Raw genomic sequence first — 57671 nt, forward strand, 5'->3', positions numbered from 1 at the left:
TCCCTAGAGTCGTTAAGAAAAAACCAAGCCGATACCCTAGAAAAAACAATGCCGCTCACCTTAAGTGAACGGCATTAGAGCAAATGCTCCTCTTTTTTGTGTCTGTCGTTTATACCGAGTAAGTAGGCGTTAATGGGCAACGTTAACTTGTGATTATTTATTAAGTTAGGCCAACTTAATGATGATTATGTTTATAACTCACTGTCGTTATTGAATTTTTTACGCTTTTTTTACGCGAACTCCGAATGGGCTTTTGCTAAAGTTTTCTACATCGAATTTTGGTTGATGTATTTTATGTTTGTTCAATGGCGAGATAACACCTTTCTCTTTTCTACTACCGTGATTGTTGGCGCGGTTGTCGTCTCATGGTTGTTAGACCAACTGTTTGGCTCTACGGCTGCCGTCCTGCTGATTTTACAGTTAGCAGTCGTGGTAGTGGCGTTTCAATGCAACTCGCGATTCGCTTATGCGGCGGCGGTGATCGAAGCGCTGAGCTTCAACTTCTTTTTTACGACACCTCGTTACTCTTTGCAGATGTTTCGTCCGGAAGACATTTTTAATTTAGTCGTGTTTATGGTGGTGGCATTTATCACCAGCACCTTTGCGGATCTTTATCGTCGCCAGCAGGGCGAGTTAAAACAAACCAAGCTGCAAAACAGCATCCTGCTATCGGTGTCCCATGACTTACGCACGCCGCTGGCAACCATTATTGGAACATTGACCACACTCAACGAGTACATGCCCAAGCTCAATGACTTAGAGCGTAAAGAATTGCTCGACAGTGCGACTTCAGAAAGCCATCGCTTGCATCAATATATCGAGAACCTCTTACAGGCGACTAAGCTCCAGCACGGCACATTAAAAATTACCAAAAAAGATGAGTTGATTGCAGATATTGTTCGGGATGCGGTTTCTCGTTTGCCAAATTACACCGAGAAAGTGTCCATGAATATGGATGATTCCGTTGATTATTTGTCAGTAAGTCGTTCGCTCATCGAGCAAGCGATTTTTAATGTGTTGGATAATGCCATGCGATTTTCACCAGAGAATGAATCTGTCGAGGTTTCACTTTCTAAGCAGGGTTCGTCGTGCGTGATTGATGTTCGGGACATGGGGATTGGCATCAAAGCTGAAGATGCGGAAAAAATATTCAGCCTTTTCTATTCCGACGCGAACAACAAATCGGCCGATTCAGGCACCGGAATGGGACTCGCGGTTGCCAAAGGCATCATCATCGCACACCAAGGAGAGATTCAATCTATGCCAGTATCAGAAGGGACGCTGATCCGCATTCGACTTCCACTCAATCCAGGAGCAGAGCAGGCGTGAGTTACAAAGTTTTAGTCGTGGACGATGAGCCTCGCATTCATACCTTTATTCGAATTTCGCTGTCTGCTGAAGGGTTTGATTACATTGGCGCGAGTACCATTGCAGAAGCCAAAGCGTGTTTCGAAGCGCATTCGCCGCACGTCATTCTGCTAGATTTAGGCTTGCCCGACGGCGATGGGAAGGAGTTTCTCACTACGCTTCGTCAGACGTATAAAACGCCAGTGCTAGTGCTGACGGCTCGCGATCAAGAAGAGGAAAAAATCCGCCTTTTAGAAGCGGGCGCGAATGATTACTTGAGCAAGCCTTTTGGCGTAAAAGAGCTCATCGCGCGCATCAAAGTGCTGGTTCGAGATTTGGTGGATGAGAAATCCATCGCTGATGAGCTGGTGGCTGGCCGAGTCAAAATCATCAAAAGCACCCACCAATTTTGGTTGGATCAGAGGGAAATTCCACTCACCAAGAAAGAATTTTCTTTCATTGAACAGTTGATTCTCAAGCCGGGAAAACTCATTGAGCAAACTCATTTGCTAGCGGTGATTTGGGGAAAAAGTCATGTCGAAGATACTCACTACTTACGCGTGTTAGTGAGTCAACTACGCAAAAAACTGAACGATAGTGCTGACGAACAGCGACTTTTAAAAACCGAGCCGGGGCTGGGTTATCGTTTAGTGCTAGAGGCGTCCAAGCACCACTAAATTCCAAATTTAATCAACGTTAATGCCAAGGTTTAGTGCTGGTTATCGGCACTCGAACAGGATTCGTGTTGCCTATTTTCCGTGACGGAAAATCAGTCTAGCCCTTAACGCATTAGCATTTTCTATACATAAAACACAGTTAGGTATTGATATGGCTCACTTTACAGTAATTGGTCTAGGGCGATTTGGCGTTGCCGCCAGCTTAGAACTTATTCATCTTGGACACACCGTAACGGGGGTGGATAGCGCCCCGAAAATCGTCGAAAAATACGTCGAGGAGTTAACGCAAGCGGTCATATGTGACGCAACAGACGAAGGTGCACTCAGAGAGTTAGCGTTAGCAAACAGTGATGTGGTGTTGGTGGCGATTGGCGAAGACATGCAAGCCAGTTTGTTGTGTACTCTGGCGCTGAAAAATCTGGGTGTGAAATCCATTTGGGTCAAAGCGAGCACCAAAGCACACCACACCATCGTGTCTAAGCTTGGTGTACAACGCATTATTCATCCGGAAGAGGAGATGGGCGTAAGAGTCGCACAGGCACTCAACTATCCGATGGTGAACAACTATTTGGAAATGGGGCATGGCTTGTATGTGGTGGAAATCCACGTTAAATCCAATCTGCACGATACGCCGCTTTCTAAGTTGATCAGCCGAGGCAGTTACAACATTCAGCCGATCTTGGTGAAGCGCGAAGAAGCCATCTACACCAATATCAATGATGAGTTTGTGCTTAATGAGTTCGACACGCTGTTGCTTTGTGGTAGTCGCGCTGAGCTGAAATACGTCGCTCCAAGGTTGGTGTAACATGGTTTTGTGGCATCCCTCTATTATCCCAATCGAGCGAAAACCCAAAGCGGGCAAAAAATTGTTGGGCGCACCGCCATTAATACTTAGCCTCAGCTTTGCGTGCTTGATCATGCTCGGCACGGTCTTACTCAAACTGCCGATTGCCACCACAGAGCCCATCACTTGGATTCAAAGCCTGTTTACTGCGACATCGGCCATTACGGTGACGGGATTAGTTGTGGTAGACACGGGCACGGCGTTTACGCCTTTTGGGCAAGTGGTTATTGCTTTCCTGATTCAATGTGGTGGCCTAGGTTTAATGACGTTTGCCATCGTGACCTTGCTGGCTCTGGGCGGAAAAATTGGCTTTTTGGAGCGAGCAGTCGCGAGAGAGGCGTTCAACCAGACTGATTCATCGACACTCATTGCCACTGCTAAATCTGTATTGATGTTCGCTCTGCTCGTTGAACTTATTGGTTTCACTATTTTGAGCGTTTATTGGAGTGAAGAGCTGGGCTGGGAAACCAGTTTGTTCCATGGTTTCTTCTACACCATCAGTGCGTTTAACAATGCAGGTTTTGCGTTGAGTGCCGATAGCTTAATGCCTTACGTGGACGACCCGGTCGTTAACTTCACCATTACCAGTTTGTTCATTATTGGTGGTTTAGGCTTCTCGGTTTGGATTGACTTAAAACGCAATCGCCGTTGGCATCGACTCACCGTTTACAGTCGAATGATGATCTTAGGCACGATGATCATTAACGTGGTGGCACTTATCGCGATTTATCTGATTGAATATGACAACCCCAACACGCTTGCCCCGTTGAGCGAAGCAGGGAAATGGTGGGCATCGTGGTTTCAAGCGGTGACGCCAAGAACGGCAGGGTTCAACACTTTAGCTATCGATCAGTTGGAAGATGCCACAACGGCGATCATTCTGGTGTTGATGTTTATCGGCGGTGGATCATTGAGTACGGCAAGTGGCATTAAAGTTGTGACATTTATAGTGTTAGTCTTGGCGACTTACAGCTATTTGCGTCGCGATGAAGCAACCTATGCCTTTCAACGCGAGATTCCCAAAGAGACCATCAGCAAGGCATTGGCGCTGACTCTGATCTCGGTGGGGGTGACTTGGTTTGCCATATTCACGCTGTTACTGACAGAGAAAGCGTCTATGTTAGACATTATGTTCGAAGCGGTCTCGGCACTGGGTACGGTTGGGTTATCGCGAGGCTTAACGGGCAGTTTGTCCGAACCGGGTGAGTTAGTGATCATCTTCATGATGTTTATGGGACGATTAGGGCCTCTTACATTAGCGTACTTCTTAGCCAGTCCAAGAAAGAAAAAAGCGCGTTACGCGAGTACTAAACTGGCAATAGGGTAAATGGGCTAACTCGTACAAAGTGAGCAAAAGGCTAGACAAAAGAGGAGTAACTGCTCCTCTTTTTGTGCTCGTTGTAGCCACGAAACTGTATACGGCAGTCTCTCTCACAACAATTTATGATTCATCTCTATTTTTTATCATTTATAAATTGTCGTTTTTGAGGTGTTGTCCAGAATGGCATTATCCACGTGCAACATAAGATTGCCGGGAATAAAAATAATTACAATACTGCCTTACTGGAAGATACATGAAAATCAAACCCCTCCCACCTTTAAATAGCCTCGTTGCGTTTGAAGCGTCGGCGCGGCACTTGAGTTTTACATTAGCCGCTGACGAGCTAAACGTGACCCAAGGTGCTATCAGTCGCCAAATTAGACAATTAGAAGAATACTTAGGCAAGGCTATGTTCACGCGAGCCAATCGAAGCATTAATTTAACGCCTACAGGTCTTCAATATTATCAAGCTGTCAGCCAATCTTTGCTCGATATTGCTCAAATCACGGGTGAAGTGAAGAAGTGGCAGGGCGAACAAAAGATCACGGTTGCGACGACAAATGCAATGGCAGCCTTGTGGTTGTTGCCTAAGGTTGCTCAATTTCAAAATGAACATGATGACATCGATATAAGGATATTGGCCTCAGATAATGTGTTGGACTTACGCCGATTAGATTGCGATATCGCCTTGTTTTATTGTCGCACTCCACCTGCGGAAATGGACGTGACAACGCTATTTTCAGAAGAAGTATTCCCTGTGTGTAGCCCGCTTTATCTAGAGAAAATCGGCCAGCCTAGTAAGCCAGAAGAAATCTTCAATAAAACGTTACTCTATCTGGAAGAGTCTCAAAGAGATTGGGTGAATTGGGAGCAGTGGTTTGCGAGTGTAGGATTGCCAAATATTTCGCCTCGTAATCGCATGAACATCAATAACTATCCAATGCTGTTACAAGCGGCAATTAATGGTCAGGGAATCGCGTTAGCCTGGGGGTCATTAGTGGACGACTATTTACAAAGCGGTGCTTTAGTTAGGCCAGTCGAACACGTGCTTTCAACACCTTCCAATTTCTCTATGCTTGAACCTAAAAATAGAGGTTTAATCCCAGCAAGCGTCAAGCGTTTTAGAGAGTGGCTTTTGCAACAGTTGCCAGATGAGGTGGGTGATCGAGGTTTAGCCTAAATCAATAAGCAGAGAAAATAACAGAGTTTGGTCATGTTAAAAAAGCGGGAGTACCAGTTCCCGCTTTGTTTTAATTGATTGATGAAACGACTCACTAACTTAGTACTGGTCCCTGATTGAGTGTGGAATCATCTTTTAGTGAGGATGTTGAAGCAATAGGCTCGGAAACCACTGTTTTGCTTTCAACAAGCGGTTCAACAGGACCATCAAGTTTCTCTTGCTCTGGGTGAACATGCTCTGGAAGCATTGCCCATGGCTTAGGTTCGCGTCGAATACTATGAAACAGCGTTAAGCTCATCACCGCGATAAAAATGGCGATAGGGAAACCGGCAATAATGGAGGCCGTTTGCATTGCTTTTAACCCTCCTGCGTATAGAAGTACTCCCGCAATGGCTGCGATCATGATCCCCCACAATACGCGTATAGAGGTGGGAGGCTCACTGTGCCCAGCGGCATCGAGGGTACATAGAACCAAGGTACCCGAGTCTGCGGAGGTAATGAAATAAGTACCGAGTAATAGACACGCAAGCACGCTAAGTAGTTTACCAAACATACCTGTATCTAGATTGTCGAATAGCGTAAACAAAGCGCGTGTCGTATCGGCTTTAGTCGCTTCAAGAATCGGGCCGCCAGAAAAATCCGCAGGTGGTGTTTGTTTGGCTTCTTGTGCCGCAGTGACTTGCTCTTGATGAGCAACACGAGCGTCTTGCTCTACCTTCAACGCTGCACCACCAAATACTGAAATCCATAAAAACGTGATCAGCGTGGGTACGATTAGAGCACCGCCGATAAGTTCACGTATTGTGCGTCCTTTAGAGATACGAGCCACAAACATGCCAACGAAAGGTGCCCAAGTCATCCACCAAGGCCAGTAATAAGCCGTCCACCAGTTTTGCCAGCCAGAGTCATTCTGTGCATCGCTCCATAAGCTCATACCGACAATGTTTTGTGCATAAAGCCCTGTGCTTTCAAGTAGCGTATTTAAGATATAGCGAGTTGGACCAATGTAAAGTACGACTAGCACGAGTGCGAGTGAAAGCAGCATGTTCCATTCTGATAAACGGCGAATACCTTTTCCTACACCAGATAGCACCGACGCAACCGCACAAGTACAAAGGGAAACGATAATAAAGAGTTGAATCCCCAAACTAATTTCTAGACCAAAGGCTTGATTCAAACCAGAGTTTATTTGGATAACTCCCATCCCCAAGGTTTGAGAGATACCGAAAGCAGTCACCGCGACTGTTAGGATATCAACCGTGTGCCCGATAGGCCCATAAATACGATCACCAATCAAAGGGTACAAGATAGAGCGTAGGGTAAAAGGCAGATCTTTACGGTAGGAAAAGTAAGCTAATGCGAGTGCAACAATGATAAAGACAGACCAAGGATGTAGACCCCAGTGAAAGAATGTCAGTTTCATTGATGTTGTTGCGGCTTCATTGGTCAGGCCTTGAGTAAATGGGTTGTCAGCGTAATGCCACATCGGTTCGGCGACCGACCAGAAAATCAAGCCTATCCCCATGCCTCCGGAAAAAAGCATGGATACCCAAGACAAATAACTAAACTCTGGTTTTTCGTCATCTTTACTCAAACGAATATGCCCATATCGACTAACCATAAGGTAAAGAAGAAAACCGACAACGAGTGAAACAAGTCCGATGTAAAACCACTTCATATTCTGTAGCAAAATGCCGGAAATCGTTTCGAAGTATTGGCCCGCTTGATTGGCGAGAATGGCGCAGAAAAGTACAAAACCGATAACGACGATCTTTGATGCGATTGTCACAGTCGGATTGAGTCCTTTCAATATCCCAGATGTTGCTCTCATAGGCATCCCTCACAGTGCGTTTGTTTTAACGTTATTGTTTGTTGCGTTATTGTTAATTTTTGAAAGAGAGTAGAGAGAGGGCTTTTGTGTTTCAACTGATTAATACTCATCGGTTAATGAGTATTAATCATGACAAGAAGATCATTGTTAATTAAAAGGTTATTTTTTTGTTCGAGATCAATGCATGAATGACAAAAACTCATCCAAGCCCGGCGAAAAAGTCGTTTGTTTGTTGCCGGGTTGTTAATCAAAATTATCTCCACTAACACAACACGATGTTGTACGCACTGGATGCAACTCGACTCTCGGAGATAAGAATATGAGCAATGTCAACCAAACCATTATTCCTGTTGAACTTGTTGATAATGTACTGAACCCAATCAGTGAAGCAACAGGAATGCCGAATCAGGCCTACACCAGCGAAGAGTATTTTACTTTTGAGCGTGATCAGGTGTTTGGTAACACTTGGGTATGTATTGGTTTTGCATCAGACCTGCTTAGAAATGGTTATGTAATGCCACTTGATTTCATGAATCTTCCACTACTCATGATGAGAAATCGTCAAGGTGAAGTCCAAGTCTTCCACAACGTGTGTAGCCACCGAGGTATGAAGCTGGTTCATGAGGCAGGCGAAGTTCAAGGCATGATTCGCTGTCCTTACCATTCATGGACGTACGATCTTGACGGCAATCTAAAAGGCACACCACACATCGGTGGTATCGCAAAACACAAAGATGACCGATTTAAGTGTGAAAAGCACGGCCTTAAGCCACTTCGTTCAGCCGTTTGGATGGACATGGTATTCGTCAACTTATCGGGCAATGCAGAAAGCTTTGAAGAGCATATCGCGCCGCTAGAGCAACGTTGGCAGCAATTCTTAGGTGAAGAAGGATTAGGGCTTCTTCGCCGCGTGAACATGGGTGGCAACTTAGAGATAGAAGTGAAAAGTAACTGGAAGCTTGCCGTAGAAAACTACTGTGAAGCTTACCACTTACCTTGGGTGCATCCGAGTTTGAACAGTTATTCTCGCCTAGAGGATCACTACAACATCATGTTTGCAGAGCGTTTTGCTGGCCAAGGTAGTCTCGCATACAACCTCTCTGATACTGCAGGAACACACTTACCTAAATTTCCAAGCTGGCCAGAAGATAAACTGCGTCATGCAGAATATGTTGCACTCTTTCCAAACGTGTTGCTTGGTATTCAAGCCGATCATGCCTTTGCAATGATGATTGAACCAATCACTGCGAATAAAAGTGTTGAGCACCTACGTGTTTTCTATGTGGGTGATGAAGCAACGAAAGATGAGTTCGCTGCGTGCCGTACTGCTACCGTTGAGTCATGGCGAGTCGTATTCGGCGAAGATATTGGAGCGGTCGAGGGCATGCAGGAAGGTCGTTACTCACCTGGCTTTGGTGGTGGTGTGTTCTCACCAGAAATGGATGTTCCGACGCATTTCTTTCAAACCTGGTTGGCAAAGCAAGTGAAAGCGGCACTGGAGCAGTAATATGATGCATTACCTTAATTATATTGATGGTGAGTGGTGCGATTCAGAGCAAGCGCTGACCGTCATTAACCCTGGCACAGCCGAAGCGTATGCGACGATTGCAGAAGCCACTATCACCGATGCCGACCGCGCAATGGCAGCGGCACGTCGAGTGGTCAAGCAAGGTCTTCTTTCGGACGTTCGTCCAGCCGTCAGAACCGAGTGGATGTTAAAAGCCTCCGCGGCTATTCGTGAAATGGTTGATGAAGGTGGGTTAGTTGCCTGCCGTGAAAATGGGAAATCTTTGCAAGATGCCAAAGATGAGTTTTTAGAATCGGCACGTTACTTCGAATACTACGCTGGCATGGCCGACAAGCTGGAAGGCACGTCAATTCCATTGGGTAAAGATTATGTCGATTTCACCCAATATGTGCCGTTTGGTGTGTCAGTGCAGATTGTGCCGTGGAATTTCCCAGTTTCTATTTGTGCACGCTCATTAGCACCTGCATTAGCTGCTGGTAACGCAGTGGTGATCAAATCGCCAGAGATTTCCCCACTCGCTATGACGTTGTTGATTAAAGCGATTGAAAAAGCGGGCTTCCCAAAAGGCACGATTAACTTGCTATGTGGCAAAGGCTCAGTCGTTGGCAGCCACTTGGTGCAGCATCAAGACGTTGATCAAATTGTCTTTACAGGTTCTGTGCCGACCGGCCAACGCATACTGAAAGATTCAGCGCAACGCGCCACACCATCTGTGATGGAGCTGGGTGGTAAATCGGCCGCTATCGCACTGAAAGATGTGAGTCTCGAAACGCTTTTACAAAGCGTTCAAGTCGGCATTTTCTTTAACGCTGGTCAAGTTTGTTCGGCAATGTCTCGTTTGCTAATTCAAAAAGAGCGTTATGAAGAAGTAAAAGCGGCGGTAGTGGAAATGGCAAAAAGCCTAACTATTGGTCAAGGCGAAAGCCAGCCGGACATCACACCGTTGGTATCGGCTGATCAACAAGCACGCGTGCTTGAAATGATAGAACAAGCAAAAGCCGACGGCGCGAACATCCTAACGGGTGGGTACGCCCCTGATTTGTCAGGTTACTTTGTGGCACCGACGGTGATTGAAGCCTCACCAGATATGCGTATTGCTCAAGAAGAAGTGTTTGGCCCTGTACTGGTAATTACACCGTTTGAAACCGAGCAAGAGGCCGTTGAAATCGCGAATGGCACCGATTTTGGCCTGGTCGCTGGTGTCTTTGGTGAAAGCCTAAACCAAACATTGCGTGTGGCACAGCAACTGCGTGGTGGACAAGTGTTCATCAATGAATGGTTTGCTGGTGGCATCGAAACACCATTTGGTGGCGTGGGCTTGTCCGGGTTTGGGCGAGAAAAAGGACAAGAAGCGATTTATAGCTACGTCCAGACACGCAATATTGCCATTCGTTTGCAGTAAGACAGCAACGTATAGCTACCGTGTAACTGTATTTTCATCACCTCGTACCGGCTTGGATTTCAGACCACAAGCTAGGGCGAGGTTGATGGAATCACAACAAATCTGACAGCGGTTTGTAAACACGGAAATTCTGAACAAGGTAGTTGGAGTATAAGTGATGAGAAAGTGGCTCTGTATTATTTGCGGCTTAATCTATGATGAAGCACAAGGTTGGCCATCCGATGGCATTGCACCAGGAACAGCATGGGAAGATGTACCGGATGACTGGTTATGTCCTGACTGTTTAGTGGGTAAGGCCGATTTTGAAATGATCGAAATCACCGACGATGCGCCACTAGAAGAGGTTGCAGCTGTGTCTTCGGTGTCGGTAGAAGCGTCTGTTCAGCGAAATACGGCTCAGCCTCTTCCATCTGAAGTTACTCAACCTGTATTCTCAAATGACCCTATCGTTATCATAGGTAGTGGCCACAGTGGTTACCAGTTGGCGGCGGCACTTAGAGCACAATCCGAGACGGTTGCTATCACCGTCTTTACCGCTGATGATGGCGCTTTGTACAGCAAACCAGCTTTGTCTAATGCGTTGGTCATGAACAAAGACGGCGACGCGCTGCAAAGTGAAAGCGCGTTGAAGTGGGAAAGCCGTCTCAATATCCGCGTTTACCCGCATACGCGTGTTGAACAGATCGATCGTGCCAATTCAACGCTACATACCTCCATCGGTAAATACGCCTACAGCCGCTTGGTACTGGCAACAGGTGCATCACCGATTGAAATCCCAATTGAGGGCGATCGCTCTTGGGTTATGAGTGTGAACGACTTAGTTGACTACCGCCGTTTCAGATCGGAGCTGCAAGACAAAAAGCGCATCGCGATCCTAGGTGATGGCTTAATTGGCTGTGAGTTCGCGAATGACCTGATCGAAAGCGGTTATGAAGTGACAGTTATCGGGTTGGGTCAATGGCCAATGGAGCGTTTGATCCCGCAACAGTTGGGTGAATCATTACAAAGTGCACTCGCCGAACGAGGCGTGCAATGGGCTCTACAAGACAGTATCGCCAGAATCGAGCCAAGGTCCGAATCCAGTGCGGTTTTACATCTGAACAGTGGCAAGCAGATTGAAGCAGACCTAGTGCTAAGCGCGGTTGGACTCAAACCAAATGTTTCTCTGGCTGAGCGCGCGGGGCTCGAAGTGGGCCGCGGCATTAAAGTGAATCAATTCGGCCAGACGAGTGATGAGAGTATTTACTCGCTAGGCGACTGTGTTGAAACGGAGCAAGGTTGGCAGCCGTATATTGCGCCGATTAATCAAATGATTCCTTCCGTAGCGAAAAGCTTGCTAGGTGATATTACGCCTACCTCTTTAACACCAACTCCAGTGATTGTAAAAACGCCGATTCTTCCACTCACGATTTTCCCGGTAGCCGCTGAAGAACAGGGACAATGGTACATTGAGAACCAAGCAGATGAATTGACCGCTGCGTTTTATTCACCAGAAGGAGCAATGCTCGGTTTTGCGTTGCTAGGAAGAAAAGTACAGTCATTACGCGGCCCTTGGCTAGATCAATTGTCATTGAAACTGTCAGCAGCGTAGCGGAGAAAAAAGATGATTCATTTACCCAATGATGACGTGACGTGTGGTTGGTACCATGCGTTGCCAAGTATTCCAGAAAAATCGGCGTTAAAAGGTAAACAAAGTGCTGACTATGCCGTGTTAGGTGCCGGTTTCGCAGGCCTAGCTATGGCAAGACGTTTAGCTGAACTTATGCCTAATGCACGAATTATACTGATTGATGCGCAACGTATCGGCCAAGGGGCTTCAGGAAGAAATTCGGGCTTTGTTATCGATTTGCCTCATAAGTTTTCACTTGAGCATCCCGACTCTGAGCACAAACAAAAGTTATTGTCGCTCAACCGTTCTGCGATTGCTCAGCTAAACACTTTAGTGTCGAAGCACAGTATTTCTTGTCAGTGGTCAGCAAAGGGCAAATATCAAGGAGCCGTAGGGGCGCGCGGTGAAGCGTATCTCGATCACTTTGAGCACCTAATGAAAGACCTTGGCGAACCATACTTCCATGTTAATGGCAGTGAGCTGGCGAAAGTCTTGGGAACCAACTACTACAGCCGCGCAATTTACACGCCAGGTGGTTATTTAATGCAACCTGCTGCTTTGGTGCGTGGGCTAGGGGAAAGCCTTCCAGAGAACGTCGAGGTGTTAGAGAACTCGCCAATCCGCAAGCTCAGTAAAGAAAACGGTTGCTGGGTATTACATGGAGATAGTGGCTCTGTTGAAACCCCTGAACTGCTGCTTGGGACCAGCATTTTTACTCGGGAGTTTGGTTATCTTAAAAACAGACTACTTCCAGTGATGACGTTTGCAAGCTGGACGCGTCCATTAACCGACGCAGAAATGCAACGATACGGAGGTGAGCTGAATTGGGGGTTAACTCCAGCTGATCATGCGGGAACGACGTTACGTATGACCGCCGATCGACGTATTTTGATCCGCAATACTTACAAACACGTGCCGAAATATGGCTCAAGCATGAACGATAAAGTCAGAGAGCAAATCCGAGACGATCATCGTCAAGTCTTTCTGGCGCGTTATCCCGAGCTGGCCGACGTACCATTTACTCACACATGGGGTGGGGTGTATGCAATCTCTCGTAACTTTACTAACTTTTTCGGTCAATTAGATGAAGGTGTTTATGCCAGCGCTTGTGACAATGGTGTTGGTGCTGCGTGGGGAACCATTTCTGGAACACTGTTAGCTGACTATGTCGTTGGTGCGACATCTAAATCATTGGATGACATACAGCAAGTGACAGGAATGCCTTGTTTGAATCCGCCAGAGCCTTTTTTAGGTTTGGGAGTAAAAACGCGTATCCAATTAGCAAAATGGCAAAGCCGGAGTGAATTATGAAGCCAGTCAAACTTGTTGATAGTAAAAGTCTAGATTTCAATGTTCGTGGTGATACGCCGGGAATGGCGTATGTTGCCAGGGCGTTAAGCCCAGAAATTTCACCAAACATAGGCGTAGGCTTTGCTAAATGGGAAGGCGCTAAAGTGGCTTGGACAGTGCTTTATGATGAGGTTATTTTCGTGATTGAAGGCTGTTTCGAGCTGACCGCAAATGGTGAAACACATTTTGTGCACCCAGGTCAGATGCTGTGGATACCGGAAGGGACTGAATTGGTTTATGGTGGGCATGCTCTGTTCGGCTATGTGGTTCATCCAGGAAACTGGAAAGAGTTACATGGTATTGAATGACTTTTATCATTTAGTAGTGTTTCGGAAAGGCAAAACAAAAATCCGATTTTTACCCATGAGTTTTCGTAAAAGAACTTAATCTCAGTGGAGCAAGGGTTTCTTACTTGCTATGTTTCTTGGTCACGTTTCCAGACGTGTTAGACCTTTCTCAATTGCTATTTTATCTATCAAAAAGGGAAGCCTTGGCTTCCCTATAATGAGTCTTCTTTTGGCTTGGCTGAATCTTTTATTTTAGCTCAAATTTACCCTGCATGATTGCCCAGTGACCCGGGAACGAACAGAAGAATGAATAGTCACCGCCGGCTTTCATTTTCTCAGTACTGAACGTAATGCTGGTGCTTTCACCGCCACCAATTACTTTTGTGTGAGCGTAGACGCGATCATCATTTGGTTTTACGTAGTTATTTTCTGCTCCAGCTGCCATGCCATCAGTACCGACTGCTTGTAGGTTGGCTGTGTCAGAGATGACCACGTTGTGACCCATCGATTGCGCTGGCATCTTACCTGTGTGATTCAGCGTTAGTTTTACCTCTTTACAAGTGGCTGGTACGCTCAATGTTTTAGTAGAAAACTGCATCATATCGTTAGCATCTAATGACACTTCACACTCGGCACTGGCTTGGGCACCAAAGCTCATTCCTACTAATGCGAAGGTTGTTGCTAATAAACGTAAAGACATATAACACTCTCCATTTTGTATTTTAGGCTGACTTGGATTGATCTTATCCAATAGTTCTCATTATCAGCCAATTTTCACTCCAAAAACGTGCTTCAATCGGTATATTGACGTTTTGTTGCAAGCTTGTACTGGTCAGTTCCGCTATTTGATCACTCAAATGCCTTATTTCATGCGATTGCGTGAGTTAAATCAAAAGTCGTGATTAGCCAGAGTTAAGGTGAAAATAATCTCTCTAAACGGGTGGCAGAATTGTTTGGTTTTACGGTATTGGAGAGGTTTCAAGAAAGAAGCTCAGCTAAATTGCTGAGCTTCTAGAGAACAGACGACAAGTAGACCTAGCGAGTTTGCTTTAACGTGTGCAACACATCATGCAGTGAAGGTGCGACGGTATGGCCTAATTGTTTTATTTCGTTGCAAGGCTCAACCAAATCAGGAATTTGATAAGTGATCATGTTCGCTGCTACAGCAGCACGCACGCCATTATTTGAATCTTCAAAGGCGAGACATTTGGTTGGATCTACGCTTAGACGACTTGCTGCAAGCAGGTAGATCTCTGGCTCAGGTTTGCCGTGTGACACTTCACAGCCTGTCGTTAAGTTGTCGAAATACTTGCTTAGGCCCGCTAATTCCAACTTCTTCTGTGCCACTTCTTTTGCTGTAGAAGTGGCGACTGCAATTGGCAACCCTTGGCTTTTCAACCACTCAAGCAGCTCAATCACCCCTTCTTTTACTGGTATCGCTTGGTGCTTAACCACAGCGTCGTAACGGTCGCGCCACTCTTGGTGTAAGCGGTCAAGATCATCCCCATAAGCTTTACGAAAAATCACTTCAATGCCCGCTGCATTGCGACCAATGATTGAAAGATAAACATCTTTATAGAAGGGTAGGTTCTGGGCTTCACATGCTTCTTGGAAAATATGCATACAGACGCGCTCAGTATCAAGGAGCAAACCATCCATATCAAAAATAGCAGCTTGGTAGTTCATTACATTAAGACTTTTTGGTTGGGATGGCGCATTTTGACACAAGCAGATCGGTTTTTCTTCTAAAAATTAGAACTTGATTTTGATCCTATGAGTTCACATTGCCTTTGAACACACTATACACAGAGTCTATAAACTAGGTGTGAAATATAATGTTTTTAAAATTAGAAAAATTTCAGTTAAATAGATAAAACTCTATCTTAATATAAGCTAGAGTTTTATTAATATCCTATTGTTATTTTAACTATTGAATGATTTATTAATAATAAAATAATACCAAGTCACGATTGTTTACGACTGCATGAGTGTACCAGCTCTTGACTTCAGATATTTGTTGCTCTGATAAGCCTCCGAAGTCAACGTTATCTTGGTGAATATCTTGATTTTTTATCATAAAAACAACAGGGAAATCGTCAGGGAATGGGAATTTTATAGGATAATCGGTATTAGTGAATGGAATATCGCAGAAATCGTTTACATCGCAAGGATACCAAGAGTTATTGGATAAGTAATAACCAGTTATCTTACATATAGCTTCAAGCAAGTAAGCATAGGCGTAACCCAAGTGACTGTATTTTATCTCTTCAGACAACATTTGCATAAGAAGCTCTTCAGCTCGGATGCTTTCGCCACTACTTTCCAGCATTTCATTAATCGCCTTAAAGGAGTCTTGACACCTTTCCATGATGGCTTTTTCTAGCTCTGGATTACGCTCATTCTTTAGTACGTTAAAAACCTTTTCAGTATCTAATGAATATACTGTCGCCCCATATCCCATATTTTATTCTCCTCACTTTTATACAGTTAAATTCATTTAAGTGTTTTTTATCGAAGGGATTATATTTTGATGTTTTTTGAAGGTAAAGTGTATATATAGAGGTTGTATTTATTATGATGAACTTTGAAAGTTTAAATTCTTAAAATAAATACTATATATTTAATTTTATTAGATCTAGCTCATAAAAATACCTTAACTATTATTGTGTTTATTGTTAAGGGTTATTAAATCTGTGAGGTGGTTCAAGACAATAAAATTTAGAAGAAAATACCGTCAAACTTAGGTGGCTATTCTATCTGAGCACTCAGCCCACTACTTATGGTGGGCTGAGTGCGCGGTTGGGCATCAGGCACATTATTTGGCGATGAATATGCCATATTAGGTGATATTCGTTAGTGTCTATTTTATCCCTAGGCGTTTTGCTAAGCGGTGTAAATTACCGTTATCTAATTCAAGCTGACGTGCCGTTGCTGCCCAGTTGCCTTGATTCTCTTCCAGTGCTCGAACAATCATCGCTTTTTGGAAGGCATCTGTGGCAGGCTTTAATCCACCTTCTGGTAGCTCAAGCTGAGAGTTTTGCTCCGTTTCTTCAACATTCTTGATGTTCTGATTCGGCGTTCGAATATCAAAATCTTGCTCAACCAACTCAATGTCTATGGCGTGAGTACGTGCTTTTGCCAAAACACCGGCACGTTTAATTACATGCTCAAGCTCTCGCACGTTGCCTGGCCATGAATAGTCTTTGAGTGCTTGCACTAAAGTGGGGGACAAACGAATGCTGTTCAATCCCAATTTGCTTCTTAAGCGTTCGGCAAAAAAGCCTGCGAGTAATACCACATCGTCTTCACGTTCACGAAGAGGTGGAACATGAAGCGGGAAGACACTTAAACGATGATACAAGTCGGCTCGGAAGCGACCAGCAGTCACTTCTTCATGCAATATGCGGTTAGTGGCGGCGACAATGCGTGTGTTGACTCGAATATGACGGTCATCACCCACACGTTGAATGTCGCCGTATTGTAGAGCTCGAAGTAACTTGGCTTGCAGCTCTAACGACAGTTCGCCGACTTCATCCAAAAACAGTGTGCCGCCGTCGGCTTGTTCGAACTTACCCTTACGATTACTGATTGCGCCTGTGAATGCGCCTTTGATATGGCCGAACAACTCGCTTTCCGCGACTGACTCCGGCAGCGCCGCACAGTTGAGGTAAACCAAAGTATTGCTAGAGCGGCTAGAACGATGGTGAATAGCGCTGGCAACCAACTCTTTACCTACGCCCGTTTCTCCCATGACCAACACAGACAATTCAGTATCGGCGACGGCATCAATCTGCTCTTGAAGATTCTTCATACCCTGAGAGTTACCAATGATTTCGTTACTTAAGGTGCGTTTCTCGGCGTAAGAATCACGTGGCAGGCTCGCTTGCGTCTCTAGTTGTTCTAGTAGGAGTGCAGTGTGTAGGCCACCTGCTGCCAACGCGCTGACAAAACGTAACTCTTGGTTGCGTAGCCCATCAAATTGGTTGGGATCGAAGGCGTCAATCGTAATGGCACCAATCAGTTGATCGTCGATCAGTAGAGGTAAACCAATGCAGGAATGGACATGCAGTTTGTCATCGTGGTTTGGAATCAAGCCGTCGTATGGATCAGGTAAGTCGCTGTCAGAGGGAAAGCGCACGATGTCGCCTGCTCGGGCAATGGCTTCTAACCTTGGGTGCTGCTCAATGGAGAAACGGCGTCCAAGCACTTCTTTCGCCAATCCATTGATCGCTAAAGGTTTAAAGTGCTGGTCTTCATACAAAAGAAGGGCTGAAGAGTCACACTTCAATACATCTCGAATCGTGGTTAATAACGTATCGAAGCGAGCCTGTTGAGTGAGCGCCGAGTTAAGGTCTTGCGTGATGTGTAGCCATTGCGCGATTAAAGAAGTCATAGCCAATACCGATTGTGTCAATATGACTATTGTAGTGTCTTGATGACAATTTTCAACTGTGTCTAAATGACACTTATTAAAGTTGGATTTTAATTAACGTGTTGAAATATATAGCAATTAAAAGTTGGCACGCCCGGTGCAATACAAGAAGAAATTATTTTTGTTTATCCCGTCATTCAAGGTAGTAATTATGACAATTCACGTAAAAAACAACATTCACTGGGTAGGTCAACGCGATTGGGAAGTTCAAGACTTCCACGGTACAGAATACAAAATGACAAAAGGTACCAGCTACAACAGTTATCTAATTCGTGAAGAGAAAACCGTATTGATTGATACGGTCGATCATCGATTCAGTCAACAATTCATCCAAAATTTAGAAATGGAAATCGACCTTAAGTCTATCGACTTTATCGTAGTAAACCATGCAGAAGAAGATCACTCAGGCGCATTGTCGGCATTGATGGAGAAGATTCCGAACACGCCAATTTACTGTACAGAAGCGGCGATTGATTCGATTGTGGGTCATCATCACCATCCTGAGTGGAACTTCAAAACCGTAAAAACGGGCGATAGCATTGATATTGGTAACGGTAAGCAATTGGTCTTCGTGGAAGCGCCGATGCTGCATTGGCCGGACAGTATGATGACTTACCTAACGGGCGATGCAGTTTTATTCAGTAACGACGCATTTGGTCAGCACTACTGCGATGAACGCTTATTCAATGATGAAGTGGATCAAAATGAGTTGATGGAACAGTGTTTGCGTTACTACTCAAACATCCTAACGCCATTTAGCAGCTTGGTAACCGCAAAAATCAAAGAAGTGCTGAGCTTTAATTTGCCTGTCGACATGATCGCTACGTCACACGGTATTGTATGGCGCGATAATCCAGTTCAAATCATCGAGCAATACTTAGCATGGGCAGACAATTATCAAGAAGATCGCATTACGATTTTCTACGATTCTATGTCAAACAACACCCGAATGATGGCCGATGCAATCGCGCAAGGCATTCACGATGTCGACCCTGGCGTGGCGGTCAAAGTCTTTAATGTCTCTAAGCATGATAAGAATGAAATTCTCGCCAATGTATTCCGCTCAAAAGGCATCTTGGTTGGTTCGTCAACCATGAATAACGTCATGATGCCGAAGATCGCAGGCATGCTAGAAGAAATTACCGGTCTGCGCTTTAAAGCGAAGAAGGCCGCAGCATTCGGTAGTTACGGTTGGAATGGTGGCGCGGTGGATCGTATCCATGCTCGATTGACTGACGCAGGTTTTGAAACCGCAGTGAGCTTGAAAACCAAATGGCGACCAGATGGTAAAGCGATGCGTGAATGTCGCGAACATGGTCAGAACATCGCAAAATTGTGGGCAAAGCATGACCTGACAAGTCCTGTTATTTCTCCTGCGATTACTGCATCTGTACCACAAGTTCAATCACAACCCGTTGCGCCAGTGACAACACCAGCGGTAGTAGATGCTGCTCCTAGCAACCCTAGTACTGAGGCGCATCCCGCAGATTGTCAATGCATGGTTTGTACGGTTTGTAATTGGGTATACGACCCAGCTAAAGGCGAGCCTAACCAAGGTGTTGAACCGGGTACAGCTTGGTCGGAAGTGCCAGATTACTTCTTGTGCCCAGAATGCCATTTAGGTAAAGACGTTTTCGTTGAATACAACGGTTAGGAGGGAATATGCAAGCACCTATTGTGATTATTGGTAGCGGCTTTGCGGCTTACCAATTGGTGAAAACAGTGCGTCGAATGGACGCACATATTCCGCTGCAAGTGTTTACTGCTGATGATGGCGCGGAATACAACAAGCCCGATTTGAGTCATGTATTTAGTAACAAGCAAACTGCCCGAGACTTGGTAGTTAAAAGTGGTGAGGCGTTTGCACAGGAACACAACATCGAACTGTTTGCCCATACCAAGGTTGAGCATGTCGACGTGCAAGCTCAGCAAGTGGTCGCCAACGGCCAAACCTATCCTTATTCCAAACTGGTGTTTGCGACAGGCGCGAAAGCCTTTGTGCCGCCAATATCTGGTGGTGCAGCACCTGAGGTGATAACGCTGAACTCGCTACAAGAATATCAATTAGCGGAAGAGCAAATTAGCCGCGCGGAACGAATTCTAGTAATGGGTGGTGGTTTGATCGGCGTCGAGATCGCCATGGATCTCGCAACCAGTGGTAAAGCCGTTACGGTGGTTGAGCCAAATCCCCGTTTGCTCGCTAACTTGATTCCTGAATTTGTTGCATTGCGGCTGGAGAATCAACTTAAGCAGCAAGGTATTCAACTTGCCTTAGAGACTGGAGTTGTCGCGATCAATCACTCGGATGATTCGCTGGTGGCAAGCTTGAGCAAAGGTAAGGAAATCGAAGCCGATGTAGTGATTTCAGCTGCGGGTTTACGTGCTAACACTTGGTTAGCGAAGGCTTGTGGGGTGAGCGTGAACAAAGGCATCGAGGTGGATGCTCGATTACAGACATCAGCAGCCAATGTGTTCGCATTAGGCGATTGTGCTGAGATCCAAGGTCGAATGATGCCGTACCTCCAACCGATCGTGCTAAGTGCCAATGCTTTGGGCAAACAACTACTGGGGCAAGAAGCAGAGTTGAAACTACCGCCCATGATGTTAAAGGTCAAAACGCCGAGCTACCCAATTCAATTGGCAGGCGATTTTAGTTCGGTGACGAACTGGAGCGTGCAGATTTCTCAAACTGGCATTGCCGCGAAAGCAGAAGATGAAAATAGCCGACTCATGGGCTTCGTTGTGACGGGAGAACAAGTTACGCAAGCATTTCCATTACTTCGAGAGTTGTCTCAAGCCGGTCAGGCTTAACCGATTTAAACGAAAAGAATTGTAATTGAGAGAGGGTATCATTATGTCGCATCTACGAATTCCTAAAGACTGGACTGTTCAACGTTCAACACCTTTCTTCACTAAAGACAATGTGCCACCAGCGCTACTGACTCATCACAATACCGCTGAGGGAGTGTTTGGACAACTGTGCGTCATGGAAGGGCAAGTGACTTACTACGGCTTTGCTGATGAAAATGCCACAGAAGCAGAAGTAGTGGTGGTGATTAATGCAGGCCAGTTTGCTACAAGTCCACCGCAGTACTGGCACCGCATTGAGATGAGCGATGATGCTCAGTTCAACATCAATTTCTGGTCGAATAAGGACAAGAGTGGGCAAGCGATGTTCCATGCTAAGCAGTAGTAAACCTTTTTAAGTGCTTTGACTGTTATGCTAATCGTCAAGTAAAGGGGTGTAGAAGGCGCAATAAACGAACTGAAACACTGGATCATCGAGACCGTGGAAAGAGAAATCACGAGTAATGATTTCAATTCTTTAGTAGCATGTTACGAAACATTTCAGTCAGGTGAACTAAGGGAAGCGTGCAATGGAAAAACAACGAGTAGCATTTATTGGTCTGGGTGTGATGGGATACCCAATGGCTGGTTACCTAAGTAAAGCGGGCTTTGAAACCAAAGTATACAACCGCACAAAAGCGAAAGCCTACAAATGGGCTGAAGAATACCAAGGCGTAGCTTGTGAAACACCACGTGAAGCGGCGGAAGGCTGTGACATCGTTTTTACCTGTGTGGGTAATGATGATGACGTTCGTAGCGTTGTTTACGGTGAAGAGGGCATTCTGGTCGGCTTGAAAGCGGACGCAGTGCTAGTCGATCACACGACCACTTCTGCAGACCTAGCGGTTGAGCTGGCTGAAGCGTGTGTTAAGTACGGTAATCACTTTATTGATGCGCCAGTTTCTGGTGGTCAAGCGGGCGCAGAAAATGGTGTTCTAACCATCATGTGTGGTGGTGAACAAAGCATTTTTGACCGTGTTTCTCCGGCGATGGATGTGTACGCGAAGCAGATGACGCTACTGGGTGAAAACGGTCAGGGTCAACGCTGTAAGATGGTAAACCAAATCTGTATTGGAGGCGTTTTACAAGGTCTGAGTGAAGCTTTGTTGCTAGCACAAAAATCAGGCTTGGACATTGCTCAAGTTGTAGAAACACTTAAGCATGGCGCTGCAGGTTCTTGGCAGATGGAAAACCGCGCAAATACGATGGCTGAAGACAAGTTCGATTTTGGCTTCGCTATTGATTGGATGCGCAAAGACTTAGGTTTCTGTCTGCAAGAAGCTGAGCGAGTGGGTCTAGAACTTCCACTGACTAAGAAAGTGGATGAGCAATACGCAGACCTTCAACGTGATGGTTTAGGTCGCATGGATACATCAGTACTGATCAAAGCGGTAGCTAAAAATCAGTAGTTGATGAATCAGTAATAGATAAACAGTTCTTTGGTATCAAAGAGCTTAAAGAAATCTAAGTTAATCATAATGAATCACCTTGAGCATGTTTTGTGACTTGTGATTAAGGATTAGTGATTTGAAATCAGGAGGTACTGTAGAGTACCTCCTTTTTTTCGTCTTTAAATCACACAGTGTAATGATTGCAGCGTTCGCTTACTTGTTTAAGCCTAGTGCAATTTCAAGACCTTTGCCGTACGCTTCGTCCGCTTGGTATGCGTGTTGAACGTGGCGCTGTTGGATGAACTCTGGCACACCGTCCATTGCGCGAGCTGTGTTATCGAACAGAGTTTGACGTTGCTCTTCGCTCATCAGACGGAATAGGTCACCCGCTTGGCTGAAGTAGTCTTCGTCTACACGATGATCGTAGTGATCAGCGTTGCCATTGATGCGTAGAGGTGGCTCAGAGTAATCTGGTTGCTCTGCCCATTCTTGTTTGTAGTTTGGCTCGTAACCTAGTGTTGAACCAAAGTTGCCATCAACGCGCATTGCGCCATCGCGGTGGTAGCTGTGAACAGGGCAACGAGGTGCGTTCACTGGGATTTGATGGTGGTTCACACCTAGACGGTAACGCTGAGCATCGCCGTAAGCGAACAGACGACCTTGTAGCATCTTATCTGGAGAGAAGCCGATACCAGGTACTACTGCAGCTGGGTTGAACGCTGATTGCTCAACTTCTGCGTAGAAGTTTTCTGGGTTACGGTTCAGTTCAAACTCACCAACTGGGATCAGTGGGTAGTCTTTTTGAGACCATACACGTGTTAGGTCGAATGGGTTGAAGTTGACTTCATCCGCTTCTAGCTCAGGCATGATCTGTACGTACATCTTCCATTTAGGGAAGTCTTGACGCTCAATCGCTTCGTAAAGGTCACGGTGATGGCTTTCGCGGTCTTTACCTACGATCGCTTCTGCTTCTTGGTCAGTTAGGTTTTTGATGCCTTGCTGAGTTTTGAAGTGGAATTTCACCCAGTAACGCTCGTTTTCTGCGTTGATGAAGCTGAATGTGTGGCTACCAAAACCATGCATATGACGGTAAGACGCTGGGATACCACGGTCACTCATTACGATAGTCACTTGGTGGAATGCTTCTGGTAGTGATGTCCAGAAATCCCAGTTGTTGGTAGAGCTACGCATGTTAGTGCGAGGGTCGCGTTTTACTGCGTGGTTTAGGTCTGGGAATTTTAGTGGGTCACGTAGGAAGAATACTGGTGTGTTGTTACCAACCAAGTCCCAGTTACCTTCTTCAGTGTAGAATTTTAGTGCGAAACCACGGATGTCGCGTTCTGCGTCTGCTGCACCGCGCTCACCAGCTACAGTAGTGAAGCGAGCGAATAGTTCTGTTTTTTTGCCGATGTCAGAGAAGATCTTAGCGCGAGTGTATTTTGTGATGTCGTGCGTTACTGTGAACGTACCGTAAGCACCAGAACCTTTTGCGTGCATACGACGCTCAGGGATCACTTCGCGGTCAAAGTGTGCCAATTTTTCAAGGAACCAAACGTCTTGTAATAGTTGAGGGCCACGAGGACCTGCAGTCATAACGTTTTGGTTATGTGCGACAGGGCAACCTGCTGCTGTAGTCAATTTCTTGTTTGTCATTTTTCTTCCCCCTCCAGGGTTCAATACCTTAGAAACTGTATAGGAGGTTATTACGGAAAAGCTGGGGGAGAAAACTGATATTGCTTATCAATTCAATAGATGGTGACTATGGTCGAAACTATATTAGAATCAGAAATTTACTACATTAGCTTGATTGACATAACAATCGGCGTTCTCGAAAGCGATTTACTGGGGGGGAGCGCTATCCAGTTAGCGTGTCTGCGATGCTAGTAATATCGCCCCTTAAATGAAGTTTTACGTGTCATCAAAGGGGCGAAAGGGGGGAAGTAATTAAGAGTACTTCACTTCAAGTTGTTCAGCTTTTGCAAATGCTGGGTGTGTCGCGAGCTGTTTCCCATAACGTTCAATATTAGGGAAGTGATTAACTAAACCAAACTTTTGAACCAATTCGACAATGAAAGACATCATGATGTCAGCGCCAGTCAGACGCTCTTCTACTAGGTAAGTTTTGCCTTCTAAGGATTGCTCGAAGTAGCCTAGTACATTCATTGCTTCCTTGTCGGCATAGCCTGATAAAAACTGAGTTTCATTTGGCTCTTTGCTTACGAAGATTTTTAGCAGCATAGGTAAAATTGCAGAGCTTTCTGCAAAGTGCATCCATTGCAAATATTCTGTGTGTGCTTTTGTACCACGCTCAGGAGCAAAGGCTCCGTCACTGTATTTCTCAATCAAATATTCGGTCATTGCACCTGACTCAATGATAATCTCGCCGTTATCTTCAAGAACAGGTGACTTTCCTAATGGGTGAACACTTTTTAGTTCTGGCGGTGCCATGAAGGTCACGGAATCACGGACATAGGGTACAATCTCGTAATTTACATCTAGCTCTTCAAGTAACCAAATGATGCGCTTTGAACGAGACTGATTGAGGTGGTGAAGTTTAATCATTTACATATCCCTTTTTATAATGGGTCGTTAATCTGTACTACAAGCTTGCCGAAATTCTTACCTTCCAACAGACCGATGAATGCTTCTGGCGCATTATCCAGTCCTTGTACTAGATGTTCGCGGTATTGGATCTTTCCTTCTGCCAACCATTGATTAATATCTTGCGCAAATTCACCGTAACGATGTCCGTAATCATCAAAAATGATGAAGCCTTGCACCTTGATTCGTTTGGTCAGGAGCTTACCCATTAGTAATGGAAGATGGTCGGTACCTTCAGGCAGCTCTGTCGCGTTGTACTGAGAAATCAAACCACAAAGTGGGATACGCGCATTTGTATTCAGAAGTGGCATTACAGCCTCGAATACTTTGCCACCTACGTTTTCGAAGTAAACATCGATACCTTTGTCACAGGCATTTTTCAGTTGTTCTGCAAAGTCTTCAGCTTTGTGATCAATACACTCATCGAAGCCAAGCACCTCTTTAGCGTAACGGCATTTTTCTTCTCCGCCTGCTATACCAACAACTCGGCAACCTTTGATTTTACCAATTTGACCAACTGTTGCGCCTACAGGCCCCGTAGCAGCTGCTACCACGATGGTCTCCCCTGGTTTTGGCTGACCAATGTCGAGTAAACCCATGTACGCGGTAAATCCTGGCATACCTGCAACGCCTAACGCGTAAGAAGGGTTTTGCGGTTCTTTACCAAGTTTAATGACCATCTCACCAGTTGAGATAGCGTAGTCTTGCCAGCCAACAGTGTAGGCAAGAACCCATTCACCTGCTTCGTAATCTGGGTGGTTTGATGTTTCTACCTGACAAACTGTACCACCGACCATTACGTCATCAATTGCAACAGGGTCAGCGTATGATTCGGCATCACTCATGCGACCACGCATGTATGGATCTAGAGATAAATAAACCGTTCTCAATAGCATTTCACCCTCTTTCGGAGTCGGTTTCGTTACCTCTTCTAAACGAAAGTTTTCTTGTGTCGGTGCACCATGGGGACGTGACGCGAGTACGATTCTGCGATTTGTTGCGTTAGTCATATCTATCTCACTTGTTGATTAGACCGGTCGTCTAGTATTTATTTCAAAATATCCCGCTTATTTAAAGCGGGAAGGTTTACTGTGTTAACACTGACGCTTTTTCTGACAGTGAAACGTGTGTAGGGTGTTCATTCTGCTTCCACGCCGCCCATTATGGGCAAGTGCGCGTATTCTGCAGTAAGTGTTGAGTATAGGTCAGACTTTGCGTCAATGCTGCCTGATCTTGATAAAGTTTGTTCAGCAAGCTAGCGCCATTCCAAAGGTAGTATATCTGCCTTGCTAATAACGCACTGTCACCATTGGGGATTGAGCCATCTTGAATGCCGATGTCTATGCAATCCGCTATCGCTTGAATGGTTTTGTCTGCTCCTTGGCGTAATGCCAAGCGCATTGACTCAGAGAGATCGGAGACTTCTGCACTTAACTTAACCAATAAACATTTGTTCGCATTACACACGTCGTCTTCTACTTTGACCATTTCTTCGAAATAGCTCATTAGGCGTTGGTAGCCACTCAGTTCAGTATTGGTAAAGCGTGCGTTTAAACGCTCAAAATACTTAGTAAAGTAGTCTTGAATCATCGCTTCACCAAATTGTTCTTTGGATTTGAAGTAATGATAAAACGAGCCTTTTGGCACTGCGGCCTTTTTTAATAGCTCTGAAAGACCAACACTTGTGAACCCTCGGTTTACGATCAACTCGTATCCGACGTCGAGAATATGTTGGCGTGTGTCATTCGTCTTTGCGTTCATGAAGTGTACTATAGAATGAATTAGACCAGTCGTCTAGTATTTGTTGTGGGTTATTTAATCAGCTCATACTCAATAACAAAGAGCGTGTCGGTATTTGGGTAGATTTCTCGAATTAGCTGCTTGAGTTTTGGTAGTTCGATGGCTTCTTGTTCGGCATGAAACTCATTAATATCTTCAAAGTGAAGTGGTTCTACAGAACGTATCTTGATATCGCAGACTTTACGATCCGTTTCTAAGGTAAAAACTTCGACTTCTGTATTGGGAACGTAATGGCTTTCTGATTCATCTCGAATCGTTATCGTCTTTTTGCCTGACGTGATCAACGGGGTTAAGAATTCAAAAAAAGTAATCTTGGTTGGATGAGATGGCATGATGTACTCGTTAGTCTGGTTGTTTGGCGTAATTATATACCCAAATCCCCCAGAGATTCCTGTATTACTAGAACGATCGAGCGCGGATGAAGCGAATTAACTTGGCACTAAAGTAACCTGAGATAACGCCTATCCAGTTGGTGCTGAGATCATCAAAACTAAATGATCGATTTGGAATAAAAAGTTGGCTTATTTCTTCCATTGAAACGATAGCTAACAGCAGTAGCAAAAGACGAATCCCAAAAACGTCGGTTTTATTCGAGCTCACCAGAGAAGGGAACGTGAAGACCGATAAAAAGCCGATCAATAAACTGAAAGTAAAGTGAAGCGTACTTGATCCGCCTAAGTAGGTTTCCATTTGCAGGTAAGCAGTATGGTGTAGGTCAGAGCTTTTCCACAAAGAGAGTGAAGCGGTTAGCATCAGGACTAAAACAAAACTCGTGCGTGCCAGTATTAAAGCCATAATTAACCTATTGGAAAGAAGCCTAAGTAACGTTTTACAAAGTACAGTGCAGCTAAATTCTGGATAGCCATGCCAATTGCCATTGCCCACGCTGCACCAATCACACCAAACATTTGACAAAGCGTAACAAGTAGGCAGATGGACACCGTACCGGAGGAAATTGTAATGTATTTCATGGTTCTCTCATGACCACTCATTAATAATAAAAAACCTACTGAACCAGTCGCAACATTGACTAACTGCCCCAGAGAAAGGACGACTAATAGTGGTGCCGCGGCGAGAAACTCCTCACCAAAAAACTGCATTACAAACTCGGGGAAGAGGGTGCAAATAATTACGGGTACAATCGCTAAACCAACATTGGCTCGGCACGCCAAGCGGCTCAGGTTCTGCAGTTTGCGCATTTGACGCTCTTTGTAGAGAGAGGCAAACATCGGGGCGACCACAAAGTTAATGGTAATCAGCACAAAGCCAATCAGTAGTGATGTGCGTTGGGCTGCGGCTAACAAACCGATTTCCGCTGTTGAGATAAAAAAGCCCGCAATAACAAGGCTTCCCCATTGAAGAACATTCGTGAAGATACTGCCAACCCAGACTTGCTTGGCAGAAGCGACCATTTTTTTGTTTGGTACGAAAGCCGATGTTTGATATTGATCTGAGCCAAGCCAATTGGCACTAGATATGACCGCGACGCCTATGCTCGCTAAAAGCAGAGCGGTCATTAGATTGTTGATATTTTGCTGACCGATATAGTCTAGGGCAAAGACAAAAATGACCATCAACATGCTTACCCCAAGCTGCAACGCAAACAGAGATGATACGACTTTTCTACATGCTTGAAGCACCCGACTGTTGGTTTGCGCAAGCACCAAGAAAGGTATACAAAGCAAGCATAAAGTAATCGCATACATTGGTGATTGAGTCTGGTTTAGCTGTTCTGGAAACAGATTAAACCCTGCCAACAAAACGCCTATGGCGAGCAAGCAAAATGCCATACTTCGATAAAGTGCGGTTTTATAGTTTTGGCTTTGTTCAAGCTTCTCTTTGTTATTAAAAGCGATCGCATTGTAACGAACTAACGAGACATCAAAACCTAGCTGAGAAACAATAGCGAGTAGCGAGACTAGGTTGAATAAAAAGAAAAATTGACCGGCCGTCGAAGCGTCACTGGTCTTCGATACAATCAGAGTCAGTAAAAAAGCAAATAGCGCACTCAACACACGCGTGATTGCGGTTTTTAATCCAGTAGATAACAAGCTTTTTTTACCGCTGGGCATCAACAGTAATTTTTGTTGAACAGTGTGAAACATAGGGGCATTTAACCGTAAATATTATTGAGTGCGAGGCGCTGTTTTTCTTCACTGAAGGCATCGTTTAATTCTGCTGTATATTGGCGAAAATCGATCTCTTCATAATGATTGACACAATGCGCGATCTGCTTGGCCATTTCTTCAGGTGTGAGCGCTAAAAACGGGTAGTTGAGATCTTTGGTTGCGCCGATGGTCCGAATAACCATAGGAAGATGTAACTTGGATGCTTCTAGAATGGTTAACGGCATCCCTTCCCATGCTGCAGTATGTAGATAAAGGTCTGAACCCTTGAGCTTTTCAACTACCTCATCGCGAGGCAGCATGCCCGTTACATCCACATTTTCAGTGCGTAATTTCTGTTCGAGTACGTGGTCCCCGCCACCTATCCATGTGATCTCTATCGGGCGGTTAAGCGCATACCGATTAAGGAACTGCAATGTGCTGATAAGAAACTGAGGATCTTTTTGGGGCGCGACACGACCAAGTACAACGAGCTTCAGCGCTTCTTGCTTGTTTCGCTCTATACGATCTTCACTTTGATAAGACACGTAGTTGTTGAGCAGTTCGGCACGTTTCGCACCAATGCTAATGGCTAGGTCACACTCTCGTTGGCTACAGCCTGCAACCACATCAATTTTGCTCAGTTTTACTTTCTCTAGTGCTTTATAGATCTGGCGTGCAAGCTCTGAGATATCTTCACGTTCGAAGGCATAACAGTGCGGTGTGTAAACCAAGCGTGCCTTGCCAAGCTTTAGAAATCGGCCGAGAAATCCCGCTTTACTCGAGTGCAAATGCACGACGTCGGGGCCAAGTGATGCAATCATGTGGTTTGCATCGCGAATAAATTGAAGCAAGCCGCCTTCTACCCACTTTGTCTGTACGAAAATGTGGTGGTTGTTCTCATTGGTCAAGTCGTTTTCTCGGGCTCTGGCTAGCAAGAAATGCTGATAAGGCTCGTCTCTGGATGAGTGAACATAACTATAGAGGGCGGTTTGAACGCCACCTCCAAATGCTTCTGTAACATGGAGCACTTTCTTCATGATGATTTTGTCCCTGGTGTTTGCATCCATTTGTGTTTAAAAGCATCACGCTCTTGCTCTGAATAAACGTGGCGATACAAGGGAAGATCGTACATATAGAACAGTTTTGAGAAGTCGTAGTGATTCTTAAAGTGTTGGTGGATATTGGAGTACCACTTGTTTTTCGCTTCGTTGCTGTTTTTCAGCACGAAGTCTTGCAACTCAAGAAACTCACCGATTTCTTTATCAAGAGAACTGAGCTGTTCGCATTTGATTAGCATGACGTTGGCCTGATCGTTCTGGAATGTGAAGAAAGGGTGAGTGTTGTCCAGCTCTTGGCGCATCACATCGATATTGAAATTACGCTTTAACTCGTTGTCGAACCAGTCCGCAAAATAGTTGAGATTGATATAGTTATCAAAGCAATGCTCGAGGTGCTGATACGTGACTTCCATATCTCGGTGAATTGCATCGTTCTTTTTGCCTTCGATAAATTGCAAATGGAGATCTTGAAAGAAGCGAGAAAAGACAGTTGCGATTGGATCGCGGACCAGCGTAACGATTTTAATCTGCTCGCGTTTTTGTAAGATACGTTTTCGCTGCTTGAGCACTAAGCGATAGAGTGCGCGGTTTCGGAAGTCGAAGAATTTACTCACGTCTTTTTTATTGTGATACATGTGAAATTCTTCGTGATCATCAAAGGTGTGGATGTGATAGCTCGGGATATTTTTCTCCCCTAGCGTGTGCTCAATTGATGAGGAGCCAACTTTACCCATTTGGTAAACTAAAACAAAATTATCAGCTTGGAGTTCTCGGTTCTTTTCAAATTGTCGAGAGATTGAATACTTCATCTATCCTATCCTTGATTATTCATATTCGTGGTGATGGTTTACCGGAAAAGTATGAGCTATGGCCCTTGAGTCGTTGCTCATGCTGATCATGACGGGTAACAAGAGTATTAAAATTATGGTGGTGTTTACCGCAACGAAAAACACCATGATGAGGGCGTATATCGCAAGTAATAAGCTTTTTCTGTTTTCATTAAGACTACGGAAGCAAAAGCGAATAAAAAGAAAATAACCACCAAACAGCAGACCAATACCAAGCAATCCGTATTCAATTGCGGTATCTAACACAAAGTTGTGGGTGTAGATCGCCAGCTCATCATAGTTAAAGTAACTGATCATAAAGTTGGGTAACATTTTCGCGCCGACACCTAACACTGGGTGTTGAAGTAAAATATCTAGCCCATTGGCAAGTAAAAGTTTTCTATGAAGATTCGATACCCAGCGGGCTTCACTTTGGTTGGCAAATAAGACGTCTTCTTGGGTTATTTCCAATGTGTCTGCTAGAGTTTCAAACCCAACGTAGAGTGTGGTTGTGACGGCAGTAAACACAATGAAGCTCAAGGCTAATAAAATCGCCCACGTGTACGTTTCGCTGAGCGATTTTCTCATTAAGTTTTTTACGAGCAGTTGGTCAAAGAAGAAAAGCAGACAAAAACCAAGTAGCGCTTTTCTTTCTTGTGACAACACCAGTAATACTAAAGCTACGAGCATCAAAAGGTGGAAAGCGCGAATTTTATCTCGATAAAGGTACAGTAGTGAGCACAGTACACCGAACCCATATTTACTTACCCCGAGTAACTTAAACCCGCTTTGATAGCCCTGAGCAAAGTGCCATAAGGCAACGAGCGTACAGATGAAAAACAACAAATACGTGAAATAAACCATTATCCGTTCGTCATCAAACACGCCATAGGCGTACATTAGGCTCAGTAGGCACAAAATCGCTAACCATTGCACAGTTTCTATAACTAGCGGCATTAAAGGGACGCGATTTAGCAGACCATTTATGAACACATACCCAGTGAACAATATGAGGAACCCCATACAGGGATGCATGAGTTTTTCAGCTTTTCCTTCCAATACCACTAATGCAGTAAAACCAATGGACAAAAGGCTTGCGATGTCAGATGGGGCTAGCGCTATTCCTCCAGCACGAAACTTCATAGGAATAAAGAACAATGCTAATAGGCATGCTGCAAGCAATGAGGCGCGATGGCTCGATGGCACGGAACTATTTGTTGGCGCAAAGCTGCTGGTAGATTCCATAGTAACCTTCACGAAATTTATCGATGGTGTAGAGAGAGACCCTATTGACTGAGTATTGACTTGCAGCGTCATACCGCTCAACACTTTCACACAGCTGGAGAACTTTTTGGCTCAGTTCAGTGGCGTTACCAACTTGAAATAAATATTCGGCACGTCCGGTGACGTCATCCAAACCAGGTACGTCCGATGATAATACGGGTAAGCCTGCTGCCATGGCCTCAACCGCCGCCAAGCCAAAGCCTTCGACGTGCGACGATTGCACGTAAATATCCATGTCGTTCAAAAAGGCTGGAACGTCAGAAACTACGCCATGAAAGTGAACACGTTGCGCGACGTTGATTTTTGTTGCCAATGCTTGCAGTGACGATTTTTTTTCTCCATCTCCCGCAAGGTGGAGTTCGTATCGTCTTGGTAAATGGATAAGTGCTTGGATAAGCGTTTCATGATCTTTATGTTGGTGAAGTCGGCCCACCATTCCAATCTTGATAACTGGTTTGTCGATTAGGTGGCTGGCGAATCTTGGCGTCATAGAAAACCTTTTTAAATCAACGCCATTGTGCACCACGTGATATTTATGTTGGTAGCGAGGCATGAACTTCACCAGTTCATCTTGTACTTTTTCACTAATACTGACCGTCAAGTCGTGGCCCCAATATAAGACGTATTCCATGAACTTAAACAGCGGATAGTCACGTCGACGGTTATAAGAACAGTGCTCAGTCTGGATTCGTTTTTTACCTACCGCCAATAGCGCTAGGTAAATGGAAGGGTAGAGGTGCCCGTGAACGACATCCGGCCAACGCAGCAAAGAGAATCTCTCACTCAATGACAATGTGCGCCAGTTAAAACACTCTATCCCTTGGGCGGATAGCATTGGTAAGTAATCATTTTCATCACACAAGACCAAAATTTTGATTTCGTATTCAGGCTTATGTTCTAAAACAAGGTCGACTAAGAACTTCTGAGCACCGCCGTTCTGAGAAAGATCATTAATAATATGTAGAATCTTGGTTTTCATAATTAATTGGTCAGATATTGCTGTTTAAGGTCGGTGATTTCTGCATTTGAGAAAAAGTGCTTCGTCAATTTAGAATTCAGCATTTCTTCAACGTACTCGGGTGTAGGTTGAAATTGCGTTTTGAATTCTTTCATTAGTGGCGAGTACCATTTGTTGTCTGATTGATTTTCATAAACAACATCCACGGGGTAACCTAAAAAGTCTTCAACTGCGGAGTTAGCCTTCGTTAGCTTGTCACTTCGAATGACCAACAGTGAGAAGTTATTGTTATGGTATGTTTGATAGCCTACTTCGTGATTAAAAGACTCGTTAAACACATCAATCCCTGTTAGTTGTTTGATCTCGTTGTCAAACCACTGCAGCGCATATTGATGATTCATGTGCTTATCAAATGCTTCTTGGAGTAATTGCGGTCGTTCGGTACGTATTGCGCTGTCATCCTTTAGATATTTGTCCGCCATCCAAAAAGGAAGTGCTTGAAAGAACATTGAGACATTTCGTCCGATCGGTTCACGCACCAGCGAGATAATTCGAACTTTTTTTTTGCGCTTTAACATATGGCTCATCGTTATACGCTTTAGTCGTCGCTTTAACGCATTGATCTGAGGCTTATGCAATTGCGCTCGAACGGGGGATATTTGTTTTTGCGCATCGACGGTCATAAGGTCGTGCAAGTGAATCGAGTCAGGAATGGAATGCTCTAATGCACTCGAACCTACTTTGCCCATTTGATAGATCAATACCGGCTGTTCTTGGCTTTTCAACGTTTGGTACCAAGATAGGTTTACGTTAGTAGGCGTATTTCTGGACATAAAGCGTCTCTCCTTCCTTGGCCTTGGCTTGTGTGATTAAGACGCCAAGAGATGGAACTGAGTGTTGTATTTGTTTAGACAACGCAAGGTTAACCAGTGATGATTTTGTCGATTCTGAGCGAATGACGGTAATCAGACCATTGGCATACTGACCAAGAATAAGTGCGTCACTCACTGACAGTAGGGGCGGTGTATCGATAATGATCCGGTCATACTTATTTTGAAAATGTTCGAGCAACTTTTTAAAGCGATCAGAAGCCAATAATTCCTGTGGGTTTGGCGGAATTAGGCCGGCCGATAATACATCTAAGTTGGCTTCTTTTATATGTGTAACACAATCTTTGATTGGCGTATCCATCGTCAGGATATGCGTTAAGCCAGGGCTTGATTCAGCAATACCGAATCGCTTTGCTATGGAAGGTCGACGTAAATCGCAGTCGATGATCAATACCTTTTCCATTTTTGAAAACGACACCGCCATATTGATACTGGTTGATGTTTTTCCTTCTTCTGGAATAGCAGAGGTAAAGGGCAATATCTTTTGCTTCGTGTTGGTTAATCTGAGCAGAAGCGAGGTTCTGACGGAGCGGCAAGCTTCACTAAATAGCTTTTCTTCATCATCTAAATACGCGGTATAACTGACGCCGTTTTTACGCAAATTGCGTTTTTTGACCATAGGAATCACACCTAAACACGTAACACCAAGTTTTTCCTGCACATCGGCTGTGCTTCGGATAACTTCTCGCATCGTTTCTAAGATGATGACTAGAGCGCAAGCAATGGCAAAGCCAAAAAAGGTGGCAATTAGTACCAGTTTGATTCGTTGTGGTGCCACCGGGAATAGAGGAATGATGGCTTTATCAGTAAAGCGAGCAGTGACATTCTTGTAGTCGCTGGTGGCGTTGGTCTCTTTCTCACGATTTAAGAACGCTTCATAGAGTGCCTTATTGGATTCAACCTCGCGTTTTAACTGTTCGTAACGCGCTTTTTGTGACCCTAACGATTGGAAGTCTGACTTTTTGTTATCGAGTTCTGCGCGAAGCATGTCCTCTTGCGCTTTTGCAGCAAGAAGGTCTTGTTGCTTACTGAAGGAAATGTCACGGATGAGTTGCTGGGTTCTAGATTGAATTTCAGCAAGCTGCGCTTTCGCCTGAATCATTCGATCATGTTTAGGTCCGTAGCGCTGTGCCAGTTCAGAGAGATTTTTGGCTGCCTGTGCTTCCGACAATTTTAGATCGCGGATTTGCGCTTGATTAGCGAATTCATCAATTGACAACAAGCTGTCTAAACTTTGCGAAGATTTACGTCGTAACAGTTGGATTAACGTCTGCGCTTCAATACGCTTATTAACAGCGATATTCAGCTTGCGAGTGAGTTCTTCTAGCTCATTTGCGTAAATTTCATCAATACCGTTTATATCGATCAACCCTTCTTTTAACAAGAATTCTTGCAGCGCTTGATCCGAGTTACGTAATCGCTCCTCCAATTTTTGAGAGTTATTTGTCAACCAAGTAGCCGCATTTTGTGTAACGACCAATTTGGCTTCAAAATTTGCGTCAATGTAGGCTTGGCCGACCGCGTTGGCGATTGTCGTCGCAAGCTTAGGATCGGTAGAACGAAAGCGAATTCTGACTAATTGGGTGTTACGTACTGGCTCAATATCGAGTTTACTTCTGAAAGCTTGAAGTGCCTGATAATAGGACTCTGAAAACTGGGCGGTTTCTTTTGGGCTTGGTGCCACATTCAGTAGGTCTTGAACAAAAGGAATCGACTTTATTTGGTCGATTTTTTTATTTAACCCCCCTGAGCTTGTGAATTCAGGTAATTGGGTGAGGTTCAGCTCTCTAATGACCTTATCTGCAATATGATTCGATTTTAAAATGGCGATTTGCGTTTGAAAGTACTCTTTTTTTGTCGTGTCGACGCCATATACTTCCTCGATTGAAAGGGCGCTTTTTTGCTCCTCTTGGATGAGTAGCGTAGCTGTAGCTTGGTATATCGATGCTTTGGAGTAGATATACCAAGTACAAGTTAATGAGAACAGAAGCGTGAATGCTGCGATGCTTAGCCAATTCTTTTTAATCGCTTTGAAGTGATGGCCAAAACGAATCAGTTCTACTTTGTTCATCTGGAGATTATTTGGATGAGTCCCGTTCATTTGATTCCCTGTCACTTAAAAGAAGCTCTGGTCAATAAATACAATGTCACCAGGTTCAACGTTGCGGTGCATACTGACCCCTTCCATCGTTTGACCTGTTTTATGCTTGGTGAGGTTAATGCCTTTGCGTGAGGCTCTGTCGGTCAAGCCACCTGCTAGAGCGATGGCCTTCTCTATGGTTAACCCTGGACGGTACTCAAATCCACCAGGTTTCCTGACTTCGCCATTAACGTAAAACAGACGAAAGTTATTGATGGTGACCATCACTTTTGGATTGATGAGATAATCGCCTTTTAAGCCCGTTTCTATTTCGTACTTGAGTTGTTTTGGTGTTTTTTTGATTGCTTTGATTCGGCCAAGGTAGGGGTAATCAAAATAGCCATCTGACGTTATTAGAATATTTTTAATCGTAAGATCTTCTTCACCATAGACCTGCACGGAAATGGTATCGCCAGTATCGAGTAAGTAATCTTCCTCGTTTGAGTCAGCGTTGACCAAAGTGCTAAATAGCAACAACGCTACACTCATGAATTTGATGAATGCCTTCATTAATAATCCTTTTTACAGAGAAAACTGTGCGCTTAAAGTCCAAATGTTTTGTTCGAAGCTATAACCCGATCGGCTAGAGTTTTTATCTTGGTATTGCCAATCGGCTTGCAGCTGTATCCAACGTTTGATCTGATAATCGATACCAAAAGATAGAGTGTACCGATCGTCGTTTCTGGAGATTCCCGTGTAATCATCTTGTTGATAAACAGCACCTAAGCGAGTTGCAAGGTAACTATTCCAATCGTGCTTGAGGTTCAGTCGGTAACGAGTTTGTAGGTTGTAATCGCCATCTTGATCGGGGTTAACCGCCGCCTGAGTGGTTTTCACGCTGACTAGAGTTTGTTCTTGAGGCAACCATTCAAAGCCGATATCCCAACTAAAGCCTTTAAATGTCTCTCGTTTAGCGCTGTCAAAATCTTTGATTTGATAACCGAGTCGAGCGATGCCTTTGGTTTTTCCTGTGACTTCCCATTCGGCACCGGTGTAATAGAAACTGGTGTTGTTATCTTTCGATGGCTGCGCAGAATTTCGGTGCTGATACTCGGTTACGATTTGGTTTGTTCCGACTAACCAATAGGTTCTTGGCGTCGCTCTTAAATAGAACTCCAAATGTGCATTGGGAGCTCGAAAATCGTTGTATTTAGTTTTAGCGTTTGGGCGACCAGGCAAGCCGTCACGATAGTTTTGATAGGTTTTATCACTGTAGCCTAAACCGAATTCGAGTCTGCCTTTGGCACCGTTAGAGCCAAAGACATAATTGGTTTTTACATCGTTACGGTTGAACTCTATTGGTGAGTCGATTGCGCTACCATTACCTTCGGTAATATCTTCTCCTCGAACTTCATGCTGGGCGCGAAAACGGTAATCAACCACTAAACGATGACGATGATTAAATTCGAAAAAGTTGGAAAACTGAAAAGTGTGGTCGTCGAAGTCGTTGCGATCGTCAGATGAAAAGCCCGCTTTTAACTTATATAAAATATCTGCGCGATAGCGATTCCGTTCTATACGTGCTAGTAAGCTTGGTTCTATACCCCAAATATTGACCGATTCCACATTGCCGGATTTTTCCGCTTTATTGATGTTGTCATCTCCCTCGTAGAAAGTTTTTACGAGGGGAATCAACTCTATACCAGACTCGGTTTGGTAAGCCATCGGTTCTGCGAGCAAGTCAGTAGAAAACAGACTCAATGCTATTGCCATTGTCAGTTTCTTCATAATCTCAACCTTAGTAAGCGTTAGCACCAGTGAAGCCTTTGAAAACAGTCATAAAGATGATTTTGATGTCCATCCAAACCGACCAATGGTGGATGTAATCCAAATCAAACTCGACTCTCTTTTCCATTTTTTCTAAGGTGTCGGTTTCGCCGCGATAACCATTAATCTGTGCCCAGCCAGTAATGCCTGGTTTTACTTTGTGACGTAGCATGTATCGGTCAACAATCTGGCGATACTCTTCATTGTGCGCCACGGCATGAGGGCGTGGGCCGACAATAGACATGGTCCCTTGCAGTACATTGATAAATTGAGGTAGTTCGTCCAAAGAGGTGCGACGTAGAAATCCGCCAAAAGGCGTAATACGAGGATCGTTCTTTGTCGCCTGTTTCACGTTGGAACCTTGATCCATGGTTGTCATTGAACGGAACTTCCAGACTTCAATCTTGCGTCCATCAAGACCGTACCGATGTTGTTTAAAGATGACAGGGCCTTTAGACGTTGCCTTAATGACAATCGCAATGACGAATAGAATAGGGGCGATTAAGACCAAAATAATGCTCGAAAACAAGATGTCTTCAAACCGTTTTACCCAAGAAGAAATTCCAGCAAAAGGTGTATCAAAGACACTTAGTGTTTGAACTTGGCCGATCTGCGCCCAACGAGAATGTAAAAGGTTATAAGTGAAGAAGTCGGGAATCAGATACGTATTTGCGGTGGTATCTGAGAATTGGTTAAGAAGTGACGCAATGCGCTCTTTTGCGTGCATTGGCATCGCGATATAGACGTAATCTACTTCCCCTTTTTTAGCTCGCTCAAGGGCGTGGTCAACAGCTCCTTTAATAGGATAATCAGAATTTGGCAATCTGTCGGAAGATCGTTCGTCGTAAAAGCCATCAAAAAGCACGCCGTGTTCTGTGTGGTTTTGAATTTCGTTAGCTAGGGTAATGCCGTGAGGAGTTTGGCCGATGATGATCGCAGTGCGAGTGTTGAATCCTTTCTTTCTCAAATAGGCTAATCCGGTACGGAATGTTACTCGCCATGCTAAGAGCAGAGCGGGCGTAATCGCAAACCACAGCACTAAAATTGTGTTATCAAATAAGGTATGGACTTCAGAAAAATACAGCACAATAAAGATAAGTGCAGAAGTCACCGCCCAAGAAACACAGACAATAAACATCTGCTCTTTAAACGAACTGGTTCGCCAAGAGCGATACAGATTGCCGCTTTCTGCCATAAATAGAAAAGAGATGCCTCCAACGAAAGCCAATATGACGTAATCTTTCCCCATCGCAGTATTCATGTCTTTGAACACTAAAAGCAGCATAAAAGAGACGATGACAGCAAGATCTGAGATGCGATATAAAAAAGCGAACTCCATCTCATGAGAGCGGATAAGTCCTTTTTGTTTCATGACTCAGTTTCCCTTCTGACACGCTACCGCCCTTGGGTGTCTTCCCCAATTGCCGTGTCGTGAACGTTATTAGTAGTTAGTGCACAGAGCATTCTGTGGAATGCTGCTGAGTTTTTTGTCACGTGTAATTTCGTTGATAAGTGTAAAAATTTGCGTTGTTGAGGTAAGTGGAAATAAGAATGATATTTAGCCCTTTGGCTAAGTTTGGCGGGTTAGGAAAAAGCTGGTACTTACTTATGAGGGATGAGGAAAAGTATTAAAAATGAAGTATCAGTACAAAGACAATGGTTTATGTGAGGGTAGAAGAAACGGGTGATTTGATTCGTTCACGATTAATGATTTAGTATCGAATTGCTGATATTTATTAAGATAAAAAAATCCCTCTCAAGTGAGAGGGATTTTTGAGTAAGGACGAATGAACTATTCGACTTCTACGCCGTTTTCTTTGTATAGGCGGCGGCATGCGCGACCATCACTGTGGAACAGGTGACAACGATGAGCTGGAATACCGATCTCGATTTTATCGCCAGTGTCGACTGCAAGCGTGTCCGGCTGACGGAAAATAACGTCGGCGTCCGCGCCTTCTAGATTTAGGTATACTTGAGTTTCGTTACCTAGCTTCTCAACAATCATCACTTCACCGTGAATACTTGCATCAGCTTCAGAAGCGGATAATAGGTGCTCAGGGCGAATGCCTAAAGACATTCGGTCGCCGCGGTTAACTGTTGTACCATCCACCGGAATCCAGAAAGATACGCCGTTAGATAGTTGAACTTTGACGCGCTCTGCTTCTACTTCATCAATGAATACGCTCATGAAGTTCATTTTCGGAGAACCGATAAAGCCAGCTACAAAGCGGTTTTGTGGGTAATGGTAAAGCTCAAGCGGCTTACCAACTTGCGATACATAACCGCCGTCTAGTACAACGATTTTATCTGCCATTGTCATCGCTTCTACCTGATCGTGCGTGACGTAGATCATGGTACAACCAAGTTGGCGCTGAAGTTTCGTGATTTGTGCACGCATGTTTACACGCAGTGCCGCATCCAAGTTTGATAGTGGCTCGTCTAGAAGGAATACATTTGGCTGCGATACCAATGTTCGGCCAATCGCCACACGTTGACGCTGTCCACCAGAAAGTGCTTTTGGTTGGCGCTCAAGCAAGTGGCCTAGTTGTAGGATTTCTGCTGCTTGTTCAACACGCTTGTCGATTTCTGCTTTGTCTGCTTTTGCTAGTTTCAAGCCAAATGACATGTTGTCATATAAGTTAAGGTGCGGGTAAAGAGCGTAAGACTGGAATACCATACCAACACCACGTTTGGATGGTTCGACGTCATTCATGCGCTGGTCACCAATATACAAATCACCTGAAGTAATGTCTTCAAGACCGGCAATACAACGTAAAAGGGTAGATTTACCACAACCTGATGGACCTACGAAAACAACAAATTCACCTTCGTTGATTGTTAGGTCTACGTTCTTAGAAATCAGTACGTCGCCATACGCTTTACAAACATTTTTTAACGTGACACTCGCCATGTAGCTCGTCCTCGATCAATTTTTTATTATTCACCGCTCATCATTATATGAATTATCTAGCGAGCAGTAACAGTAGGAATCGGTAAGTTCTTGCGGTTGGTAAGAAAAGTAGGGTAGCACTTCAATAAAATGTCCTAAATAGAAGTGCTACCCATCATAGCCAAGTACGAGTTTCTCTCCCCCACATTATTCGTATTGTCTCCCCCGTGAAATAATTACCACAAACAACACTAATAATGACATTCCACTCGTCTGGCAATGCAAAACCAGCAAATCTTTTTCCTAATACGTAGGCACTGCTGGGAAAGGGTTCTTACCATCCACTCTTGGATGACTGCAGTTTCTAAGATTGTGCGTAGTGCGACATCCTCCTAATAGAAATAATTGTAGGGGGAGTAGAAAGGGAGGAGTAAAAAAGGAGGAGGAAGAAAGCAGTTGGTCGGAAATCACATTATTGCACCACCTAAAGTTGAAACCGATCACAGGAACTATCCATTTTGTGATTTGAGTCTCTTACCCTTGGCGATTTAGATCACGAAAATACGTCATAATTGTAAGGGCGTAGGGATTAGGAGGATGAGACATATTGGATTATTTCAGATGATATATGTCGAAATACGGCTGAACCTCAATGGACTAGCCCTACATCAAAAATATAAAAAGGATACGAACATGAAAAAGTTAAGCGCTGTAGCACTAGGTACTCTTGTTGCTTTGGGTTCTTTTGGTGCTAATGCTGCCATCGAAGAAGGACAACTTACTATCTGGATCAACGGTGATAAAGGCTACAACGGCCTTGCTGAAGTTGGTAAGAAATTTGAAGAAGACACCGGCATTAAAGTGACTGTGGCTCACCCAGATGGCCTTCAAGACAAATTCCCTCAAACTGCAGCGACTGGCGACGGTCCTGATATCGTATTCTGGGCTCACGACCGTTTCGGTGGTTACGCAGAAGCTGGCCTGCTAGCAGAAATTAAACCTTCTAAGAATATTCAAGAAGGTATCGTTGATTTCGCTTGGGATGCAGTACGTTACGACGGCAAATTGATCGGCTATCCAGTTGCGGTTGAGTCTCTATCTCTAATCTACAACAAAGACCTAGTTCCAAACCCACCAAAGTCTTGGGAAGAGGTTGCAGCATTAGATGCAAAACTTAAAAAAGACGGCAAGTCTGCAATCATGTGGAACCTAAAAGAACCGTACTTCACTTGGCCATTAATGGCGGCTGATGGCGGCTACGCGTTCAAATACACTTCTGAAGGTTACGATGTTAAAGACGCTGGTATCGCGAAAGAAGGTGTTAAAGACGCAATGAGCTTCGTAAAAGGCTTAGTTGATAAAGGCGTAATCTCTGCGGATATGGATTACTCCGTGTCTGAGTCTGCGTTCAACCAAGGCAAAACAGCGATGACGATTAACGGTCCATGGTCTTGGGGCAACATTGAGAAGTCTGGCGTTAACTACGGCGTGACTACGCTACCTAAGTTCCAAGGTCAATCTTCTAAGCCATTCGTTGGTGTTCTAACGGCTGGTATCAGCACTGCGTCTCCAAACAAAGACCTAGCAGTTGAGTTCATTGAGAACTACCTACTAACAAACGATGGCCTACGTATGGTTAACAACGATAAGCCTCTAGGTGCGGTAGCACTTAACTCGTTCCAACGTGAGCTTGATTCAGATACTCGTATCGCAGCAACAATGGACAATGCGATGAACGGCGAAATCATGCCAAATATCCCTCAAATGAACGCATTCTGGGGTGCGGCTAAGAACGCAATCATCAACGTAGTTGACGGTCGTCAAACTGTCGATGCAGCTCTTGCAGATGCAGAAAAACAAATGACTAAATAATTAAGTAAGACCTTTTTAAGGAGGGGGCAACTCCTCCTTACTTTTCTATATTTATTCTATATTCGCTAGCAGGTTCCCTATGCAGTCAGTTCAAGGTACAAATGCTATGACAGCACCAGAAGCCAGCCTTCCGAGCAGCAAAAAAGTGTTCATGAAATGGTCACTTTTAGGCACAGTCGGCATCATCAATGGCTACGCAACAATCCTTATGTATTCTCGCGGTGAGATTGCGTTTGCACTACTTACGCTCATTCTTACCGCTTTAGCGTTGTTCATCTTTGGTAGTAAAAAGACGTACGCACACCGTTACATCTACCCTGGTATAGCAGGGATGATCCTTTTCATTCTTTTCCCTTTGGCGTACACCATAGGTTTGGCGTTTACCAACTATAGCGCGAAGAACCAACTCTCTTTTGATCGCGCTCAGAACGTACTTTTGGACCGAACTTACCAAAGTGGTGATAGCTACCCGTTCACTTTGTATAAAACGGAGCAAGGCCATCAACTTGTGGTTGAAAAAGATGGTGAGCTACTTGCAAGCCCGACTTTTCAGCTTGATAACCTTTCAGCATCGGAGTTTGATCTTTCACCAATTGAAGAAGTAACGGGTGAAAAAGAATCAATCAAGGCGATTGTTAAGAACCGCAGTGCGTTGAGCAGTGTCGATTTACATTTGCCAAGTGGTGATGATATCCGCATGAGTGGGCTGCGCAAATTTGCTGCAGTTGTACCTTTGTACACATTACAAGAAGATGGTGAAACGCTTTACAACAACCGGACTGAAGAAACGCTACGTCCAAATATGGAAGTAGGTTACTACCAGCCTGTCGATGAAAACGGTCAATTTGTTGGTAGCACAGTGTCACCAGGTTTCGTGGTGAACATTGGTACCCACAATTTTGAGCGTGTTTGGAAAGATGATGGTATCAAAGAGCCGTTTATCAGTATCTTTATCTGGACCATTGTTTTCTCTGCGCTAACCGTATTGTTTACGCTTGTTATTGGTCTTGTCCTTGCCAGTGTGGTTCAGTGGGAAGCACTTAAAGGTCGCTCAGTTTACCGTTTGTTGCTAATCCTGCCTTATGCAGTTCCGGCGTTTATTTCTATCTTGATCTTTAAAGGTTTGTTTAACCAAAGCTTTGGTGAGATCAACATGTTGTTGGAAGGCTTGTTCGGCATTAGCCCGGCTTGGTTCTCTGATCCGTTCATGGCGAAAACCATGATCTTAATTGTGAACACTTGGCTTGGTTTCCCTTACATGATGATTTTGTGTATGGGCTTACTAAAAGCGATTCCAGACGATTTATATGAAGCATCAGCAATTGATGGTGCGAACTTTGTCACGAACTTTACACGTATCACACTACCAATGATGTTGAAGCCATTAACACCATTGTTGATCGCGAGTTTTGCATTTAACTTCAACAACTTCGTACTTATCCAGTTGTTGACTGGCGGTGGTCCAAATATGATTGGTACATCAGAGCCTGCGGGTTACACCGACCTACTAGTAAGTTACACCTACCGAATCGCATTCGAAGGTGCTGGCGGTCAAGACTTCGGCCTAGCAAGTGCGGTAGCAACGCTTATCTTCCTATTGGTTGGCGCATTGGCACTTATCAACCTACGCGTAACTAAAGTAGCTCAGGACTAAGGAGAAATTACAATGGCAATGGTACAAGGTAAGTCATTAAAGTATCGTGTTTGGGCTACTCATATTGCAATGTGGGCATTCTTGGCACTGATTATTTTCCCTTTGCTGATGATCATCGCGATTTCATTCCGTGAAGGTAACTTTGCAACGGGTAGCCTGATCCCAGACAACCCAACACTTGATCACTGGAAATTGGCATTAGGTTTCTCGGTGACTAATCCAGACGGTACAGTTACACCGCCACCATTCCCAGTAATGACATGGCTGTGGAACTCGGTAAAAGTGGGTGGTATTTCTGCAATCCTAATCGTGGCGCTATCAACCACATCGGCTTACGCGTTTGCTCGTATGAAGTTCAAAGGTAAGAACACCATTCTTAAAGCGATGATGATCTTCCAGATGTTCCCTGCGGTGTTGGCACTGGTTGCTCTGTACGCGTTGTTCGACAAACTGGGTCAGTACATTCCTTTCCTTGGTCTGAACACGCATGGCGGTCTGATCTTCGCTTACTTAGGCGGTATCGCACTGCACGTTTGGACCATTAAAGGCTACTTCGAAAGTATTGACTCGTCTCTAGAAGAAGCAGCGGCTCTTGATGGTGCTACACCATGGCAAGCATTCCGTTTGGTATTGCTGCCACTGTCTGTGCCAATCCTAGCGGTAGTCTTCATATTGTCGTTCATCATGGTAATTGGTGAAGTTCCTGTAGCGTCACTACTGCTTTCTGATGTAGACTCGTACACACTTGCAGTGGGTATGCAGCAATACCTATATCCACAAAACTACTTGTGGGGTGACTTTGCCGCAGCTGCTGTACTTTCAGCAGTGCCAATCACTGCCGTATTCTTACTTGCGCAGCGCTGGTTGGTTGGTGGTCTAACCGCTGGTGGTGTGAAAGGATAATCTCTTGTGGTCTGAGATTGATAAGAATAACTAGAAAAGGGCGACCACATGGTCGCCCTTATACTTAGCACGGATATTACACTTTTGGCTTGGCCGCCGATCAGTAATATCTTGGCTTTTATTGGCGTTACGCATAGCTGGCTGTTAGCTTAGTTCCTTACGATTCAATCACTAACAGTTTTTGTAACCATAACCTGAGTTTAGACTCAGGTTTTTTTATGCCTGTTAAAGGCAATTTTGCAATAAGTAGACAGAGACTAGCGGCTTTGCAATGGATTACACAGGGCTTGAATAATGCCCTGCGTAGCACTTCACATAAATAACTAGAGCTTAGTAAAAAGCTAAATTGAGGTAGGGAAGGAAGAGATTAAAACTCTCGGCTGGAAGGTGCGCATCCAACGTATTGAAGCAGCGTGTACAAACTTTCTTGCTGCAGTGCGACGCGACGAAATAGATTAGCAAAGGTAACGTCACCGCCAAAGCAAGTTTGAATGTAATGATTAATTTCTGTTTCGTTATACCCCTCGACGTACATGGTTCTCACCCACTGGTACTCGACCGCTTTTAAATTGGTCAACGTCTCTTCACTTAAGGTCGTTTCTTTTAGTCTCAAGATCCAAACTCTATCCAACTCTAAAATAATGGATGGATTTAAGCAAAGCTAGGTGAAGGATTTATGACAGAGAAGGGCGAGCGTGAAACAAATGGCAAAACCATGATGTTGCTCCACACTCTGGGTCTAGGTAACGTTGAGGTACTTAATAGCGTTCTTAACGGATGCCAGTTACTTGAGATATTTAACGTGTGCTTCCATTTCTTCCCCAATCTCTTTACGCATGTTCATAAGACGGATAGCGGATTGCTCTAAGGCTTTGTCTTCATCTGACTCTGGAATCCATTTCGGTACATCGGTTGGTTTTCCGTTTTCATCTACAGCAACCATGATAACGATACAGTGAGTGGTGAGTCTGTTTTTCATTTGCTTTGGATCACTAGCTTGCACGTCAATCGCAATGTGCATTGAGCTTCGTCCGGTATAAATGACTTTCGCGCTAACTTCGACTAAGTTGCCGACATGAATCGGCGCAACAAACCGAATGCCGCCAGCATATGCGGTAATGCAATATTTACCACTCCACGCTGCAGAGCAGGCGTACGCTGCCAAGTCGATCCATTTCATTACGGCGCCGCCGTGCACTTTTCCGCCAAAATTTACATCGCTGGGTTCTGCTAAAAAGCGAAGGGTAATGTCTCTTTGACCACTGCTCATCTGTCTTTCCTTGATGGGTTATTGTTTTCCCAATTTAGCAGCAAGATGAATTTTCGGGAATAGCGAATGAAACAAAATATTAACTTTTATTCGAACGCTGGAAGTGACAAGCCACAGCGTAGTTCTGTGGCTTGGGGTGTAGATGTTAATTGGCGGTAGAGGCAATCTCAGAATTGGATAATGGTTTTCTCTGTCTTACTTTTATTTGCGACAAGATAACGCCAGAGATGACTAACAACCCACCAATAATGTGGTAAGCGTAAATTTTCTCACCAATTAGTGTTGAAGCAAGTATGACGGAAACCACAGGCATTAGGTTCATGAACATAGCACTTGAATCAGCACCAATTGAATCAATCGCTTTGACCCACATCAGCGGCGCGAAAATGGAAGCAGCAATACCAGCATAAGCGATTAATGGTAGCGCGTCTTGGCTTGGTAACAGTTGCTCACTAGAGAGCCAAAGTGGTGTGAGCATCAAAACAGAAAAGAAGCCCTGCATGTAAACCAGAGTCAAACTACTGAATGGCATTTTCCAGCGTTTTAGCAGAACACAATAAGCCGCGTATACCATGGCAGCAACGAGCATTAAGCTGTCACCTTGCGTTAAGTCTTGATGTAAAAAGTAAGTGATATCACCGTGACCAAGCATAAATGCCAAGCCGCCGAGCGAAATGACACCACCGACGATACTTAACATTGATATAGATTTACCGAGCAATGGGACACTTAAAAACACACTGATCAAAGGAACTAAAGAGGTGATCAGGGCCATATTAGAGGCCGTTGTTGTTAAACCGGCATAGTATCCAAGTGACTGGTTGAGAACCATACCAAGTAACGCAAGAAACGCCAACTTAGCTAAGTAAGGTCGAATAATGTGTCGTTGTTTGATGATTGCAGGCAGGCAAAATGGCGTTAGGAGTACCATTGCGACAAACCAACGGTAGAAACTCATCGCACTTGGTTCAATGGCGCTCGCAGCCATCTTGTTCACAATTGAGTTACCACCCCAAATCATAACGGTGAAAAACGGAAGTAAATAAATCATGAGAACCCTATAGCACAATTATTGATGGCGCTAGTCTGGCAGGTCTTTATAATAAAAAGTATCTCTTAAAAGACATCGTAAGCGATAGGAAGACAATTTTGAAAAAGAGCGCCAGAAATCTTCACCCCTCCTTATCAATCGATCGTGCGCCATCAGATGTATTTATGAATTTCGAAGCGTTTCTCTCTAATACAGAAACACGAATTCATAGCCACCCTTGGGGGCAAGTGCAACTGATCAGCGGTGGGATTCTGGAGATGGATGCAGAAGACACAAGATTTCTAGCACCTCCACATCTTGCTATTTGGGTTCCCGCCGGAGTTCGTCACACTAGCTACAACCGTAAGCCAATCGAATATTGTTCTTTGAACATTGCCCCTGAATTGACGGCGCATTTTCCAACCAAAACCAGTTTAATCAAAGTCACCCCCATCGTTTCTGCCATCATTGAGGACTTTCGTCAGCGTGACATTAACGTCGCGCAGAGCGATGAAGACAAACGCTTGGTGCGAGTGTTGTTGGATCAACTGGCGAAACAAGAAGTGGAACATCACTTTTTACCGACAACCGACAACAAATATCTTCAGCCAATCTTAAAAGCAGTAGAAGAATCGCCAACCGATGAAATTAGTTTGGCGGAGTGGGCGGCAAAAGTGCATACTACAGAACGCACGTTAGCGAGACATTGCCAGAGTGAGTTGGGCATGAGCTTTACTGAGTGGCGCTTACGTGTGCGATATTTACATTCTATGGAGTTGCTGCGTAAAGGGCAGACCGTAAAAGAAGTCGCTCTGACGTTAGGTTATAACCAAGCTAGCCCTTTTATCGCGATGTTCAAGAAATACTCCGGCATGACACCGGAGCAATACAAGAATCGATTGTTGTAAAAGTGTAGAGTCTATTTTAAAAAAATTGACAATGCGCTGTATGATGACCGACTCGAAAAGCTGATGGTATTGGAAAGACTTACGTCTATCTTGTGTCAGATTGAGTCAGAATTATAACCTTGAGAATTCGCTTTATTATTATTGCTTTACAACATGCCTGTAAGATTCTTTAGATGATACAATGTGCTAAAGTGACAAAAAACTCAATTGACACCGCTTAGATTTAAGTATTGATTGTTATTAGTTTCTTCAGCCGCCAATTTGTCCCTACTTTTCAAGGAAGTAGAGTTGTACTGTGCAACTATAACTCTTCTACCCTCAATCGTGAGTTCCAATGTGGGTGACCATATATTCTGATCGCGATGCGTCACAATAATCACGGTCGAGTTCAATGTTTGAATATGTTGAGCAATACTTTTTTCGGTTGCTTCGTCTAATGCTGCCGTCGCTTCGTCGAAAATGAGGATTGGCGCCTTTTTAATGAGAGCTCGCGCAATTGCGACTCTCTGTCTTTCACCTCCTGACAACCCTGAGCCTCTTTGTCCTACTGTTTGATGTATTCCTTTAGGAGATGAGTCAATAAGTTTGTCCAATTGTGCGTGTCTTGCAAAGCTCTCAACTTCATAATCACTTGCATTGGGATTACCTAACCGAATGTTATCCGCCAATGTGCCAGTAAAAATGACCGGTTCTTGAGCAACATAGGCTATATGCTGGGTGAGCACGTCATAAGGGATATTCTTTAGATCTATCCCTCCGAGCGAAATAAGACCTTGGTCAGGATCATCAAACCTTAGAAACAGGCCCAGTAAAGTGCTTTTGCCACTGCCACTGACTCCATTGATGACGACGGTATCACCTTGTTTGATCTCCGTGCTAGCATCTTCAAAGAGATCTAAATGGCCCACAAGGTTCAGTTCGAACTTATGGTTTTTGGGGGAGGTTGCAAATTGAGGATTAGGCTCAGGCAGAACAGGGACATTCGTTAACTGAGCGTAATTTTTAATTGAGGATTTTACGTCGTTAATCGCAAAGCCTGCCAACGCGAGTTCACCCAAAGGTGCAGCTGCACGGGTAATCAATATCAATAAAGCCAAGACTAATAAGGGTTGAGTAATCGGCTCTAAGACGAGATAGATGGCGATACCTGCAAGGGGTAAAATCGTTGCCAATCCTGATACTAAGGTTGCGATAGAAGCGTTACGATTAATAGTTGAATGAGCTTCTTCTTGTGCGTGCCAACTCTGTTCAATACGCTCGATTGAGCGCTCAGGCCCCGCTGTTGAGCGAAGTAACTCAAGGTGATCTATGAGCTCAAGTGTTGATTTAGTCGCTTGAAGCTCTGCGTCATGTCGGTCGCTATCTGAGCGACTTAGGTATCTTTGCGCCTTGTACTGAACGAGCAGTGCAACTAGTAACAGTACGGCACTGAGTAGTGCAATTTCACCTCCTCCAACGACCCCAATACCGATAATTAAAAATATGGGTAACATTGGAGCGTGTAAAAATGTTTGTAGCTGATGAGCAGGAATGGCTATAAAGCCAGGTATTCCTCGTTCTGCTAGTTGAGTGAGCTGAGTTCTATGCTGATCATTAAACCAAGCTAACTTTGCTTTACTGAGCGAATGACCTACTGATGAATAAAGATCCCCAGCCAGTTTCGCACCAGAGAGAAATCCAGAACGAGTTACAATAACGGTAACTATCACAGTTAGAACAGCAGCTATTATGACGTTCAATGGTGAAGCTTGTTCGACAATAGATATTGCAAGAAATGTGTAAGCCGTTGCCTCAAATAATGCAACTAGTCCCCAACCTATAGCGACTCGATATAGACGGTGCTTTGCACTTTGTGGAATTGTCGAATTGGAATAGAGGGTATTGTGAGCCGTCATACTTCTTCATCCTGTCGTTGAGCCTTTCTGTTGAGCATCAATGTAGTGTCTGCAAGTTTCGCGAGTTCTGAGTCGTGAGTAATTATGATCAATATCTTGTCTTGTGTTTTCGCAAACTTCGCGAGATTTCTGATCACAGTGAAGGCCGTATTTTTATCGAGAGCACTGGTTGGTTCATCCAGTAATAGAACGTTGGCTTGAGTTAGAAATGTGTTAGCTATTGCGACACGTTGTTGCTCGCCTCCTGAAAGCACGCTTGCATCAGAATTGAGGTCAATCTTTAATTGAGCTTGTTGCAAAGCTTGGTTCAGCTCGTCGTCACTTGAACTTGGCGTTGATAGTTTCAAATTCTGCCTAATGGTAGTTTTGAGTACACCGATATCTTGGGGTACATAGCGTATGGCGGAGTATCGGGATATCTCAGAGAGTTTAGACAGTTGATTGCCTCCTAAGGTAACGAAGCCTGAAAGAGGTGTTTCTTGACCTGCTAATAGACGTAGTAACGTACTTTTGCCTGCTCCGCTAGGCCCCATGATGGCTGTAAATGAACCCCGTGGGAAGTAGTGGGAGAAGTTATCAATAATATTAACAGTTCCATTAGCCACTACGATATTTGATGCTTGTAGTGATAGCGGTTTTTCTCCCGCGCTCAAACTGCCACTTTCTATTTGTGGTTGCTGTAAAAAGTCGCTGATGTTCTTTGCAGCATTCTTTCCTGCGTTAACGTAGTCCAATCCATGGCCAAGCTTCAGTGCGGGTGATACGACGGCCAAACCAAAAAAGAATAGCGACGCCATTGCCACGGGACTTAATTCATAGCCAATGGTATAGGCCATTGCGAAAGTCGAAACCGCTTGAAGTAATGCGGTAGCAATTGCTGCTGGAAGGGCAACGCTACCAACCCATTTCACTATGCCGTGAGTAAAGCGTCTTGTGGCATCATTATAGCTGTCGAGTGCTCCTGCTTGCGTGCCGTAAATTCGATTTACTCGGATACCTCTTGTGTAGTCGTTTACTGCGGTAACGATATCACCCATTATTGTCATGCGCTCTTTGCCATGTTTAGCGGCGAACCTAGGTAAAAAGAGTAGGTAGTACAATGATGCAATTAGACCAGGGAGCAGAGTAAGCATCGCTACCGGACCTGTGAGATTCAACATGATAAAAATAGAAGTTGCGGGTACGACAATGAATGTCACGAGTTCTGAAGGCAAATGCGCAACCATGTGGTGAAGCGTGCCGATGTCTTCGGAAACTATGCGACGCAGTTGATTATCACCATATTGAGAGATGGTCTTGCTTGGCAAGCGCGTCAAGTGCTGAGCAACTTGGCGACGTAATCGAGTGGAAAACTGCGACTCGGCATCATGAACTAACCACGAGCCCACTGATGAGGCAAGTGCGCTAGCCGCCCAAAGTCCTATGGCACCGTAAATCCATTGGTTTGCAAATTTATCGATAAGGTTTATCAAGCATAGCAGTGCACCAACTTTTGCCACAGCGGCAAGTGCTTCACAAAACGTTCCCAAAGCAAGCTTCTTAATCGATGGCTTTAAGGCTGGCATTAAGCTAGGCGTAACGTAATGTTGGCTGATTTTACTTATCATATTGTCACCTTATCTAGCCTATCAAGCGAAAATAAGGAGAACGTGGTAGAGCATATTGAGCTCTTATCGTTTTTCATATAAAGCCTATGGAAGTGGACGTTGATGGATTATGTTTTGAATTAACTTTGGCCGTAGGTGTTGCGAGCTCTTTGTCTGCTTGAATGTTGAAGATGAGTACTTCCTTTGATTTGTTGTGAATTTTCATGAACAGCCAAATGGGAGTAAGTCCCCCTTAGAAGGCAGGCTAAAGGGGAGGTGGAGGGATTAGAAATCCGCAGTAGCTGACAGCATCACTGTGCGTGGTGCGCCTAGAGCTAGGTCCGCATAGTGGGTGGTTGTCCAGTAATCTTCATCCAGGACATTGTTTACGCTAAGGCGCCAAACCACGCTTGTTTCAGCAATTTTTGAGTTGTAGCGTGCGCCAAGATCAAGAATAGTCTGTGCAGGTAATGCCTGAGTGTTTTGTGCATCAATGTACTGTTCAGACATATAGTTCGCTTGGCCGATAAGCGTGAGATCACGCATCGCAGGGAGGTTCCATTCTAATGCGAGTTTAGCTTGTAAATCGGGTAGCTTAGTTGCTTGTTTCCCCTCCTCTGTCACATCTGTTGCTTTTGTAATCTCTGCATCTGTATAGGCGATACCACCGATGAGCGTATAGTCCTTTGATAGTGTGCCGTAGAACCCCCATTCAATACCGCGATTGCGCTGTTCACCACCGAAAGAAAAAATGTTGGTATCCGGATCTTGGTACCCATTTGGCTTTTTAATCTCAAATAAACTGAACGTATGAGCAAAGCCGTCCAGGTCAAGCTTCACGCCTGCTTCAGTCTGTTTGGTTTTTTGGGGTTCAAAAGCCTCTCCTGCGTTTGCGGCGCTAGAGCCTGCTGTTTTCCCATTCGTTAAGCCTTCGGTGTAGTTACCATAAAGCGAAACTGAGCTCGAAACTTTGTATAATGCTGCAAGTGCGGGAGTGTAAGTACTTTCCTTAAACTTGGTGGTAGGAAGCGACATTCCGTTCATTATTATTCCAGATTCATAATCAATGCTCTGGTAACGCAAGCCGAGCGTGATTTGATATTTCCCATCAACAAAAGATAACGTATCGGCAATGCCATAGCTGACCTGAGTTGAATCGACAGGTAAACCATAGTAGTTGTCGTAAACTGAATTTTCTGGTCCCCAAACAGGATCATAAATATTCGAGTTCCAAGGGGCTGGATTATTATTACCTGTTGGAGAATCATTTTTATCTTCTCTAAAGTAAGTACTATTCAGTACAAGGTGGTGTTCTACTGGGCCAATGTCAAAGTTGCTACGAACACCTATCTCACCTGAAGTTCGTTTGTTCTCAAGCTTAACTGATCCGAGAGATACCTCTAGGTTACCCTCGTTATCGATGATTTTGATTCGTTGCGGTACATTTGAATGAAAATCTGTACGGCTACCACCCAATGCGCTGTATACAGTTACAGAGTCACTAACGTTTAGCTCCCCGCGAATCATCATCCCTTTATCTTCGCTATCATTGTAGGCCCAACTTGGCGTCAATAATGTGTCAGATGGAGGAGGTGATGGGATTTTGAGACCAGAAGCGATGCTTAACCCACGGTTTGCACCTTCAACTCGCTCTGTACTGTAGTAAAAATCTGCTTCAAGGAAAGCAATGTCATTACGCCAATCAAGGCTTAATGATGCAAGTTGAGTTTTTTTGCTTTGGTTGTTTATCGCGGTGTCTCCATCTTTAAATGCACCGTTGAAACGAATACCAAATTCTTCATTTGTACCAAAGCGACGTCCAATATCGATATGTCCTCCGAATTGAGTGTCCGATAAGTAGCTGCCGGTGAAAGATGTGATTGGTGTTTCTTGTGCTCTTTTTGTCACTAAGTTGATGGTGCCACCAACAGATCCATTCGGTGGCATACCGTTGAGCAAAGAAGCAGGACCTTTAAGTACATCAATACGTTGATACATTTCAGGAGAGGTTCGGTAATAAGGAGCGATACCATACAATCCATTAAACATAACGTCGCTAATGTCTGAGTTGAAACCTCTTACTTTGAAACTTTCTTTGTTTAAGCCGGTTTCACCGCTGGTGAAAACAGAGGGATCAGAAGCTGAGATTACATCTGAGATATCGCGTGCTTGTTGGTCTTGAATGTGTTTTTCTGTGTATCCAATCGTATTGAAAGGCGTTTCCATGAAGTTTTTGTCGCCAAGCATTCCCATATTACTCGCGTGAGAAACTTTGCCAGCGGCATAAACTCTGTTTGCTTCACCATAAACTGTCATTGATTCATCTACGACTTCTTCAGCTTGAGCGATACTAATTGGTACGACAAAAGTACTAAATTGAAGTGAAATAAAGAGGGCGATATGACACGGGCTTGGTTTGTTTTTCTGTGAAGAGTCCATCGCTATCTGATGATAGTCATGAGTCATTATAGATTCCTTTTCTTTGTTTGGGCTAGCTCACATCCGTTCTGACGTCGGTTGAGTGTTGAATTACTTAAGATCCAACTCATTGTTATTAGATTTAGCTTTGGTAACCTTTTAGGATGTCATCAATTATGATTTTCAGAGATGTGATGCTTGCTGAAGTGATGTACCAAGCATCGACATCAACAAAAACGACGTTGTCGTTTTTCCATGCTTTGGTTTGACGGAGTAGCGGGTTTGCTAAGTGTTCCGCATCAATGACAGGCTTTCCTTCCATTACTGCTGTTCGATCAATGATGTAAAGAATGTCTGGATCAGCTTGGCTAATGAACTCGCTAGAAATTGGCTGACCATGCAAACCTGTCTCCACTTTTTCACTCGCTGGTTTTACCCCCAGAACATCGAAAACGAAGCCATAACGAGACTCAACGCCAAATGAGCTGAAAGCACCATTGTTATGCATGACAACCAAAGCTTTTTCAGAACGCTCTTTCGTAACAGCGCGCACTTCTGCGACTTTTGCATCGATTTCGGCAACTTTCTGTTGGGCTAGCTCCTGCTTTTCAAAGATCTCACCAAGCTCTACAAGGTGTTTCTTAATGGTATCGACGTGATGGTCACGACTATTACGGTAGTTGATGTCAAAATGTAAAGTCGGAGCGAGTTGAGAGAGTTCTTCATACTGATTCGCATGTAGCGGAGTCATCAATACGAGATCTGGTTTTAGGGCATAGATCTTTTCCATATTAGGCTGAACTATCGCACCAAGATCCGCTATCTCAGGTGTGTCTTTGTATTTCGCTAGAAAGTGAGGAACAAAGTCTTTCACCATTCCTGAGATTGGAACATTTAGCTGATCTAAAAAGTCCACTTCGTTCATATCTAATGCTGCCACTCGTTGAGGGCGATGAGAAATAGTAGTTGCTCCGAGATTGTGTTCAATCACGATGAGCTTTTCTAATGGCTGAGTATCTTCAATTTTAATTATTTCCGGCTCGCAACCTGATAAGGTTCCTAGAGCGCAGCAAGCAAGCGCGATACTCAAACGTAGGGGGCTCTTAAACATGGGGTATTTCCTTTTTGTCAGTGAGTTGTCTTTAAACAGGCGAGTAACAGTTTTCATATGTGGCTTCTTGTTCTTATCGTGATGGCTAGGAAATATCCCCCACAAAGGACATTCACCAAAATAGAGACGGTGGTTTTAAAGTTAAATAAGTGCTCTACCAGAAGTTGACCAGACAAGAACATGACAATTGCAATAGCACAAGCAACGAGCAATATGTGTCTGTAGTTCGGTGCGCTAGTAATGGAATAAGCAATATTGGCAATAAAAATTCCCATAAAAGCCGTTGGGCCAATCAAGCTCGTCGAAATTGCTACTAAAATGGCGATTACAGCAAAGAACTTTGGTACATATTGCTTATCATTTAGTCCTAATGACATCGCTTGGTCTCGACCTAGACCTATCACATCTAGCTCGCGTGACCATCTGTTAGCAAAGAGTGCCAAAACGCTTAACGCAATACTGGAAAAAAGTAACGTAGAAGGTTTCGCTCGCTCAAACGAGGTATAGCTGAGCCCTTGAAGGATAGAGAATTCTCCAGGGCTTATTCTGAGCTGGATAAATTGAGCAAGAGTTGTCAGCACCATTGTCAAAACAAAGCCAATCAGCAGAACTTGGTGCATGTCATGTTTAAATCTATTGAGTACCCAAGATTGAATCGCTAAGGAATACAACAGAATGAGTATTGCAGAGACAGCGAAATTACCGACAACACCTAATGTAGCAATGCCAGAAGTGCCCCCTAGTAATAAGAGTAGGGTTTGCCAAACCAGATAAACCGACTCATATCCCATAATGGATGGCGTAAGAATACGATTACCAGCTAAAGCTTGGAAAATAACAGCAGAGATGGCCACGCAGCTGCCCCCAATAACTATGGCACCAAGTTTAATCAGCCTCTTAGGGATGACGTAATCAAAATCCCACCCAGAGCTTGTAAAGATAAAGGCGATAGACAGTATGCAAACGAGTATAATGCTCACTCGCATGTTTGAGTAATGTGATCTCATACTCGTGCTCCTTTCAAAAGAAACACAAGAAACATGACTCCCCCGATAGCACTGGCTGTTAATCCAATTGGGACTTCAAAAGGAAAGGCAACAACTCTGCCTATGACATCGCAAAAAATAAGTAACGAAGCGCCGCCTAGTGCAACGATTGGTAGGGTGTTTTTAAGGTGATCGCCATATTTTAGTGCGACTAGGTTAGGTATGACTAAACCGATAAAATGAATGGCACCTACGGTCACCACTGTTATAGCAACTGTCACGGAAACTAGCATTAGACCCAAGGCGGCAGTGAACGCAATATTAATTCCTAAGTTGGACGCAACATCTTCGCCCATTCCCATCACAGTAAACTTATGTGCATATAAGTAAGTCAGTAGGGTGATGGGTAAAATCAAGAAAATTATTTCATAGTGTTCTTGGACCACTTTGGAGAAATCTCCCATTAACCAACCGGACATACTCTGTAAGATGTTGTTTTGATAAGCATAAAACTCCGCTATAGCACTTAGTACACTACCAAACATAAGCCCAATCACAGGTATTAACGCAGAGTTACTGAATTTAATTTTTCGTACGATGGCAATGTAGATAAGGCCAGCGGCGAAGCAAAATAGTACAGCGAAGAGCATACGTTCAAGCTTGTCTGAGGATGGAAGCATGACGATAGATACCAAAATACCGAGCTTTGCCGCATCGATACCGCCTGTGGTGCCCGGCTCAACAAAACGATTTCTAACAATATGTTGAAGAATAACACCACATATTGCGAGACCAGATCCGGTAAGAATTAGTGCGATTAGCCTTGGTAATCTGCTAGCAGTAATCGGTAGCCAAGCTTTGTCATCCATGGTCAGCAATAACGACCAATCTAGTTGGTTTGCGCCGACGAAAATTGAAGTTAAGCACAGTATAAAAAACAGGCTTACTACGTGAATACTCATACAGAATCTGCCCCAAAATAAAGTGAGTTTCTCTTAACTTATGACTTGGGGATGGAATACGAATAATGAATATCTATTCGCATATAGGTTCTAAATTCCAACAAAACATAACCAAGTTATTTTTTATAAACATTAAGGTCACAATCCAGCCCTCAAAGTATCACTAGGCCATACCTAAAAATTCAACGTGCTGATTTGGCTTTAAAACTGGATTAACTAGCAAAAGAAAAGTGCCGCTTTCAATGCAAAGAGAAAGAGGTTCTCGATTTAAAATTAAAATACAAATGATAATTATTTTCATTATATCTTTGTTTTTTCGGTTAAGCAATGAGGTTCATATGTGTTTCTCTAAAAAGATCAATCGCGTATAAAAACAAGGCAATGGCTAATGCATGTGCTTTTGGGTAAGTGATTAAAAAATAAAGCCAAAGAGCATTAAGCTTTCTTATTGTTTAAGGATGTTTTTCGCTTCAGAAGCTCGTTGGTTGAGGTTTGATTTAAATGGTATGACGATAGTTTGTTCAGGAAGAGGAGTTAGTAGTGACGATGATGTCTAGATGTCATTTGTATTTTAGGATTTATTAGATACCGCATTAAAATAGCGTCATAAAGTCGTGATGCTTCGCATCTTCAGTGTTAGCGATGTTAATGCGGTAATTTCTAATAAACTAGCGGATTAATGTCTCAACTTGCTTTTGGAGCAAAGT

Annotated in this window: 49 protein-coding genes and 1 pseudogene; 19 read left to right on the top strand and 31 right to left on the bottom strand. The window is 44.2% G+C overall.

The window, feature by feature from the left end:
* The first annotated feature begins 285 nt into the window (after window positions 1-285).
* From R7Z77_RS14755 to gcvA, 5 genes are all read left to right on the top strand, one after another.
* Window positions 286-1329, top strand: a complete 1044-nt coding sequence (locus R7Z77_RS14755) for a DUF4118 domain-containing protein (RefSeq protein WP_162171731.1) — start codon at window positions 286-288, stop codon at window positions 1327-1329.
* Window positions 1326-2024 (top strand): response regulator transcription factor, encoded by a 699-nt coding sequence (locus R7Z77_RS14760; protein ID WP_025768538.1) that lies wholly within the window; start codon window positions 1326-1328, stop codon window positions 2022-2024. Before R7Z77_RS14755 ends, R7Z77_RS14760 begins: the two co-directional genes overlap by 4 nt.
* Window positions 2025-2175: 151 nt before the next feature.
* The gene (locus R7Z77_RS14765; protein WP_025768537.1) at window positions 2176-2829 is read left to right on the top strand and encodes a potassium channel family protein; all 654 of its coding nucleotides are present in this window, start codon (window positions 2176-2178) and stop codon (window positions 2827-2829) included.
* Between the two features lies 1 nt (window position 2830).
* Entirely contained in the window at window positions 2831-4195 is a 1365-nt protein-coding gene (locus R7Z77_RS14770) for a TrkH family potassium uptake protein (RefSeq protein WP_025768536.1), read from the top strand.
* A gap of 247 nt (window positions 4196-4442) precedes the next feature.
* Window positions 4443-5369, top strand: coding sequence for a transcriptional regulator GcvA (gene gcvA / locus R7Z77_RS14775; protein ID WP_017635307.1), 927 nt, complete (start codon window positions 4443-4445; stop codon window positions 5367-5369).
* Window positions 5370-5463: 94 nt separating this feature from the next.
* Here gcvA and R7Z77_RS14780 read toward each other — a convergent pair whose 3' ends face one another.
* The gene (locus R7Z77_RS14780) at window positions 5464-7200 is read right to left on the bottom strand and encodes a BCCT family transporter (protein WP_031778888.1); all 1737 of its coding nucleotides are present in this window, start codon (window positions 7198-7200) and stop codon (window positions 5464-5466) included.
* A 319-nt stretch (window positions 7201-7519) separates the two neighbouring features.
* Here R7Z77_RS14780 and R7Z77_RS14785 point away from each other — a divergent pair, with 319 nt between their 5' ends.
* From R7Z77_RS14785 to R7Z77_RS14810, 6 genes and pseudogenes are all read left to right on the top strand, one after another.
* Complete coding sequence (locus R7Z77_RS14785; protein ID WP_005375185.1) at window positions 7520-8707, top strand: aromatic ring-hydroxylating oxygenase subunit alpha; 1188 nt, start codon at window positions 7520-7522, stop codon at window positions 8705-8707.
* A 1-nt stretch (window position 8708) separates the two neighbouring features.
* Complete coding sequence (locus R7Z77_RS14790) at window positions 8709-10130, top strand: aldehyde dehydrogenase family protein (protein ID WP_005375192.1); 1422 nt, start codon at window positions 8709-8711, stop codon at window positions 10128-10130.
* A gap of 157 nt (window positions 10131-10287) precedes the next feature.
* Window positions 10288-10449, top strand: a pseudogene (locus R7Z77_RS14795) (rubredoxin); the annotation flags it as partial.
* On the top strand, window positions 10438-11721 hold the full coding sequence (locus R7Z77_RS14800; RefSeq protein WP_240703664.1) for an NAD(P)/FAD-dependent oxidoreductase: 1284 nt from the start codon (window positions 10438-10440) through the stop codon (window positions 11719-11721). The pseudogene R7Z77_RS14795 and the gene R7Z77_RS14800, both read left to right, overlap by 12 nt.
* Window positions 11722-11733: 12 nt before the next feature.
* Complete coding sequence (locus tag R7Z77_RS14805) at window positions 11734-13050, top strand: NAD(P)/FAD-dependent oxidoreductase (RefSeq protein ID WP_213967610.1); 1317 nt, start codon at window positions 11734-11736, stop codon at window positions 13048-13050.
* The gene (locus R7Z77_RS14810) at window positions 13047-13397 is read left to right on the top strand and encodes an ethanolamine utilization protein EutQ (RefSeq protein WP_017635301.1); all 351 of its coding nucleotides are present in this window, start codon (window positions 13047-13049) and stop codon (window positions 13395-13397) included. The genes R7Z77_RS14805 and R7Z77_RS14810 overlap by 4 nt, the downstream gene beginning before the upstream one ends.
* Before the next feature lie 226 nt (window positions 13398-13623).
* On the opposite strand, the gene azu is transcribed toward R7Z77_RS14810, so the two are convergent.
* From azu to norR, 4 genes are all read right to left on the bottom strand, one after another.
* Window positions 13624-14076, bottom strand: coding sequence for an azurin (gene azu / locus R7Z77_RS14815; protein WP_005375211.1), 453 nt, complete (start codon window positions 14074-14076; stop codon window positions 13624-13626).
* Between the two features lie 335 nt (window positions 14077-14411).
* A complete protein-coding gene (locus R7Z77_RS14820) occupies window positions 14412-15062 on the bottom strand; it encodes an HAD family hydrolase (RefSeq protein WP_054578640.1) in 651 nt (216 codons plus the stop codon).
* Window positions 15063-15318: 256 nt separating this feature from the next.
* The gene (locus R7Z77_RS14825; RefSeq protein WP_054578641.1) at window positions 15319-15837 is read right to left on the bottom strand and encodes a hypothetical protein; all 519 of its coding nucleotides are present in this window, start codon (window positions 15835-15837) and stop codon (window positions 15319-15321) included.
* A 399-nt stretch (window positions 15838-16236) separates the two neighbouring features.
* Window positions 16237-17769, bottom strand: a complete 1533-nt coding sequence (norR, locus tag R7Z77_RS14830; protein ID WP_064354899.1) for a nitric oxide reductase transcriptional regulator NorR — start codon at window positions 17767-17769, stop codon at window positions 16237-16239.
* 190 nt (window positions 17770-17959) lie between these two features.
* Here norR and norV point away from each other — a divergent pair, with 190 nt between their 5' ends.
* From norV to R7Z77_RS14850, 4 genes are all read left to right on the top strand, one after another.
* Window positions 17960-19462 (top strand): anaerobic nitric oxide reductase flavorubredoxin, encoded by a 1503-nt coding sequence (norV, locus tag R7Z77_RS14835; RefSeq protein ID WP_064354898.1) that lies wholly within the window; start codon window positions 17960-17962, stop codon window positions 19460-19462.
* 8 nt (window positions 19463-19470) lie between these two features.
* Entirely contained in the window at window positions 19471-20619 is a 1149-nt protein-coding gene (norW, locus tag R7Z77_RS14840) for an NADH:flavorubredoxin reductase NorW (RefSeq protein ID WP_318136729.1), read from the top strand.
* 43 nt (window positions 20620-20662) lie between these two features.
* Window positions 20663-21001 (top strand): DUF1971 domain-containing protein, encoded by a 339-nt coding sequence (locus R7Z77_RS14845; protein WP_005375231.1) that lies wholly within the window; start codon window positions 20663-20665, stop codon window positions 20999-21001.
* 184 nt (window positions 21002-21185) lie between these two features.
* Complete coding sequence (locus tag R7Z77_RS14850) at window positions 21186-22064, top strand: NAD(P)-dependent oxidoreductase (RefSeq protein WP_213903451.1); 879 nt, start codon at window positions 21186-21188, stop codon at window positions 22062-22064.
* A gap of 195 nt (window positions 22065-22259) precedes the next feature.
* Here the strand turns inward: R7Z77_RS14850 and R7Z77_RS14855 are convergent, their stop codons facing one another.
* From R7Z77_RS14855 to malK, 17 genes are all read right to left on the bottom strand, one after another.
* Window positions 22260-23699: a catalase gene (locus R7Z77_RS14855; RefSeq protein WP_017821260.1), complete on the bottom strand. Its 1440-nt coding sequence runs from the start codon at window positions 23697-23699 to the stop codon at window positions 22260-22262.
* A gap of 291 nt (window positions 23700-23990) precedes the next feature.
* Window positions 23991-24608 (bottom strand): glutathione S-transferase family protein, encoded by a 618-nt coding sequence (locus R7Z77_RS14860; protein WP_005375238.1) that lies wholly within the window; start codon window positions 24606-24608, stop codon window positions 23991-23993.
* A 14-nt stretch (window positions 24609-24622) separates the two neighbouring features.
* Window positions 24623-25657, bottom strand: a complete 1035-nt coding sequence (locus R7Z77_RS14865; RefSeq protein WP_005375239.1) for an NADP-dependent oxidoreductase — start codon at window positions 25655-25657, stop codon at window positions 24623-24625.
* Window positions 25658-25808: 151 nt separating this feature from the next.
* On the bottom strand, window positions 25809-26408 hold the full coding sequence (locus R7Z77_RS14870) for a TetR/AcrR family transcriptional regulator (RefSeq protein WP_005385858.1): 600 nt from the start codon (window positions 26406-26408) through the stop codon (window positions 25809-25811).
* A 50-nt stretch (window positions 26409-26458) separates the two neighbouring features.
* Complete coding sequence (gene yqfB, locus R7Z77_RS14875) at window positions 26459-26779, bottom strand: N(4)-acetylcytidine aminohydrolase (RefSeq protein ID WP_005385855.1); 321 nt, start codon at window positions 26777-26779, stop codon at window positions 26459-26461.
* A gap of 67 nt (window positions 26780-26846) precedes the next feature.
* Entirely contained in the window at window positions 26847-27242 is a 396-nt protein-coding gene (locus R7Z77_RS14880) for a VanZ family protein (RefSeq protein ID WP_033906760.1), read from the bottom strand.
* A 2-nt stretch (window positions 27243-27244) separates the two neighbouring features.
* The gene (locus R7Z77_RS14885; protein WP_213867405.1) at window positions 27245-28552 is read right to left on the bottom strand and encodes an oligosaccharide flippase family protein; all 1308 of its coding nucleotides are present in this window, start codon (window positions 28550-28552) and stop codon (window positions 27245-27247) included.
* 8 nt (window positions 28553-28560) lie between these two features.
* Window positions 28561-29592, bottom strand: coding sequence for a glycosyltransferase family 4 protein (locus R7Z77_RS14890; RefSeq protein WP_005385852.1), 1032 nt, complete (start codon window positions 29590-29592; stop codon window positions 28561-28563).
* Window positions 29589-30422 carry a putative capsular polysaccharide synthesis family protein gene (locus R7Z77_RS14895; protein WP_005385851.1) on the bottom strand — a complete coding sequence of 278 codons (834 nt, stop codon included), beginning with the start codon at window positions 30420-30422 and terminating at the stop codon, window positions 29589-29591. Before R7Z77_RS14895 ends, R7Z77_RS14890 begins: the two co-directional genes overlap by 4 nt.
* Window positions 30423-30437: 15 nt before the next feature.
* On the bottom strand, window positions 30438-31685 hold the full coding sequence (locus R7Z77_RS14900; RefSeq protein WP_064354895.1) for an O-antigen ligase family protein: 1248 nt from the start codon (window positions 31683-31685) through the stop codon (window positions 30438-30440).
* On the bottom strand, window positions 31651-32703 hold the full coding sequence (locus R7Z77_RS14905; RefSeq protein WP_213967613.1) for a glycosyltransferase: 1053 nt from the start codon (window positions 32701-32703) through the stop codon (window positions 31651-31653). Before R7Z77_RS14905 ends, R7Z77_RS14900 begins: the two co-directional genes overlap by 35 nt.
* Before the next feature lie 2 nt (window positions 32704-32705).
* Entirely contained in the window at window positions 32706-33515 is an 810-nt protein-coding gene (locus R7Z77_RS14910) for a putative capsular polysaccharide synthesis family protein (protein WP_005385848.1), read from the bottom strand.
* Entirely contained in the window at window positions 33493-35673 is a 2181-nt protein-coding gene (locus tag R7Z77_RS14915) for a GumC family protein (RefSeq protein ID WP_170960376.1), read from the bottom strand. Before R7Z77_RS14915 ends, R7Z77_RS14910 begins: the two co-directional genes overlap by 23 nt.
* 15 nt (window positions 35674-35688) lie before the next feature.
* Complete coding sequence (locus tag R7Z77_RS14920; protein WP_005375265.1) at window positions 35689-36222, bottom strand: polysaccharide biosynthesis/export family protein; 534 nt, start codon at window positions 36220-36222, stop codon at window positions 35689-35691.
* Between the two features lie 12 nt (window positions 36223-36234).
* Window positions 36235-37440: an outer membrane beta-barrel protein gene (locus R7Z77_RS14925; protein WP_136976514.1), complete on the bottom strand. Its 1206-nt coding sequence runs from the start codon at window positions 37438-37440 to the stop codon at window positions 36235-36237.
* A 10-nt stretch (window positions 37441-37450) separates the two neighbouring features.
* Window positions 37451-38851 carry an undecaprenyl-phosphate glucose phosphotransferase gene (locus tag R7Z77_RS14930; RefSeq protein WP_005375269.1) on the bottom strand — a complete coding sequence of 467 codons (1401 nt, stop codon included), beginning with the start codon at window positions 38849-38851 and terminating at the stop codon, window positions 37451-37453.
* Between the two features lie 420 nt (window positions 38852-39271).
* Entirely contained in the window at window positions 39272-40390 is a 1119-nt protein-coding gene (gene malK, locus R7Z77_RS14935; protein ID WP_005375271.1) for a maltose/maltodextrin ABC transporter ATP-binding protein MalK, read from the bottom strand.
* Window positions 40391-41062: 672 nt separating this feature from the next.
* On the opposite strand from malK, the gene malE reads away from it, so the two are divergent.
* The 3 genes from malE to malG all read left to right on the top strand — a co-directional run bounded on the left by malE (window position 41063) and on the right by malG (window position 44798).
* Window positions 41063-42241, top strand: coding sequence for a maltose/maltodextrin ABC transporter substrate-binding protein MalE (malE, locus tag R7Z77_RS14940; protein ID WP_005375272.1), 1179 nt, complete (start codon window positions 41063-41065; stop codon window positions 42239-42241).
* Between the two features lie 79 nt (window positions 42242-42320).
* Window positions 42321-43895, top strand: coding sequence for a maltose ABC transporter permease MalF (gene malF, locus R7Z77_RS14945; RefSeq protein ID WP_005375273.1), 1575 nt, complete (start codon window positions 42321-42323; stop codon window positions 43893-43895).
* Between the two features lie 12 nt (window positions 43896-43907).
* Window positions 43908-44798 carry a maltose ABC transporter permease MalG gene (malG, locus tag R7Z77_RS14950; RefSeq protein WP_005375275.1) on the top strand — a complete coding sequence of 297 codons (891 nt, stop codon included), beginning with the start codon at window positions 43908-43910 and terminating at the stop codon, window positions 44796-44798.
* A 367-nt stretch (window positions 44799-45165) separates the two neighbouring features.
* Here malG and R7Z77_RS14955 read toward each other — a convergent pair whose 3' ends face one another.
* From R7Z77_RS14955 to R7Z77_RS14965, 3 genes are all read right to left on the bottom strand, one after another.
* On the bottom strand, window positions 45166-45411 hold the full coding sequence (locus R7Z77_RS14955; protein WP_005375277.1) for a hypothetical protein: 246 nt from the start codon (window positions 45409-45411) through the stop codon (window positions 45166-45168).
* 171 nt (window positions 45412-45582) lie between these two features.
* A complete protein-coding gene (locus R7Z77_RS14960) occupies window positions 45583-46068 on the bottom strand; it encodes an acyl-CoA thioesterase (RefSeq protein WP_005375279.1) in 486 nt (161 codons plus the stop codon).
* Window positions 46069-46213: 145 nt separating this feature from the next.
* Window positions 46214-47119: a DMT family transporter gene (locus R7Z77_RS14965; RefSeq protein ID WP_017821248.1), complete on the bottom strand. Its 906-nt coding sequence runs from the start codon at window positions 47117-47119 to the stop codon at window positions 46214-46216.
* Between the two features lie 98 nt (window positions 47120-47217).
* Between R7Z77_RS14965 and R7Z77_RS14970 the strand changes: the two genes are divergently transcribed.
* Window positions 47218-48006, top strand: coding sequence for an AraC family transcriptional regulator (locus tag R7Z77_RS14970; RefSeq protein ID WP_025768515.1), 789 nt, complete (start codon window positions 47218-47220; stop codon window positions 48004-48006).
* A 203-nt stretch (window positions 48007-48209) separates the two neighbouring features.
* Here the strand turns inward: R7Z77_RS14970 and R7Z77_RS14975 are convergent, their stop codons facing one another.
* The 6 genes from R7Z77_RS14975 to R7Z77_RS15000 form a co-directional block, all read right to left on the bottom strand.
* Window positions 48210-49901 carry an ABC transporter ATP-binding protein gene (locus tag R7Z77_RS14975; protein WP_064354891.1) on the bottom strand — a complete coding sequence of 564 codons (1692 nt, stop codon included), beginning with the start codon at window positions 49899-49901 and terminating at the stop codon, window positions 48210-48212.
* Entirely contained in the window at window positions 49898-51508 is a 1611-nt protein-coding gene (locus R7Z77_RS14980) for an ATP-binding cassette domain-containing protein (protein WP_064354890.1), read from the bottom strand. Before R7Z77_RS14980 ends, R7Z77_RS14975 begins: the two co-directional genes overlap by 4 nt.
* 264 nt (window positions 51509-51772) lie before the next feature.
* A complete protein-coding gene (locus R7Z77_RS14985; protein WP_005375288.1) occupies window positions 51773-53953 on the bottom strand; it encodes a TonB-dependent receptor in 2181 nt (726 codons plus the stop codon).
* A 94-nt stretch (window positions 53954-54047) separates the two neighbouring features.
* Complete coding sequence (locus tag R7Z77_RS14990; protein WP_169628857.1) at window positions 54048-55016, bottom strand: siderophore ABC transporter substrate-binding protein; 969 nt, start codon at window positions 55014-55016, stop codon at window positions 54048-54050.
* A gap of 53 nt (window positions 55017-55069) precedes the next feature.
* Window positions 55070-56023 carry an iron chelate uptake ABC transporter family permease subunit gene (locus R7Z77_RS14995; protein WP_085569337.1) on the bottom strand — a complete coding sequence of 318 codons (954 nt, stop codon included), beginning with the start codon at window positions 56021-56023 and terminating at the stop codon, window positions 55070-55072.
* Window positions 56020-56964, bottom strand: coding sequence for an ABC transporter permease (locus R7Z77_RS15000; RefSeq protein WP_033906772.1), 945 nt, complete (start codon window positions 56962-56964; stop codon window positions 56020-56022). The genes R7Z77_RS14995 and R7Z77_RS15000 overlap by 4 nt, the downstream gene beginning before the upstream one ends.
* Window positions 56965-57671 lie beyond the last annotated feature (707 nt).

This window comes from Vibrio sp. 1401, from assembly GCF_033340295.1.

Bases quoted from the DNA above. Each gene is read 5' to 3' on its own strand.
- R7Z77_RS14755 (WP_162171731.1), top strand. From the start codon at position 286: ATGTATTTTATGTTTGTTCAATGGCGAGATAACACCTTTCTCTTTTCT.
- R7Z77_RS14765 (WP_025768537.1), top strand. From the start codon at position 2,176: ATGGCTCACTTTACAGTAATTGGTCTAGGGCGATTTGGCGTTGCCGCC.
- R7Z77_RS14770 (WP_025768536.1), top strand. From the start codon at position 2,831: ATGGTTTTGTGGCATCCCTCTATTATCCCAATCGAGCGAAAACCCAAA.
- gcvA (WP_017635307.1), top strand. From the start codon at position 4,443: ATGAAAATCAAACCCCTCCCACCTTTAAATAGCCTCGTTGCGTTTGAA.
- R7Z77_RS14780 (WP_031778888.1), bottom strand. From the start codon at position 7,200: ATGAGAGCAACATCTGGGATATTGAAAGGACTCAATCCGACTGTGACA.
- R7Z77_RS14785 (WP_005375185.1), top strand. From the start codon at position 7,520: ATGAGCAATGTCAACCAAACCATTATTCCTGTTGAACTTGTTGATAAT.
- R7Z77_RS14790 (WP_005375192.1), top strand. From the start codon at position 8,709: ATGATGCATTACCTTAATTATATTGATGGTGAGTGGTGCGATTCAGAG.
- R7Z77_RS14800 (WP_240703664.1), top strand. From the start codon at position 10,438: ATGATCGAAATCACCGACGATGCGCCACTAGAAGAGGTTGCAGCTGTG.
- R7Z77_RS14805 (WP_213967610.1), top strand. From the start codon at position 11,734: ATGATTCATTTACCCAATGATGACGTGACGTGTGGTTGGTACCATGCG.
- R7Z77_RS14810 (WP_017635301.1), top strand. From the start codon at position 13,047: ATGAAGCCAGTCAAACTTGTTGATAGTAAAAGTCTAGATTTCAATGTT.
- azu (WP_005375211.1), bottom strand. From the start codon at position 14,076: ATGTCTTTACGTTTATTAGCAACAACCTTCGCATTAGTAGGAATGAGC.
- R7Z77_RS14820 (WP_054578640.1), bottom strand. From the start codon at position 15,062: ATGAACTACCAAGCTGCTATTTTTGATATGGATGGTTTGCTCCTTGAT.
- R7Z77_RS14825 (WP_054578641.1), bottom strand. From the start codon at position 15,837: ATGGGATATGGGGCGACAGTATATTCATTAGATACTGAAAAGGTTTTT.
- norR (WP_064354899.1), bottom strand. From the start codon at position 17,769: ATGACTTCTTTAATCGCGCAATGGCTACACATCACGCAAGACCTTAAC.
- norV (WP_064354898.1), top strand. From the start codon at position 17,960: ATGACAATTCACGTAAAAAACAACATTCACTGGGTAGGTCAACGCGAT.
- norW (WP_318136729.1), top strand. From the start codon at position 19,471: ATGCAAGCACCTATTGTGATTATTGGTAGCGGCTTTGCGGCTTACCAA.
- R7Z77_RS14845 (WP_005375231.1), top strand. From the start codon at position 20,663: ATGTCGCATCTACGAATTCCTAAAGACTGGACTGTTCAACGTTCAACA.
- R7Z77_RS14850 (WP_213903451.1), top strand. From the start codon at position 21,186: ATGGAAAAACAACGAGTAGCATTTATTGGTCTGGGTGTGATGGGATAC.
- R7Z77_RS14855 (WP_017821260.1), bottom strand. From the start codon at position 23,699: ATGACAAACAAGAAATTGACTACAGCAGCAGGTTGCCCTGTCGCACAT.
- R7Z77_RS14860 (WP_005375238.1), bottom strand. From the start codon at position 24,608: ATGATTAAACTTCACCACCTCAATCAGTCTCGTTCAAAGCGCATCATT.
- R7Z77_RS14865 (WP_005375239.1), bottom strand. From the start codon at position 25,657: ATGACTAACGCAACAAATCGCAGAATCGTACTCGCGTCACGTCCCCAT.
- R7Z77_RS14870 (WP_005385858.1), bottom strand. From the start codon at position 26,408: ATGAACGCAAAGACGAATGACACACGCCAACATATTCTCGACGTCGGA.
- yqfB (WP_005385855.1), bottom strand. From the start codon at position 26,779: ATGCCATCTCATCCAACCAAGATTACTTTTTTTGAATTCTTAACCCCG.
- R7Z77_RS14880 (WP_033906760.1), bottom strand. From the start codon at position 27,242: ATGGCTTTAATACTGGCACGCACGAGTTTTGTTTTAGTCCTGATGCTA.
- R7Z77_RS14885 (WP_213867405.1), bottom strand. From the start codon at position 28,552: ATGTTTCACACTGTTCAACAAAAATTACTGTTGATGCCCAGCGGTAAA.
- R7Z77_RS14890 (WP_005385852.1), bottom strand. From the start codon at position 29,592: ATGAAGAAAGTGCTCCATGTTACAGAAGCATTTGGAGGTGGCGTTCAA.
- R7Z77_RS14895 (WP_005385851.1), bottom strand. From the start codon at position 30,422: ATGAAGTATTCAATCTCTCGACAATTTGAAAAGAACCGAGAACTCCAA.
- R7Z77_RS14900 (WP_064354895.1), bottom strand. From the start codon at position 31,685: ATGGAATCTACCAGCAGCTTTGCGCCAACAAATAGTTCCGTGCCATCG.
- R7Z77_RS14905 (WP_213967613.1), bottom strand. From the start codon at position 32,703: ATGAAAACCAAGATTCTACATATTATTAATGATCTTTCTCAGAACGGC.
- R7Z77_RS14910 (WP_005385848.1), bottom strand. From the start codon at position 33,515: ATGTCCAGAAATACGCCTACTAACGTAAACCTATCTTGGTACCAAACG.
- R7Z77_RS14915 (WP_170960376.1), bottom strand. From the start codon at position 35,673: ATGAACGGGACTCATCCAAATAATCTCCAGATGAACAAAGTAGAACTG.
- R7Z77_RS14920 (WP_005375265.1), bottom strand. From the start codon at position 36,222: ATGAAGGCATTCATCAAATTCATGAGTGTAGCGTTGTTGCTATTTAGC.
- R7Z77_RS14925 (WP_136976514.1), bottom strand. From the start codon at position 37,440: ATGAAGAAACTGACAATGGCAATAGCATTGAGTCTGTTTTCTACTGAC.
- R7Z77_RS14930 (WP_005375269.1), bottom strand. From the start codon at position 38,851: ATGAAACAAAAAGGACTTATCCGCTCTCATGAGATGGAGTTCGCTTTT.
- malK (WP_005375271.1), bottom strand. From the start codon at position 40,390: ATGGCGAGTGTCACGTTAAAAAATGTTTGTAAAGCGTATGGCGACGTA.
- malE (WP_005375272.1), top strand. From the start codon at position 41,063: ATGAAAAAGTTAAGCGCTGTAGCACTAGGTACTCTTGTTGCTTTGGGT.
- malF (WP_005375273.1), top strand. From the start codon at position 42,321: ATGCAGTCAGTTCAAGGTACAAATGCTATGACAGCACCAGAAGCCAGC.
- malG (WP_005375275.1), top strand. From the start codon at position 43,908: ATGGCAATGGTACAAGGTAAGTCATTAAAGTATCGTGTTTGGGCTACT.
- R7Z77_RS14960 (WP_005375279.1), bottom strand. From the start codon at position 46,068: ATGAGCAGTGGTCAAAGAGACATTACCCTTCGCTTTTTAGCAGAACCC.
- R7Z77_RS14965 (WP_017821248.1), bottom strand. From the start codon at position 47,119: ATGATTTATTTACTTCCGTTTTTCACCGTTATGATTTGGGGTGGTAAC.
- R7Z77_RS14975 (WP_064354891.1), bottom strand. From the start codon at position 49,901: ATGACGGCTCACAATACCCTCTATTCCAATTCGACAATTCCACAAAGT.
- R7Z77_RS14980 (WP_064354890.1), bottom strand. From the start codon at position 51,508: ATGATAAGTAAAATCAGCCAACATTACGTTACGCCTAGCTTAATGCCA.
- R7Z77_RS14985 (WP_005375288.1), bottom strand. From the start codon at position 53,953: ATGACTCATGACTATCATCAGATAGCGATGGACTCTTCACAGAAAAAC.
- R7Z77_RS14990 (WP_169628857.1), bottom strand. From the start codon at position 55,016: ATGTTTAAGAGCCCCCTACGTTTGAGTATCGCGCTTGCTTGCTGCGCT.
- R7Z77_RS14995 (WP_085569337.1), bottom strand. From the start codon at position 56,023: ATGAGATCACATTACTCAAACATGCGAGTGAGCATTATACTCGTTTGC.
- R7Z77_RS15000 (WP_033906772.1), bottom strand. From the start codon at position 56,964: ATGAGTATTCACGTAGTAAGCCTGTTTTTTATACTGTGCTTAACTTCA.